Here is a 45,147-nt window from a genome sequence, read left to right on the forward strand (position 1 = left end):
GCCGCGGTCGGTGCGCCAGTCGTCGGCGTTCTTCTCGAAGGTGGCGCGAACGCCGGCTTCGAAGCTCGTTACCTTGAAGGGACCGGTGCCGATCATCGCGTCCGGCTTGTCGATGCCGCCGCCCGGCTGGATGATCAGGTGATAGTCGGTCAGAAGCAGCGGCAGGTCGGCATTACCTTCCGTCAGCACGAGCACCAGCTTGTCGCCATCGGCCTTGATTTCCTTGATCGACTTCATCACACCGAGCGCGCCGGACTCCGACTTTTCGTCGGTGTGGCGCTGCAGCGTCTTGATGACGTCGTCGAGCGTCAGCTCCTTGCCGTCATGGAATTTCACGCCCTTGCGGATGGTGAAAGTCCAGGTCGAGGCGTCGGCTGACGGCTCCCAGGATTCGGCAAGGGCCGGCACCGGCGCGCCCGTCGTCGGATGGCTTTCGACGAGCATGTCGCCCCAGTTGCGGCCGACGACGAACATGAATTGCGAAAGCGCCTTGGCCGGGTCCTTCGAGTCGGTTGCAGCCGCGCCTTCGAGGCCGAGCTTCAGATGGCCGCCGCGCTTGGGCTCCTGCGCCTGAGCACTGGTGGCAAACAGCGTGCCTGCCGTCGAGGCGAGAATGCCGGCAGCGGCCGCGCGGCCTAAGAACTCGCGGCGGTTCATCTTGCCGAGCATGACCTGTCGTGTGAGGTAATCCTTGTAATCGCTCATTCCCCTGTTCCCTTCTGTTGTCGGCATTCGCCGTTCGTTGTGGTTGGTAGAGATTGCTGCGTACAGCCATTGTATCAGATGGCTTCGGATCGGCCTGACGGCCGCTTTTTTCTTCTCTTTCTGTCGTCTTCTCCTTCCCCAGCCGGGGGCGTCCTTTGTTCAGATCGATAAGCGTAATCGCTGGAACTCTTCTTGTAACGCCCTAAATTACAATTTATTTCCATAAACTTGGCTTATGGATACGTGTTTGATGGCGCGCGGTTTTTCCCGCGCGTCTCGTCACGTCTCAATGCCGGTCGCCCGGCTCGGTTGCTTGCGCCGCCAAGGCTTGGCGGGGATGCGCTTTCGGTGATTTCACGCGAAAGCGGGATGCTCTAGCGACCCTTCCAGACGGGGTCGCGCTTCTCGGCGAAGGCGCGCACGCCTTCCAGCTGGTCTTCGCTCGAATAGAGAATATCGACGGTCTTGAACTGCCGTTTGGTGATCTTGTTCATGGTGCCCTGGAAGGTGTCACCCTCGGCGGCGCGCACCACTTCCTTGATCGCGGCATAGACGAGCGGCGGACCACTTTCGAGCAGGCGGGCGAGCTCCCAGGCGCGATCCATCAGCTTACCCGCCGGCAGGATCTCGTTGACGAAACCCCAGCGGTTGGCCTCGGCGGCATCGAGCCAGCGGCCGGTCAGGAGCATATCCATGGCGATGTGATAGGGGATGCGCTTAGGCAGCTTGATCGAGGCCGCGTCGGCAACGGTGCCGGAGCGGATCTCGGGCAGCGCAAAGGTCGCGTGTTCGGCGGCAAGGATCAGGTCGGTCGAAAGGGCGATTTCCAGACCGCCGCCGCAGCAGATGCCGTTGATCGCCGCGATGATCGGCTTGTTGAGATCGCGCAGCTCCTGCATGCCGCCGAAACCGCCGACGCCATAGTCGCCGTCGACCGCGTCACCGCCGGCGGCGGCCTTCAGGTCCCACCCCGGACAGAAGAATTTTTCGCCGGCGCCCGTGATGATGGCGACGCGTAAGGTGTCGTCGTCGCGGAAATCGCGGAAGATTTCGCCCATCACCCGGCTGGTTGCCAGGTCGATGGCATTGGCCTTCGGCCGGTCAATGGTGACTTCGAGGATGCCGCCCTCGCGGCGCGTGCGGATCGGTCCGGTCATCTCTGTCATTTCCTCCGGCGGATCAGGGCGTCGGCGGCTACGGCACCCTGGCCGTTCGGCAACACCATCAAAGGATTGATATCCAGTTCTTCGAGTTTCGAAGCGTTTGCAACGACATAGGATGCCGCTGCGGCGACAGCCTCGGTCAAAGCAGCAAAATCAGCGGCAGGCGCGCCGCGATAGCCGTCGAGCAGCTTGCGGATCTTCAGCCCGCCGATCGCCTCGCGGATCGCTTCGGGTGTCGTCGGCAGCGTCAGGATGGCGGAATCATCGAGCAGTTCCACAAGGACACCGCCGGCACCGATGGTCAGGACAGGACCAGCGACGGGGTCACGCATGGCGCCGATGATCAGCTCGGCGACGGGCTTGCCCACCATCTTTTCGACGAGGTAGCCGGAGGCGACCCCGGCCATGGCCTTTGCCGCGATAAAGACCTCATCGCGGCTCGCGAGATTGAGCTCCACAGCACCCGCCTCGGTCTTGTGGGCGACGCCGAGGCCCTTGAGCACGACGGGGAAACCGAGTGCCTCGGCGGCGTTGGCCGCCTCTTCAGCGCTTTCCGCGGTCTTGCCCTTCGGCACGGTGAGGCCGGCGGCAGCAAGCTCCACCTTCGCCTCATGTTCGCTGAGGGTGACGGCTTCACCATCATCGGCCCCAATGCCGTCGAGCAGGCGAGGCGGGGCGGGCTTTGCCCAGGCAGCGCCGATGTCAGCAGCGGTCTCGATCGCCGCCAGCGCCTCCTCGATGCCGAAGAAGGGCACGATGCCGGCCTTCATCAGAAAGAGGGCGGTCGCTTCCGGCATGTTCTCGCCGAGGCTGGCGACGATGCCGGCGCGGGCGCCGGCCGCTCTCGCCGCGTCGATCACCGCGTGGCAGGTCGTTTCCCAGTCGGCCGGGTCGCAGCGGTCGAGACGGGGGAAGTCGAGCACGAGCAGATTGATGGCATAGCCGCCTTTCATCATGGCGGTGAAAGCGGTCGTCTGCTTCTCGCGGTTGCCCCAGACGAAGGTGTGGTAGTCGAGTGGGTTGGCGATCGTCACCATCTCGCCGAGTGCGTCCTTAAGCGGCTTCTTCTGCTCGTCGCGCAAGGGGCGGTAGTTTACTCGGTAGCGTTCGCCGGCATCCGCCATCAGCGAGGCCTCGCCGCCGGAGCAGCTCATCGAGGATATGTCGCGGCTCGCGAGGGGGCCTGAGACATGCAGGAGCTTCAGGGTTTCGAGCAGCGCCGGCAGTGTATCAACGCGGCCGATGCCGAGGCGAGCCAGAAGAGCAGAGGAGACGCGGTCGTTGCCGGCAAGCGAGGCGGTGTGCGACACCGTCGCCAGCTGCGCGGCCTCCGACTTGCCGACCTTCAGCGTCACGACCGGTTTGCCGAGTTCGCGGGCACGGGTCGCCAGCCGCTCCAGCGCTGCCATACTGTCGAAGCCTTCGATATGCAGGCCCACGGCGGTGACGCGCGGATCTTCGAGCACGGCGCAGGCGATGTCGGACAAGCCCGTCTGCGCCTGATTGCCGGCGGTCATGACATAGGCGAGCGGCAGGCCGCGCGTCTGCATCGAGATGTTGCAGGCAATGTTGGAGGACTGCGTCAGGATCGCGACGCCCTTTTCGACGCGTTGCATGCCGTGCTGGTCTGGCCAGAGCAGCGCGCCATCGAGCATGTTGATGAAGCCATAGCAGTTGGGCCCGACGATCGGCATGTCGCCGGCAGCAGCGACCAGCGCCTCCTGCATGTCGTTGCCGTCGTCAAGCTCGCTTGCCGCCTCGCGGAAGCCCGAGGCGTAGCAGACGGCGCCGCCGGCGCCGCGGGCGGCGAGATCGCGGATGATGTCTATGGTCAGCTGCCGGTTGACGCCGACGAAGGAAGCATCCGGTGCACCCGGAAGCTCGGCCACCGAGCGATAGCACTTGCGTCCGAGGATCTGTTCCTCGCGCGGGTGCGCCGGCCAGATCTCGCCGGTAAAACCCATCTTGTCGCATTGTTCGATGACGCGCCGGGCCTCCTTGCCGCCGAAGACGGCGATGGTGCGCGGGCGGATGAGGCGGTCGAGGGAGCGGGGAGTGGCCATCCCGTCACGCCCCCAGCGGCCGCAAGAGATCGCGGCTGATGATGTGGCGCTGGATTTCGGACGTGCCGTCCCAGATGCGCTCGACGCGGGCGTCGCGCCAGAAGCGGGCGAGCGGCAGGTCGTCCATCAGGCCCATGCCGCCGAAGATCTGGATCGCCTCGTCGGTGACACGGGCAAGCATTTCTGTGGCGTAGACCTTGGCCGAGGCAATCTCGCGGTTCGACGGCAGGCCGTTGTCGAGCCGCCAGGCGGCCGCCAGCGTCAGGAGGTCGGCGGCGTCGATCTCGGTGATCATGTCGGCGAGCTTGAAGGAGACGCCCTGGTTGGCGCCGATCGGCTTGCCGAACTGCTTGCGCTCGGCAGCATAATTCAGCGCGTAGTCGAAGGCGCGGCGGGCGCGACCGACCGAGGTTGCTGCCACCGTCAGGCGGGTGGCAAACAGCCAGTCATTGGCGACGTCAAAACCCTTGTGCACTTCGCCGAGGATCTGGGCAGAGGGCAGGCGGCAATCGTCGAACGTCAGGATGCAGTTGTTGTAGCCGCGGTGCGAGACGGAGCTATAGCCCTTGCGGATCTCGAAGCCGGGCGTGCCGCGGTCGACGAGGAAACAGGTGATTTTTTTCTTCGGGCCGCGCGGCGTATCCTCTTCGCCGGTCGCGATGAAGACGATGACGAAATCGGCAATGTCGGCATGGCTGATGAAATGCTTGGTGCCATTGACGATCCAGTCGTCGCCATCCTTGCGGGCAAAACACTTCATGCCGCGCACGTCGGAGCCGGCATCCGGCTCGGTCATCGCCAGCGCATCGAACTTGTCACCCTTGACGGCCGGCAGCAGGTATTTCTCGCGCTGCTCGGCGTTGCAGGCCATCAGGATGCCCGAGGGGCGGCCGAAGAATACCGTCAGGCCCATGGAGCCACGGCCGAGCTCGCGCTCGACCAGCGTGAATGAAGTGTGGTCGAGGCCGGCGCCGCCGACTTCCTCCGGGAAGTTGCAGCCGAAGAAGCCGATTTCCTTGCATTTGCGGGCGATTTCCTGGCCGAGTTCGCGCGGCACCACGCCGGTGCGCTCGACCTCGTCCTCGTGCGGATAGATTTCCGTTTCGACGAAGCTCCTGACCGTATCGACGATCATCTGCTGTTCTTCGGTCAGTGCGAAATTCATTGTGTTGTTCCCCTCGTTTTCGCGCCGCTGACGGCGGTGCCGCAAACGATGGCCGCCTCCTCAAGCGTCCTTCAGCTGCGGTTTGCGGCTCCGCCGAAGGGCGAAGCTGCCTGTTGTCGCTGGCCTGCTATTGTTGCGGTCAGGCGCGCTTCTGGCCGACGAAGCGGCCAGCGCCTTCTGGCGTCGGCAGCTTTGCATGGGCTTCGGTGATCGCGCGGAGCTTGCTCAGCACCGCCTCGGGTGCCGTGACCGCCTTGCCGGCCTTGCTGTCGACATGCAGCATCATCTGCTCGGCAGTGGCCACGGCCTCGTTGGTCGCGGCGTTGTAGATCGTCGAGAAGATGTGCAGGCGCTTTTCGTCCGATGACAGGATCTGGCAGGTCGAATAGAGCGCCTCGCCGAGCTTGGCTTCGCCAAGGTTCCGGATGTGGGTCTCGACCGTGTAGTAGCTGTGACCGTCGCGGACATATTCGAGGTCGACGCCGATCAGGCGCAGCACGCCGTCGGAGGTGTCGCCGAAGACCTGCAGATAGCGGTGCTCGGTCATGTGGCCGTTGTAATCGACCCAGGCAGCACTGACCTTGGTGTCGAGGATGTGCAGCGGCTTGACGTCGCCGAGATCGGCTTCCGGCTTCTTGGCATTTGCCCAGAGCTTGGCCTCGAAGTCGGCGAGCAGCTTGCCGGCCCCCCAGCCTTCGCCGCCGTTGCCGGATTTCAGCGCATGCATGATGCCGACGAGGTTTTCGTCGCGGATGCGTTCGAGCTCGCGGATCGAGCGGCCGGCGGCCTGCGCGTCCGACTGGGCGCCGATCTTTTCGACCAGCGCATCGTCGAGGTCGACGACATCGGTGAACTTGGTCCACGGCCATTTCAGGCAGGGGCCGAACTGGGCGAGGAAGTGGCGCATGCCGGCCTCGCCGCCGGCGATGCGATAGGTCTCGAACAGGCCCATCTGCGCCCAGCGCATGCCGAAGGAGTAACGCATGACGTTGTCGAGCGTCTCGGTATCGCAGATGTCGTCCTGGATCAGCCACAGAGCCTCGCGCCAGAGCGCTTCAAGCAGACGGTCGCCGACGAAGGCCTCGATCTCCTTGGCGATGACAACGCCCTTCATGCCGATCTGCTCGACGCCCTGCATGGCGCGCTCGATCGTCGCCTTGGTCGTCTTCTTGCCGCCGACGAGCTCGACGAGCGGCAGCAGGTAGACCGGGTTATAGGGATGCGCCACGAACATGCGTTCCGGGTGGTGCATCTCGGCCTGGAGATCGGAGGGCAGCAGGCCCGAGGTGGAGGAGCCGATCAGCGCATCGGGGCGCGCCGCCGCATCGATCTTGGTGATGACGCCGCGCTTCAGCTCCAGCCGTTCCGGCACGCTTTCCTGAATCCAATCAGCGTCCTGTACGGCTTCCTCAATGCTCTTGCAGAAGGTCAGTTTGCCCTTCGGCGGCAGCGGCGCCATCGTCAGCATCGCATAGGCGCGCTCGGCATTGGCCATGACTTCGCCGATGATGCGCTCGGCTTCCGGATGCGGATCGAAGATCTTCACGTCGATGCCGGCAAGCGCGAAACGCGCCACCCAGGCGCCACCGATGACGCCGCCGCCGACACAAGCTGCTTTGGTGATAAAGCTCATGATTGTTCTGTCCCTGCTCAGCGCTTCGTCAGCTTCAGTTTCTCGCGGACCTCCTTCGGCCCGATGATCTTGGCGCCCATGCCCTCGATGACGCCGACGGCCTTTTCGACGAGCTGGCCGTTGGTGGCGAGCTGGCCCTTGCCGATATAGAGGTTGTCTTCGAGGCCGACGCGCACGTTGCCGCCGGCAAGGATGGCTGCTGCCGGATAGGCGAGCGCATTGCGGCCGATGGAGAAGGCCGAGAAGGTCCAGTTGGCAGGCACGTTGTTGACCATCGCCATGAAGGTGTTGAGGTCATCAGGCGCACCCCACGGAATGCCCATGCAGAGCTGGATCAGGACCGGATCCTCGATCAGGCCTTCCTCGACGAGCTGCTTGGCAAACCAGAGATGGCCGGTATCGAAAGCCTCGATCTCCGGGCGCACGCCAAGGGCCGTCATCTGGCGGGCCATTTCGCGCAGCATCGAGGGCGTGTTGGTCATGACATAGTCGCCGAGCGAGAAGTTCATGGTGCCGCAGTCGAGCGTGCAGATCTCCGGCAGACATTCGGCCACATGAGCGACGCGCTCGGTGGCGCCGGCCATGTCGGTGCCCTTCTCGTTGACGGGCAGGGGCTTTTCGACATTGCCGAACACCAGGTCGCCGCCCATGCCGGCGGTCAGGTTCAGGACGATGTCGATATCGGCGGAACGAATGCGGTCGGTCACTTCCCGGTAGAGATCAAGCCTGCGGGAGGGCGCGCCGGTCTCCGGATCGCGGACGTGGCAGTGGATCACGGCAGCGCCGGCCTTGGCCGCCTCGACCGCCGCTTCGGCGATCTGTTTCGGCGTGATCGGAACGTGGCTGGACTTTGAAACGGTGTCGCCTGAGCCGGTAACGGCACAGGTGATGAATACCTCGCGGTTCATGCTGAGCGGCATTGCTGTCTCCCTTTTATTGACCCCATTACGAGCCAAGAGAGACCGTTCTGCTTTTCATTATCGGCTTCATCCTATACATTATCGGCGATATGGCGGAGAAGTTTGGGCATGGATCAGAACGTTTCGCAGGTGCAGCATGTCGATATCCTGGTGCTGCCGGAGACCAATCTGATCCTCGTTGCCTCGGTCATCGAGCCGATGCGTGCGGCCAACCGTATCGCCGGGCGGCCGCTTTACGACTGGACGATCTACAGCCCCGACGGCGCGCCGATCGAGACGAAGAGCGGCATTCCGATCCCGGTTTCCGGCATCTTCCGGCCACAGCGCGAGACATCGCCGCTCTTCATCCTCTCAAGCTACAACTGGCAGCGCAGCGCCACCTCGCAGTTGAAGATGCTGCTGTCGCAGACCGCCCGGCACCGCGACCTGATGGCCGGCATCGAATCCGGTTCCTGGCTGCTTGCCGAGACCAGCCTGCTCGACAATTTCAAGGCGACCACGCACTGGGAGGACTTCGAGGATTTCACCACCAGCTATCCGCAGGTGACGATGGTGCGCGAGCGCTTCGTCATCGACGGCAAGCGCATCACGACTGGCGGCTCGCTGCCGACGCTCGACCTGATGCTGGAGCTGATCCGTCGGGCACACGGCTATTCGCTGGCGCTCGAAGTCTCCCGCCTCTTCATCTACGAGCAGGAGCGCACCCGCGGCGATCTCCTGCAGATGCCGGCGATCGGCAACATGCGCATCCTCGATCCGCGCGTGGGTGCTGCGGTCAAGCTGATGGAGGAGACGGTGGAGGCGCCGCTGACGCTCGCCAGGCTCGCCCGCCGCATCGGCGTCAGCACCCGGCATCTGCAGGATCTCTTTCGCGACACGATGGGCGTGGCCCCGCACGAGCATTACCTTGCGCTTCGTCTCAATGCGGCGCGGCGCAAGGTGATCGAGACGCGCATGGAATTCGCCGACATCGCCGCGATCTCGGGCTTCAACTCGTCGTCGTCCTTCTCGCGCAGCTATCGCGCGCATTACCGCGAAAGCCCGAGCGAGACCCGGCGGCGGCTGAAGCTGAAGAGCTGAGCGGCACTTCAAGTGCTGATTCAAGCGGGAAAGTCAGAGTCGTTTCAGGCACTTGTCGGCAGATGGTCTGGAACTGATTCCGAAGCCGGCCTGGTCTCGGCGCTCATCTTCATCATCGAAACCATCAGTTCACCGATCTCGCCGGCCTGCGTTCCGCGTGGCCAGACGAGCGTCAGCGACTGCCGATAGGCCGGGCCGAGACGGATCATCGCCGGCGGGAGGTGCACGCGGGCGAGCGAGGATTGGGGCAACACCGAGAGATAGCCGTGCTGGCGAACGAGGTTGATGATCACGGGGATGGAATCGACCTCGACGAGGGTGATGCGCCGCCGTTCGGCTTCACTGAGCGTATCATCGAGGAAACGGGCGGCTTCGCGGCGCAGGCCGCTCCTGACGCTCGGCACGGCGATCGGGCAGGTGGCGAGCAGCCGCGGCAGGTCGGCGCCGAGTTCCGAAAGGGCTGCGGCCGGGCCGGCCAGCACCAGCGGCGTTTGCGAGACCAGCCGGCCATCGCAATCCGAGGGGATCTCGGCGACGTCGAGCAAGGCGGCATCGAAGCGACGGCTGCGGAGCCCGGCCAGCAGGTCGTCGGCGGTGGTGCTGGAGATGAACAGCGGTTGGCGCGGGCGCGTGCGGTGCCAGTTGGCCGTCAGGCTCGCGAGCATGCGGGCGATCTCGCTTTCCGGACCCAGCGGCATGACGGCGCCGAGCCGCCAGGTGGCGACGTCGCGGCGAAAGCGGTCGGCAGAGGCGTGGGTCAGCCGTGCCCAGATGTCGAGCAGCGTTTCGGCAAGCGGGATAATCCGCTCCGCGGTTGCCGTGCAGAGGATGCCGCCATGCGAGCGCTCGAACAGTCTGATGCTCAAATGGCGCTCGAGATCCGCGATCTGCCGCGTCAGCTGCGGTTGGCCCAATGCGAGCGCCTTTGCGGTGGCGCGGATGCTGCCGGAGCGGGCGGTCCGAACGAAACGGTCGAGCGCGACGAGGCCGATCGGCGGAACAGGGGCGGCGGGCTCCTTTCCTGCCGCCTCCAGGATCGCGGCGATCGTCGCAGTTGCCTCGTGGATATCGGATGTGCGGGCACGGGCTTCCAATGTCAGCACGACAACGGTTTCCTCCCGCCGGAAGAGCGGCATTGAGACGGCCTGCTCGAAGCGCTTGACCGCGGCGCTGACGCTTGACGGTGCCCGCCCGCAAACGGCGGCAGCGGCGCGGATGCCGCCCTCGCGGAGCACCGCATCGACAATCACGATCGTTGCCAAATCCATTCAACGGTCCTTTCGGAGCGGGGTGGGAACAGTGTGCGTGGTTTTCACCCGCATTCCGCATTAATTTTAGAATCGATCACGACAATTTTAGAATCGATCACGACAGGCCGCGTGCGCCCAAGGTATGTTCGATATTCGGCATCGCCCGTTCCAGATTTGGGATATAGCACGTGCGGGCGATAAGCGCATAGCATGCAGCAGGCATCCGGGCGTTTACGAGCGGCGGTTGCGTGAAAATCCAGGCATCCGCTGCAGTCTCGATGACGAGGCGCGCCACGCGGAAAGGTTCGTATCGGCATGCTGCAACAGGTCAAAACCATCGTTCTCTGCGGGAAACCGCTCGATTTCGCGACGCTCCAGGAGATCGGCGCGGGAAGGGGCCGACCGGTGGCGGATGATAGCGGCATGGAGCGCGTAGCGGCCGCCCACAAGGTGATCGCCGACCGCATCGCGATGGGGCTGCCGGTCTACGGCTCCAACACCGGCGTTGGCTCGATGAAGGACCGGCTCTGGACCGCCGGTGATCTGGCGGAATTCAACAATTCGCTGGTGAGGGCCCACCACTTCGGTACCGGCGAGTTCTTCGCGCCGGCGATCGTGCGCATGGCGATCGCCATCCGCGTCAACACGGCCATGCGCGGCCACACGGGCTGCAGCCCGGAGCTGATCCGGGCGTTTCTGGCGTTGACGGAACACGACATCATTCCGGCGGTGCGCCGCCACGGCTCCATGGGCTGTGCCGATATCGGCCTGATGGGCCAGATCGCCTCGGTGCTGACGGGCGTCGGCGAGGCCTACTACCAGGGACGGCTCGTCTCGGCCGAGACGGCCCTGGCCGAAGCCGGGCTGGAGCCCTTCGTGATGCAGCCGCGCGACGCGCTGGCAGCTCTCAGCGTCAACGCCATCGCTTTTGCCGCTGCTGCCAATGTGCTGCGCGAAGCGGCGTCTGCAATCCGCGTGCTGCTCGTCACCGGGGTCATGTCGTCGCAAGCGCTCGGGGCGTCTGCCGATCCCTGGCGGGTGGCCGCGACGCTCTCGACCCGCGGCGAGGCGGTGGTCGGTTCCTGGCTCTATGGCCAGTCCGGCATCTCCGACTGGCCGGTGCCGACGGCGATCCACGATCCCTTGAGCCTGCGCATGACCGCCCAGGTCTTCGGCGCGGTGGTCGATACGCTGCTGGTTGCGGCCGGCCGGCTGGTGGAGCAGACCTATCTCTCCGACGACAACCCGGTCGTCATCGGCGGGCAGGTGCATTCCTCCGGCGCTTCGTTGCCGCTGACCACGACGCTCTACATCGAGGCGGCGCAGATCGCCTTTTCGCATGCGGCGCGCAACGTGCTGAACCGCTGCATCCTTCTCGCGAATGGCGGCCGCCGCAATCTCTCGGTCAATCTGGTGGCGCCAGGGGAGGTCGCAACCGGGCTCGGGCCGCTGATGAAGCTTGCGGTCGAACTCTATATGCGCGTGCAGTCGCTCGCCGTGCCGCTTTCGGCGCAGTCGATCGTGGTGGCCGGCGGTCTCGAAGAGGAGGCGACCTTCCTGCCGCTGATCGTCGAGCGCATGGAAACGCAGGTGCGCGATCTGCGCCAGCTGGCAGCGATCGAGGCGATGCTGTCGGCGCAGGCGATCGACCTCGTCGGCGACCAACCGCAAGGGATCGTCAAGCGGGCCTATGACCAGACCCGCTCCGTCAGCGCGATCTATCTGAAGGATCGGCCGCTTTCGAAGGAGATCGAGGCGCTGCAGGATGCCTTCACCTGCCACGATCTCCTGCGCTCCTTCGTCGCTTCCGCGCCCATGCCGGAGTTCGACGACTTCTTCGCGCTCGACAAATAATCCGATTGGGAGAGCAGCATGTCCGACTTCGATCTCGTTCTGAAAGGCACGGTTGTTCTCCCCGAGAGGATCGTCGAGGGCGGTCATGTGGCGGTGCGCGACGGCAAGGTGGTGCATGTCGGGCAGGGTGCTGCACCCGCCGCGAGCGAGCGGCATGATCTCGGCAACGCGCTGATCCTGCCAGGCGCCGTCGATGCGCAGGTGCATTCGCTGTCGCAGAGGAACCAGGAAGATTTCATCTGGTCGACCCGCTCGGCAGCGGCCGGCGGCGTCACCACCATCGTCGATATGCCCTATGACGAGGGCAATCTCGTTTGTTCGGCCGAGGCATTGCGCCGCAAGATCGACCATGCGGGACCGCAGGCGCGCGTCGATTTCGCGCTCTATGGCACTATCGATCCGGAGGAGGGACCGGCGCGTATTCTCGAAATGGTGGAGGGCGGTGTTGCTGCCTTCAAGTTTTCGACCTTTGGCACTGATCCGAAACGTTTTCCCCGCATTCCGGCAGCATTGCTCGAAGACTGTTTCCGCGCGATCGCGCCAACCGGGCTGTCGGCCGGCGTACACAACGAGGATGACGAGGCGGTGCGTGCGGCGATCGAGAAGGTCAAGGCCGCAGGCATTACCGACTACCGGGCCCATGGGCTGTCGCGCCCGCCGCTGACGGAACTGCTTGCCACCAACCAGATCTATGAAACGGGCGCTGCCACCGGCTGCCCGGCGCATGTGGTGCATTGCTCGCTCGGCCGCGGCTACGAGATCGCCGCTGCCTATCGCGCCCAGGGCTACAAAGCGACGATCGAGTGCTGCATTCACTACCTGACGCTCGACGAGGAAAACGACGTCCGCCGTCTCGGCGGCAAGGCTAAGATCAACCCGCCGATCCGGCCGCGCGCCGAGGTAGAAAAGCTCTGGCGGCACGTCGCCGACGGTACGGTGACGATGGTTTCGACCGATCACGTCAGCTGGTCGGAAGACCGCAAGACCAATCCGGACATGCTCGCCAATGCGTCGGGCGTGCCAGGGCTCGAAGTCATGGTGCCGCTCTTCGTCAAGGGCGCGCTGGAACGCGGCATCCCGCTGACGCGGGCAGCGGAGCTGATGACGTTGAACCCGGCACGGCATTTCCGCCTCGACCATAAAAAGGGCGCGCTGGAGGCCGGCAAGGATGCCGACATCATCGTCATGACGCCGGAGCCCTATGTCTATGATGCGGCCGAGAGCGGTCACAACGTCGTCGGCTGGTCGCCCTATAATGGCATCAAGCTGCCCTGGCGGGTCGCTGCGACCTATCTGCGTGGCAAGCTCGCCTTCGATGGCCGACAGGTTCTCTCCGAGCCCGGCGTCGGGCAGTTCGTCCGGCCGCTGCTGACCTTGACCCTGCAGGAGGCGAGATGAGCAAGACCGCCCACAAGGTTCCGGCCAATCTGCCCGTCAATGCAAGCCGCATTGCCGGCATCGTCAACGGCCTGGCTGGTATCACCGAGCCGGACCGGCCGTATACGCGCCGCGCCTTCACGCCGCTTTTCCTCGAAGGTCGGGCCTTTCTCGAGCGGCGTTTTCGCGCCGCGGGGCTTGAAACCCGGATCGACGCCGCAGGCAACCTGATTGGCCGGCGCAAGGGGCGGAAGTCGGCGCTCGGCACCATCCTGCTTGGCTCTCATTCCGACACGGTGCCGGACGGCGGTCGCTTCGACGGCATCGCCGGGGTGGCGGCGGCGCTCGAAGTGGCGCGCGCGCTTGCCGAAAAGGGCATCGAGCTCGACCACGATCTGGAGATCGTCGATTTCCTGGCCGAGGAAGTGTCGATCTTCGGCGTCTCCTGCGTCGGCAGCCGCGGCATGGCGGGTGTGCTGCCGGACGGCTGGCTCAGCCGCACGCAAGGGGATCTGAGCCTCAGGCAAGGCCTCGTCGAGGTCGGCGGTGATCCCTCCAGGCTCTCGGGCTCGAAGCGCTCGGATATCAAGGCGTTCCTGGAGCTGCACATCGAGCAGGGACCGGTGCTCGAAACCGGGCGGCTGGATGTCGGGGTCGTGACCGCCATTTCCGGTATCACCCGCATCGAGATCGTCGTCGAGGGACAGGCGGATCACGCCGGCACGACGCCGATGGGGCATCGGCGCGATGCGCTGGTCGCTGCCTCGCATCTGGTGTTGGAGATCGAACGGCTGGCGACGGAGTTTTCTCACGGCGACGGGCATTTCACGGCCACGGTCGGCGAGTTCTCGATCGAGCCGAACGCGGCCAATGTGGTGCCGTCTCGCGTCCGGCTGCTGATCGATGCGCGTGCCGAGCTGCGCCCGCAGATGGAGCGGTTCCTCGCGACGCTCGGCTCCCTTTGCCAGGGTGTCGCCGAGGCATCGGGCGTGACCATCCCGCCCGCCAATGTGATTTCCGACAATCACCCGACGCCGGGTGATGCGCTGCTGCTTTCGACGCTCGAAGAGAGCTGCGACGCGATCGGCGCCAAGCATCGGCGCATGGCCTCTGGCGCCGGCCACGACACCGCCTGGATGGGGCGCATCACCCGTTCGGCGATGATCTTCATTCCCTGCCTCGGCGGACGCTCGCATGCGCCGGAGGAGTGGGCCGAAAACGACGATATCGCGCTCGGCGCCGCCGTTCTCTTCGATGCGGTGAAGAGGCTCGACAAAAAATTGCAGGAGAAGGTGTGAGATGGGCCGGATACTGAAGGAAAAGGACGTCGAGGCGGCGGTCAAGGGCGGTTCCGTCTATGCGGCCGGCGGCGGTGGCTGGGCCGACCATGGGCGCATGCTCGGATATGCTGCGGTCTCGATCGGCAAGCCCGAGCTCGTCTCGATCGACGAACTCGACGCACAGGACTGGGTGGCGACGGCAGCCGCGATCGGCGCGCCGGCCTCAACAACGCCCTGGGAGATGCGCGGCGTCGACTACGTCAAAGCCGTGCAACTCCTGCAGGAGGCGCTCGGAGAAAAGCTCTCGGGCCTGATCATCGGCCAGAACGGCAAGTCCTCGACGCTGAATGGCTGGCTGCCCTCGGCGATCCTCGGCACCAAGGTGGTGGACGCCGTCGGTGATATCCGCGCCCATCCGACCGGCGACATGGGCTCGATCGGCCTTGCCGGTTCGCCCGAGCCGATGATCCAGACGGCAGTCGGCGGCAACCGCGACGAGAACCGCTATATCGAGCTGGTGGTCCGCGGCGCTACCGCCAAGGTCTCGCCGATCCTGCGTACGGCCTCCGACATGTCCGGCGGCTTCATCGCCTCGTGCCGCAATCCGGTCAGGGCATCCTATGTGAAAGCCAATGCGGCGCTCGGCGGCATCTCGCTGGCGCTGGCGCTCGGCGACGCGATCATCGCGGCGGAAGCGAAGGGCGGCAGCGCGGTGATCGATGCGATCGTCAAGACGACCAACGGCGCGATCCTCGCCGAGGGCACAATCACCGACAAATCCGTCGTCTATACCAAGGAAGCCTTCGACATCGGCACCGTGACACTGGAAAAGGGGACGCTGGGGAGGGGCGCTGACTCCACGGTATTGCACGTGATGAACGAGTACATGGCGGTTGACTCTGCGGAAGGCACGCGGCTTGCGACCTTCCCCGACGTCATCACCACGCTGTCGCTTGGGGGCGAACCTTTGAGCGTCGGCCAGCTTCAGGTGGGCATGAAGATTTTCGTGCTGCATGTGCCGAAGACGGTGATCCCGCTGTCCTCCAGCGTGCTCGACCCGACGGTCTATCCATCGGTCGAAAAGGCGATGGGCATAGAGCTTGCCCGCTACGCCCTTTCCGGAGGGTAACGGGAGCAGGATCATGGCGCGCGATGCGGGACTGGAAGAGCTGATCCGGGAAGCGCTCGGCGACCGATCCGGGCTTTCCGAGAAGGCCATGTTTGGCGGCTGGGCCTATCTGCTGCACGGCAACCTGCTGCTCGGCGCGCGCGAGGGCTCGCTGCTCGTCCGACTCGGCAAGGGCAATGACGGCTGGGCGTTGGCGTTGCCGGATATCGAACTGATGGTGATGAACGGACGGGCGATGCATGGCTGGGTGCGCGCAGGACCTGATGCTTATGGCGATGATGCACTGCGCCGGCGGTTGCTGGATGGCGCGATCGCGTTTGTCGAGACGTTGCCGCCGAAGTGAAGGTTGGGGACTGTCCCGCCGAGACAACAACAAGGAACGAGACGATGCCCAAGGCCAATCCCCGTCATCCCGGTTTCCCAATCCCCGGCGGACCGGAGCTGCGCGCCAAGGGCTGGCGGCAGGAAGCGCTGCTGCGGCTGCTCGAAAACGTGCTCTCGGTCGGCGAGGATCCGGACAACCTCGTCGTCTATGCCGCGCTCGGCAAGGCGGCGCGCAACTGGCCGGCGCACCGCGCCGTCGTCAGGGCGCTCACCGAGATGGACGAGGACCAGACGCTCATCATCCAGTCGGGCAAGCCTGTGGGCCTGCTCAAGACTCACGCCAAGGCGCCGCTGGTCATCATGGCTAATTGCAACATCGTCGGCCAATGGGCGAAGGCCGAGGTATTCTACGAATTGCAGCGCAAGGGGCTGATCTGCTGGGGCGGGCTGACGGCCGGTGCCTGGCAATATATCGGCAGCCAGGGCGTGATCCAGGGCACCTACGAAATCTTCATGCGCATTGCCGAGCGACGCTTCGGCGGCGATCTCTCCGGCCGTTTCGTGCTGACCGCCGGCCTCGGGGGCATGGGCGGCGCGCAGCCGCTTGCCGGCCGTATGGCGGGGGCGGCGATCCTCTGTGTCGATATCGACGCGGAGCGGGCGAAGAAGCGCCGCGAGATCGGCTATCTCCAAGAGATCGCGCCCGATCTCGATGCGGCGCTGGCGATGATCGATGCGGCGGTAAAGGACAAGCGGTCGCTCTCCGTCGGCCTCGTCGGCAATGCGGCGGAGATCTATCCGGAGATCGCCCGGCGCGGCATCGTGCCTGACGTCGTCACCGACCAGACCTCGGCGCATGATCTCGTCTATGGCTACGTGCCGAAGGGCATGAGCCTCGACCAGGTGAAATCGCTGCGCGACGACGGCCAGGGGCAGTTGATGGCGGCAAGCCGCGCCTCGATCGTCGAGCACGTCAAGGCGATGCTGGATTTCCAGAAAAAGGGCGCGGAAGTCTTCGACAACGGCAACCTCATCCGCACCCAGGCGCGCGAGGGCGGCGTTGCCAATGCCTTTGATATTCCGATCTTCACTGAAGCCTATCTGCGCCCGCTCTTTGCCCGCGCCATCGGCCCGTTCCGCTGGATCGCGCTTTCGGGCGAGGAGAGCGATATTGCCCGGATCGACGATCTGCTGCTCGACATGTTCCCCGACAACAAGATCATCACCAACTGGATCAGGCTCGCGCGTGATCATATCCCGTTCGAAGGCCTGCCCGCCCGCATCGCCTGGCTCGGCCACGGTGAGCGCACGGCGCTGGCGCGGCGCGTCAACGAGCTGGTGGCGTCCGGCGAACTCAAAGGCCCGATCGCCTTCTCTCGCGACCATCTCGATGCCGGCGCGATGGCGCATCCCAACATCATGACCGAGCGGATGAAGGACGGCTCGGACGCGATCGCCGACTGGCCCTTGCTCGACGCCATGCTGCTCTGCTCGTCGATGGCCGATCTCGTGGTCGTGCATTCGGGCGGCGGCGGCTATGCCGGCTACATGACGAGCTGCGGCGTGACGGTTGTTGCCGACGGCACTGTTGAGGCCGACGAGCGGCTCGACCATGCGCTTACCAACGACACTTCCCTCGGCGTCATCCGCTATGCCGATGCCGGCTATGACGAGAGCTTCGAGGAGATCGCCGCCAAGGGCATCGGTCATGTGAAGGTGTGAGGCTTGGCGTGAGGGTGGGAGGCCTCCGCATAGGCCACCCTCATCTCCGGGCTTGTCACAAAGATCCAGCCACGGTGCGTCACGTGCCGTGAATAGCGGTGAAAAGTAGAGCCTCTGGCGCTGCCGACGCGGCGCCGCTGGATTTCTGTGAGCACCGAAATGAGGGAGAAGAGGCGCGCTCCGGGCCTACTATCGACGCGAATGCCTTGGTGCACGGCGGGCCAAGCGCTAGAATGCCGCCTTTGCTGCCCGGAGGCGATCATGACATCGAGCTTCAATGTGCAGAGTGCTGATGGTTACGAGCAACTGATGGGCCGGTGGAGCCGCCAGCTGGCGCCGCCTTTCATCGACTTTGCGGGGCTTGCCGACGGCGAACGGGTGCTGGAGGTCGGCTGCGGTACCGGAAGCCTGACCTTTGCGTTGCCGCACGCGGCCAATGTCAGTGAGATCACCGCGATCGACTTTTCGCCTGTGTTTGTCGAGGCGACGATGCGGGGCAATACCGACCCGAGGATCAAGGTCCAGCAGGCCGATGCCTGCGCGCTTCCATTTGCTGATGGTTCCTTCGATCGGGCGCTGGCGCTGCTGGTGCTGCATTTCGTGCCGGAGGCCGGCAAGGCCGTTGCCGAAATGCGCCGTGTCGTGCGGCCGGGCGGAGTCGTCGCCGCGGCAGTCTGGGATCATCTCGGCGGCATGCCGGGGATGAGAATGGTGCTCGATACGGCGGCGATGCTCGATGGAAATGCCGATCAGGTGCGCAGCCGCTATTGTTTCCAGCCGATGATGCGGCCGGGGGAGATGATGCAGAGCTTCGTCGCGAATGGCCTCACGGACGTCCAGCAGATTTCGCTCCTGATCCGGATGGACTATCTGTCGTTCGCCGATTTCTGGGAGCCGATCGCCGCGGGCGAGGGGCCGCTCGGCAAATACATTGCCGGGCTCGACGCGGACCAGCGGGCGAAGGTCGACGCGGCCATTCGCGCCGCCTACGAAGCCGGCCAGCCGGACGGTCCCCGGTCCTTCGCGGCGGTCGCCTGGGCCTGCCGGGGTATTGTTCCCGGGTAGTGGCGGCTCACCATTTGCCGCCCTCATCTCTGTGATCTCTAGGCGCGGGCCATCACACCACCGTCTCGCCGCCATCCACCACGAGGATCTGGCCGGTCATGTAGGAGGAGCGGTCGGAGACGAGGAAGAGGATCGATTCGGCGATCTCATCGACGCTGGCCCAGCGCCCGAGTGGCACCTTTTCACGGATATAGGATTCGATTGCGCCGCGGCCGCCCATCTGGGCGATGAAGGGCTCGTTGAAGGGCGTGTCGACCCAGCCGGGGCAGAGCGCGTTGACGCGGATGCCGTGACGGGCGTAGTCGCCGGCCATCTGCCTGGTCATGGCGATAACGGCATGTTTGGTCGTCGTATAGGCGATCATCTCGCGATCGTAGAGCACACCTGAGGAAGAGGAGGTGTTGAGGATGACGCCGCGGCCGGCGGCGCGCATCGACGGCATGACCAGGCGGGCGGCCATGAAATGGGCGCGCACGTTGAGGTTCCAGGAGCGGTCGAAGCCGGCGACCTCGACCTCTTCCAGATCGCCCGCAACCTGGGCGCCCGCATGGTTGTGCAGGATGTCGATGCGGCCGTGGCGATAGACGATATCGGCGATACCGTCGGATAGGGCCGCGTCGTCGGTGACGTCGATCGCGAGCGCTTCGGCGCTGCCGCCCTTGGCGGCGATGTCTTCCACGGCTGTTGCCGCTGCTGCAAGGCTGCGGTCGACGACCACGACATGGGCGCCTTCGCGCGCCATGATGGCTGCACCCGCCTGACCGATCCCGGAGCCCGCTCCGGTCACGATCGCGACCCGGTTTTTCAGGATCATGGTTTCACTCCCCGGATTTCGTTTTCTTTTCCCGCATCAGGACGCGGGCGGTCAGGATCAGAAGCAGCGAGGCGACGAGCACCAGCGTCGCGATCGCGTTGATCTCCGGCGTCACGCCGCGGCGGATCGAGGCGAAGACGTAGATCGGCAGCGTGGTCTTCGAGCCGGCGACGAAGAAGGCGATGATGAAATCGTCGAAGGAGAAGGTGAAGGCGAGCAGGAAGCCGGCAAGAATCGAGGGCAGTATCTGCGGCAGCACGATCAGCCGGAAGGTGGTGAGCGGCGTCGCGTAGAGATCACCAGATGCCTCGACGATATCGCGGCCAAGGCTGGCGATGCGGGCCTTCACGATCATCGTCACCAGCGCCATGGAAAACAGGCCGTGGGCGGCGATGATCGAGCCGTAGCCAAGGCCGAGCTGCGGCGGCTGGTCGCCGGGCCAGATCGTTGCCAGCGCCGGATTGACGAAGGAGAAGACGGCGACGAGGGCAACCAGCGTCGCGATGCCGATGACGACGCCGGGAACGACGATGGCCGCGGCAAAGAGCGCATCGAAGATCGCCCGGTTGCGCGGCGCCAGCCGCTCCATGCCAAGGGCTGCCATGGTGCCGAAGATCGCGGCAAGCGTGGCGCTGGTAAAGGCGATCATCAGGCTGTTCTGGAGGGCCGAGACCAGGAAGGTGTTGCCTAGCGCCTTGCCGTACCAGGCGGTCGAAAACCCGGTGAACTCGCTGGCATTGCGCCCCGCATTGAAGGAGAACAGCACGACGAGCGCGATCGGCGCATAGAGGAAGAGATAGACGGAGGAGATGAAGGCGCGCATCAGACGAGATCCACCTGTCTTGTGCCGGCAACGCGGAAGGCGATGCGCATCGCCACCATCAGGATCACCACGACGACGGCAACCAGCGTGACGGCGATCGCCGAGCCGAAGGGCCAGTTTCGCGATTGCAGAAAGAGATCGACCAGCGCATTGCCGATGAAGAAGACCTTGCCGCCGCCCAAGAGCTGCGGGATCAGGTATTCGCCGAGCAGCAGGATCGTCACCAGCGCCACACCGGTCATCACGCCCGGCAGCGAGAGCGGCAGGGTGACGCCGAAGAAGGTCGAGACCGGCCTCCCGCCGAGGTCGGCGGAGGCCTCGAGCAGGCGGCGGTCGAGTTTTTCAAGGCTCACATAGATCGGCATGATCATCAACGGCAGATAGCCGTAGACGATGCCGAGCAGGACTGCGCCCGGCGTGTTCAGCATCCTGACATCCTCGATGCCGATCATCGACAAGAGGTTCGGAATGCCGCGCGAGCCGAGGATGTACATCCAGGCATAGGTGCGCACGAGCAGGCTTGTCCAGAAGGGCACGACGACGAGCGACACGAGGATCAGCCGGTAGCGCGGGTTCGCCTTGACCGCGAGGTAATAGGCGACCGGATAGGCGATCAGCAGGCAGGCGAGCGCGCCGATCGGCGCGAGGATCAGAGTATTCCAGAAGGCCGCTGCCCGCGTCGGCAGATTGGCGAATTGCGCAAAGGTGAAGGCTGCCTGGTAGCCGCCTTCCGGTGCGCGCTCGCCGAAGGCGAAGACCAGCATGGCGATAAAGGGCAGCACGAGGAAGATCATCAGCCAGGCGGCGGCCGGCGCCACCAGCGCCGCCGTCACCAGGTTTCTCTTCGTGTTCGTTGCCGCGGTCATTTGGGTTTGGTCCGTTAAGTTCCAGAAGTGTTTCGGCCGAGCTGCACGGCGAGGGACTGCCCCTCATCCGGCCTGCCGGCCACCTTCTCCCTGCTTGCGGGGCGAAGGGGACCTGTGGCGCCCGCTCGCTCCCTCTCTTCCGACATAAGCGAGGGCAGGGAGCTCTCGGCTTGTCCCTTCTCCCCGTCAGAACGGGGAGAAGACGCCGGCAGGCGGACGAGGGGACTAATAGTGTTCGAACCGGTCCGATCAGGCCGACTTGAAACGTGCCATCAGTTCGGCGCGGCCGGGGTCGGTGAGAGTTACGGCAGCGCCGAATTCGAGCGGGGTCAGCGATGCCTCGTCCGGATAGACGATCTTGTTGCCGGTCACGTCGGCCGGCAGCAGCTTCAGGACGCGGCTGTCGGTAGTCGGTGCACCGTTTGCGATGTGCTCCTTCATGGCGTTTTCCGGTGCCATCAGGTAATTGAGCAGCGCATAGCCGGCCGCCTTGTTGGCCGCACTCTTCGGGATCGCGTAGAAATCCGACCAGATCTCGCCGCCATCCTTGCCGAGCGTGAACAGGATTTCCGGCATGTCGCGGTTGAGTTGGGCGCCGTCATTGGTCCAGCACATGGTCATCCAGGCATCGGTCGCGCGCATCGACGGCTGGTAGTCGCTGTTGATGGCGTAGAGATGCGGCTTCACCTTGATCAAGAGTTCCTCGGCCTTGGCGAGTTCATCCGGCTTGATCGAGTTGAAGGAGTAGCCGAGAGACACCAGCGCGTTGCCGATGGTGGTGAGCTGGTAGTCGTGCACCATGGCGCGGCCGTCGCCGTCGGTCATGGCGATCTCGAAGAATTCCTTCCAGCTGGTCACCGGCTTCTTGATCTTGCTCGAATTGACCGCAATGCCGGTCGTGCCCCAGTTCTTCGGCACGGCATAGGTCTTGCCGTCGACGGTCCCTTCCTTGGTGAAGCGAGCCGTCTCGGTGGAGGCGTCGTAGTTCGGAACCTTCGAGAGATCGAGTTCGTCGATGAGGCCAAGCTTCACATAGGTCGAGATCGTGTAATTGGTGGGAACGAAGAGGTCCCAGCCGGTGCCGCCGGCCTGGAGCTTGGCCAGCATCTCCTCGTTGGAGCCGAAGACGTTGACCTCGACGGCAACGCCGGTCGCCGCCTGGAAGGCTTCGAAGGTCGCCGGGTCGTGGTAGTTCGGCCAGGTGGCGATCGACATCTGCGTGCCGAGATCGCCGGCAAAGGCGGTGGAATTGAAGAGGCCCGGCTGGCGCGCGAGCACGGCGGTCGCAAGGCCGAGGCCGGTGACGCCGAGGAAATGACGGCGCGTGACCGAACCGCGCTTCAGGCGCATCAGTTCGTCGGCGAGCTGATCGACGGTGATAGGGGCATTTTCTCTGTACCATTTGGTCATGACGCTGTTCCCTTTATTGTTTGACGTTCATGCGTAGGCGGCAGAACCGGCTTTCAGGGGCCGGGCGATGTCAGGCTGGAAAGACGTGAAGCGCGTTCGGATCGAAGGCGAGGCCGACCTATTCGCCGGGTTCGACGAGCTCGCTGTCGCCGAGCGTGCGACGGTCGGCCGTCACCAGGAAATCGCCGAGACCATCGACCGCGACCGAGTATTCGACCGCCGACCCCAAGAAGATCCGGTGCGTGACCGTGCCCGCCAACGCCGACGTGCTGACGGCACCGTTGCGCGTCAGGCGGATCGCCTCGGGCCGGAGCGCCACCATGGCAGCACCCCTTGTGCCGTTGATTGCGGGGGCGGCAAAGCGGGTGCCGTTGGCAAGCTCGATCGAGGCGTTGCCGTCGACGGTCGCCGAAATGCGGTTGGTCTTGCCGACGAAATCGGCGACGAAGAGGCTTGCGGGCCGGTCGTAGATTTCCTGCGGCGGGCCGACCTGGACGATGCGGCCGGCATTCATGACGCAGACGAAATCGCTCATCGACAACGCTTCCTCCTGGTCGTGGGTGACGAGCACGAAGGTAATGCCGAGTTCGCGCTGCAGCGTCTGCAGTTCGATCTGCATGGCGGTGCGCAGCTTCTTGTCGAGGGCGGCGAGGGGCTCGTCGAGCAGCAGCACCTTCGGCTTGTTGACGATGGCGCGGGCGAGCGCCACGCGCTGCTGCTGGCCGCCGGACATTTCGTGGATACGGCGTTTGCCGAAGCCGCCGAGCCGCACCATCTCCAGCGCCTCCTGGGCGCGGCGCGAAATCTCCGCGGCTGCGATGCGCGGCCGCATCTGCTTCAGCCCGTAGGAGACGTTCTGCTCGACGTCGAGATGGGGGAACAGCGCATAGTGCTGGAACACCATGTTGACCGGGCGGCGATAGGCGGCAACTCCGTTCATCGGCTCGCCGCTGATGAAGACCGTACCTTCGCTCGGCTGCTCGAAGCCGCCGATCATGCGCAGGCAGGTGGTCTTGCCGCAGCCGGAGGGCCCAAGCAGCGCCATGAAGGCGCCGCGCGGCACCTCGAGATTGATGTCGGAAACGGCCGTCACGGCGCCATAACGTTTGGCGACCGAACGGAACTCGATGTCGTTCGTCGAAGCGGATGTCACGTCTGTTCCCTGCGGTTGTTATCGGATGTCGCCAGGAATCTCCCGCCCTGGCGCTCCACCGTCATTGACACGCAGCCTAGTCACCACGTGCCCTGCCGGTATATACCCCGAGAGAGGTATTTCAACGCGGATTGCTCTGTGTGAGGAGTATACCCCGGAGCAGGAAACACCGGCCGGGAGGGCGGTTTGAGCGTCGATCTCGAAGGACTTTTTCAGGTCATGGCGCCGCTGGTGGCGGGCGCGGCGATGGAGGACGAGACCGTCGGCTCCACCTATCGGCGGTTGATGTCAAAGCTGATGACCTTCGATTACGTGGTCGTCTTTGCCTATCGCGGCAAGGAACGGCCGATCGATCTCTACAGCACCTTCAATGCCAAGGATCACGTGCTCTTCGTCAGCCTCTATCAGGCGGGGCCCTATCTGCTCGATCCGTTCTATCACGCGGCGTCACAGGGCAAGCCGGGCGTCTGGCGGATGCGCGAACTCGCGCCGGACCGGTTCTTCTCCTCGGAATACTATCGCACCTATTACGTGCAGACGGGACTGGCCGAGGAGGTCGGCTTCTTCGTACCGCTCGACGAGCAGATCACCGTTGTTCTCTCCCTGATGCGGCGCGAGGCGACGGGGACTTTCAGTGCTCCGGAGTTCGCGCTTCTGAAAAAGGTGGAGCCGCTGGTCGCCGGGCTGGTGCGCCATCATTGGGCCGATCTCGGTCGCCGGTTCGATGCAGCGCTGGCGAAAACCGGCCGCAGCCGTCGCAAGGCGACGCATCCGCCGGCCGATGGCGTCTGGCAGCATCTCAATCTGACGGAGCGGGAATCCTCGATCATCGAACTGGTGCTGCAGGGCCATTCGTCGGAATCGATCGGCCTCCGGCTCGGCATCTCCACCGGCACGGTGAAGGTTCACCGCCGCAACGTCTACCGCAAGCTCGGGATCTCCTCGCAGACGCAATTGCTGTCGCTGTATCTGAGAAACCTCGGTCAATAATCCGGTCCCCCGTGTGCCGCCGGTGGTCGGTTGATTACCTGCCGAGCGTCGCCTTCCCCGCTTCCCAAAAAACTCAGGGTATTCGTTGCGTCCCGCGACCGCCGCCTTCGCGTGCAGCCGTCGCGACCGCTCAACCACCTCTTCACAAACATGACCGCTCATTTGTCAGGTGCTATTGACATTTTTTTCACGTCATGAAATTTCTTTCATAAGCGGATAAAAATATCACGCGGTGCAAAAAATATCATGCAGCGCAACAAAACGCGGGTGGAGACAATGACGGTCATCGGTGGGGCAGGTATTCGGGACGACGAGACCAGCATGGCGACGCGGGCCGCCTGGCTGCACTATGCCGGCGGCCTGACCCAGGCGGAGGTCGCCAAGCGTCTGGGTCTCACCTCGCTGAAGGCCCACCGGCTGATCATGAAGGCCAACCAGGAAGGCCTGGTGAAGGTCTATATCGACGGCGAAGTCTCCGAATGCGTCGAACTGGAGCAGGCGCTTTCGGCGCGTTACGGCCTCGACTATTGCGAGGTGGTGCCGGACTTCGATTCCGACGATCTGCCGCTGAAGGCGCTCGGCATTTCCGGGGCACAGTTCCTGAAGCGCGAGATCGAGCGCGGCGAGACCGCGCTGGTCGGCGTCGGCCATGGCCGCACGCTTGCAGCCTGCGTCGAGTATCTGCCGCGGATCGCAAACGGCAACACCCGTTTCGTCTCGCTGCTTGGCGGGCTCACCCGCAAGTTTTCGGCCAACCCGCATGACGTGATCCACCGGCTGGCCGAGCGGACCGGCGCCGAGGCATATGTCATGCCGGTGCCGTTCTTCGCCAACACGGTCGAGGATCGCGACGTGCTCTTCAGCCAGCGCGGCGTGCGCGAGGTCTTCGATCTCGCCAAGACCGCCGATCTCCTGATGGTCGGCATCGGTACGGTCGAGCGCGAGGCGTCGCTGGTTTCGACCGGCATGATCGAGATGAGCGAGATCGAGGAGATCCAGAAGGGCGGGGCGATGGGGGAATTGCTCGGCCACTTCTTCGACGCCGACGGCAAGCCGGTCGAGACCGCGCTTTCGGACCGTACGTTCACGCTCGGCCGCGAGGACCTGAAGAACCGCCGCACGGTCGCTGTGGCCGGCGGCAAGATCAAGGTGCCCGCCATTCGCGCGGTTCTCGCAAGCGGTCACTTGAGCGGCCTTATCACCGACGAGCGGACCGCACGGGCGCTGGCCGCCCACGGCGCATGAGGCGCTAAGACATTCGAGGCCATGAGGGCAGGGAGGATCTGCCCAGGGTCTTAAAGGGAGGAATACCGGTGGGGTAGCCGGCAGTCGCAATCATACCCGCAACGGAGGAGAAGACGAATGTACGAGAAGGAGAAGGACCTCATCAGCGCATTCCTGCGTGGGGAGGTGGACCGCCGCGGCATGCTCAAGGGATTGGGTGCCGCAGGCCTGGCAGCCGGCACGGCCGGCACGTTGTTCAACATGATGTCGACGCAGGCGCTCGCCGCCGATTTCGACTGGAAGGCGCATTCCGGCAAGAAGTTGAAACTGCTTTTGAACAAGCACCCTTACGCCGATGCTATGATCGCCAACCTTCAGGCCTTCAAGGACCTGACCGGCATCGAAGTCACCTATGACGTGTTCCCGGAAGACGTCTATTTCGACAAGGTGACGGCGGCGCTGTCTTCGGGCTCGGCCGAATACGATGCCTTCATGACCGGCGCCTACATGACCTGGACCTATGGTCCGGCCGGCTGGATCGCCGATCTCAACGAGTGGATCAAGGATCCGACCAAGACCAACCCGAACTACAACTGGGACGATTTCCTCGCAGGCGTGAAGAACTCCTGCGCCTGGAACGGCCAGCCGGGTGGGGCGCTCGGTTCGGAAGACGCCAAGCAGTGGTGCATTCCGTGGGCGTTCGAGCAGAACAACATCACCTATAACCGCGAGATGTTTGACAAGGCCGGCGTCGAGCTGCCGAAGAACCTCGACGACATGATTGCGGTTGCGGCCAAGCTGCAGAAGGACATCGGCGGCATCTACGGCATCGGCGTTCGCGGTTCGCGCTCCTGGGCGACGATCCATCCGGGCTTCCTGTCGGGTTATGCCAACTTCAACCAGAAGGACCTGAACGTCTCGGCCGACGGCAAGCTGTCGGCAGCGATGGGCACGGCGGAATCCAAGGCCTACCACGCCAAGTTCGTGCAGATGATCCAGGAAAGCGGCCCGAAGGACTGGTCGACCTACACCTGGTATCAGGTCGGCACCGACCTTGGCGCCGGCGCCTCGGCGATGATCTTCGACGCCGATTGCCTGGGTTACTTCATGAACGGCGGCGACAACAAGATGGCCGGCAAGCTCGGCTATGCCGCCTTTGCCGCCAACCCGGAAGCGACCGCCTCGACGCCAAACATCTGGATCTGGTCGCTCGCCATGTCCAACTTCTCCAAGGACAAGGACGCCACCTGGTACTTCCTGCAGTGGGCTTCCGGTCCGGAGCACGCGCTGTTCGGCGCCACCAAGATGGACTTCGTCGATCCGGTTCGCCAGTCGATCTGGAAGGACGAGATCTTCCGCGAGAAGCTGAACGGCAAGTATCCGGGCTATGTCGAAATGTTCGACGCCTCGGCCGCCGGCGCCTCCATCAAGTTCACGCCGCAGCCGCTGTTCTTCGACGTCACCACCGAATGGGCATCGACGCTGCAGAAGATGGTCGCCAAGCAAGTGCCGGTCGATGAGGGTCTCGACCAGCTCGTCGAAAGCATCAACCGCCAGCTGCAAGAGGCGGGTCTCGGCTGATAGGCCTCCCAAGCGATGCCCGGCGCTTGCGAGTGCCGGGCATCCCGAGATGCCGGCAAAGGCCGGTCTGTGGCGATCCGTTTGAGGTCGTACCGAAAACAACCTGAGATGCCGAGGACTGGCGCGGGCTCGAGCTTCCGCGCGCCGCGTGCTCTTTCAAGACTTCAGGAACGGAGCTCGACATGGCTTCAACAGAAACCCTCCGCAGACCGACCTCCGGTTTCAGGATCAGCAGGAAGATGCTTCCCTATGTGCTGAGCCTGCCGGCGCTGCTCGTCTGCATCGGCATCCTCATCCCGTTCTTCACGGCGGTCATCTATTCCTTCCAGCGCTACCGGCTGAGCCAGCCTTGGGCGCGCCAGTTCAACTGGGGCGAAAACTACCTCAACTTCTTCACCGATCCGGCCTTCTGGAACACGCTCAAGGTATCGCTGCTCTATGCCGGCCTCACCGTGACGCTGGAACTGCTGCTCGGTCTCGGTATCGCGCTGCTTCTGCAGCGGCGCTCTGCGGTCAACAACTTCATCTCGATCATGCTGCTCCTGCCGCTGATGATCGCGCCGGCGCTCGCCGCGCTGATGTGGAAGCTGATGACCAATCCGAGCTTCGGTATCCTCAGCTACCTCGCGAGCCTGATCGGCCTGCATGATTTCCGCTGGGCATCCTCGCCGGATACCGCGCTGCTGACCGTCGTGCTCGTCGATATCTGGGTCTATACGCCCTTCATCATGATCCTGCTTCTGGCGGGTCTGCGCTCGCTGCCGACGCAGCCCTTCGAGGCGGCAGCTCTCGACGGCGTGCCGCGCAGCTTCGTCTTCTTCCGCATCACGCTTCCGATGCTGACGCCCTACATCCTGACGGCGACGCTCTTCCGGTTGCTGGACAGTATCCAGCAGTTCGACATCATCTACGCGATGACCCAAGGCGGACCCGGCAACACGCTCACCGTCTTCCAGGTCGAGGCCTATCTCAACTTCTTCCAGTCGACCAATGTCGGTCGTTCGGCGGCATTGCTGATCATCCTGTGGGCGATCACCTACACGCTGTCCAACGTCTTCATCAAGAACTGGCTGCGGCTGCGCGAACGCGCTCGCGGCGAAGCTTAAAGGAGGGATCAATGGAAACCATGTCTCCGCTCGAGCGGACCTTACGCGGTCTCGCCCTCACGCTCGTCGTCGTCTTCTTCATGTTCCCGATCTTCTGGATCTTCCTGATGTCGTTCCAGACGAACGAGACGATCCTGGCGATCCCGCCGTCGATCGTGTTCTCGCCGACGCTTTCCAACTATGCGGCGCTGATCACCGGCAAGCTGCAGACGGCGGCCGGCTCGCTCGACATCGCCTTCATGAGCAATCTTGGCAACTCGATCTTCCTCTCGGTCGCATCCGTTGCCGTGTCGCTGGTGCTCGGCGTGCCCGCGGCCTATGCCTTTGCCCGCCACAAGTTCAAGGGCTCGGAGGACATCGCGTTCACGCTGCTCTCCTTCCGCTTTGCGCCGCCGCTGCTGGTGCTGCTGCCGCTGACCCAGTACTTCCAGTGGCTCGGCCTCTCCAACACCTACTTTGGCCTGATCTGGGTCTACCAGCTGATCTGCCTGCCGCTCATCCTCTGGATCGTTCGCGGTTACTTCGAGGATATCTCGGCCGACGTCGAATATGCCTATCGCATCGCGGGCCATTCCTGGTTCGCAACCTTCCGCAAGATCGCCCTGCCGCTTGCAGGACCGGGCATTGCTGCGGCCGGCCTGCTTGCCTTCATCTTCGCCTGGAACAACTTCGTCTTCGCGCTGGTGCTGGCCTCTGCCGACAAGCAGCCGGTGACGGTGGGTGCGCTTGCCTTCGTCACATCCTCGGGCATCCAATACGGACAGATCGCGGCGGCCATCGTGCTCTCGGTCACGCCGACGCTCGCACTTGCACTCTACGCCCAGCGCTACCTTGTGGAAGGCCTGTCGCTCGGCGCGGTGAAAGGGTAACTCATGACCACGCTGCAACTGAAGAATATCGTCAAGCGCTACAAGAGCCAGACGGTTCTCGACGACCTCACGCTTGATGTTGCCGATGGCGAGCGGCTGGTGCTCTTCGGCCCCTCCGGCGCCGGCAAGACCGTGCTGCTCCGGCTGGTTGCCGGCGTCATCGAGCCGGACGAGGGCAGGGTGCTGATCGGCGGCGAGGACATGACCGATGTCGATGCCGAACATCGCGGTGTCGGCATGGCCTTCCAGAACTTCGCGCTCTTCCCGCACATGAGCGCCTTCGACAATATCGCAAGCCCGCTGACGGCGGCGAAATCGTCGAAGGAGAGAATAGCGGCGGGCGTGCAGAAGGTCGCCAAGCTGCTGAAGATCGACCACGTGCTGACGCATCACCCGAAGGCGCTTTCGAACGGCCAGAAGCAGCGCACCGCACTTGCCCGTGCGCTCGTCGGCTCGCCGCCGCTGCTGCTGCTTGACGATCCCCTGCGCAACGTCGATGCGAAGCTCCGCTTCGAGATGCGTTTGGAACTGCCGCGGCTCCTGGCTGCGGAAGGTGCGACCGTCGTCTACGTCACCCAGGACTACAAGGAGGCGATGGCGCTCGGCGACCGGATCGCAGTCATGGCAGCGGGCCGTATCCGTCAGGTCGGCACGCCGCAGGAGATCTACAATGCGCCCGCCGATATCGAGATCGCGCGGCTCTTCGGCGATCCCACTATCAACCTGCTCGATGTCACGCCGCAGCTCGGCGGCGAAGGGGTGTTCGTCGAGCTCTCGAACGTCAGGGTGCGGCTTGTCGATTACGGCGCTGATGTCGTCGGCCGGCCGTGCGTGCTCGGCCTGCGTCCGGAGGCGATCAGCTTCGTCGATGCGGCAGCGTCAGGCGCTATTCCCGTGACGGTGGAGGCGGAAACGCCGCTCAACGAAAAGACCGTGACGCTGGCGCTGACGGCCCGTGGCCGCGAAATCCTGGTGTCACGCCCTGCCGGCACGCCTGGTCCGACCGCTGGTCCTGCCCATATTGCCGTCAATGGCATGCAGGCCTTTCTCTTCGACAAGACGAGCGGCGCTCTTTTGCCGCGCGCCGACCTTGCAGCCAAGCGTAATGGAGAAGCGGCATGACCGACACCGCTCTTTTGATCAAGGACGTCGACAAGTTCTACGGTCCAGTCGACTACGGCGTGCATGCCGTGAAGAAGCTGAACATGGATGTGAGGAAGGGCGAGATTATTGCTCTGCTCGGCTCGTCCGGCTGCGGCAAGACCTCGACGCTGCGCATGATCGCCGGCTTCGAGGCGGTATCGCGCGGCACGATCTCGCTTGCCGGGCGCGAGGTCCAGACCCTGCCGCCGGTGCGCCGCAACGTCGCCATGGCGTTCGAGGGCTATTCGCTCTATCCGCCACTGACGGTGCGCGAGAATATTGCCTTCGCGCTGAAGGCCTCCAAGCTGTCGCAGAGCGTCGTCGACGAGAAGGTGGCCGGTATCGCCAAACTGCTCGAAATCGAGGACATTCTCGGACGCTATCCGAGCTCGATCTCCGGCGGCCAGCAGCAGCGCGCCTCGCTTGGCCGAGCCCTCATCCGCGACGCCAATCTGCACCTGCTCGACGAGCCGATGGGGCAACTCGAGCCGCAGCTTCGGGCGCTGCTTCGCGGCCGCATCAAGCATTTCATCAAGGAGCGCGGGCTGACGGCAATCCTCGTCACCCACGACCAGACCGAGGCGAACGCGCTCGCCGACCGCATTGCCGTCATGGAAGGCGGCGTGCTGCAGCAGTTCGACACGCCGCAGAAGATCAAGGAGCGGCCAGCCAATCTCTTCACCGGCACGTTCGTCGGCGAGCCGCCGATGAACGTGTTTGAGGCCAGTGTCACAGGCTCCGAAAGCAAGATGGCCTTTGGCCTCAAGGACGGCGTGCGGCTCGAATATCCGGCATCCGACTTCTCGCATGCGGTGCGCGATGCACTCATCAAGCGGCAGAAGGTGGTGCTCGGCATTAGGCCCTATTCGGTGCGCCGCAGCGCTGACGGCGTGACCGGCCGCGTCGCCGTCAACCAGTGGCTCGGCGACCAGACTCATATCGCCGCGGACTTTGCCGGCGGCACTATGGTGCTGGTCGAGCATGATCGCACGGAGCTCAATGTCGGCCAGCCGATCGGCATTCATCTCGATCCGTCGAGCCTGCACGTCTTTGATGGCGAGAGTGGGCGTGCGATCAGCCATGGACAGGAGCTCGCCTGATGCGGGACATCCTCATCGGCATCGATGCGGGCACGTCGGTCATCAAGTCGGTGGCCTTCGATCTCCGCGGCCGGCAGATCGCCACGGCGGCGCTGCCGAACGCCTATGAGGCCGTGGGCCGCGCCGGCAGCGTGCAGGATCTGAACCGCACCTGGACCGACGCGGCAACGACGCTGAAGCAACTCTCCGAGAAGATCGAAAACCTCCCTGGCCGTGTTGCCGCGATCGCTGTGACCGGTCAGGGCGATGGCACCTGGATGATCGACAGAACGGGTGCGCCGGTCGGCAAGGGGTGGCTTTGGCTCGACGCGCGCGCCGGCGAAACGGTGGAGCGGCTGCGTGGCGACAGCGGCGACGTCGCCCGGTTCGAAAGCACCGGCGCGGGTCTTGCCGCCTGCCAGCAGGGGCCACAGCTTCGCTGGATGAGCGACCATGCGCCCGAGATGCTTTCGGGCGTCGCCACCACCTTCCACTGCAAGGACTGGCTCTATTTCAAGCTGACGGGCAAACGGGCGACCGATCCCTCCGAGGCGAATTTCAGCTTCGGCAACTTCCGCACCCGCACCTACAACGACGACGTGATCCGCTTTCTCGGCCTCGAAAAGCTCAAGCATGTCTTGCCGGAGATCGTCGACGGTGCTGCGACCCATCACCCGCTTTCGGCGGAAGCGGCCGGTATCACAGGTCTCACCGAGGGCACGCCCATCGTGCTTGGCTATGTCGATGTCGTCTGCACAGCCCTTGGCGCCGGGCTCTACGATCCGGGCACCGATACCGGCTGCTCGATCATCGGCTCGACCGGCATGCACATGCGGCTTGCCAATGGCGCCGACGATGTGCGGCTGAACCGGGACTTGACCGGCTACACCATGTGCATGCCGATCCCCGGCGCCTACGCGCAGATGCAGTCGAACATGGCGGCGACGCTCAATATCGACTGGATCCTCTCCGTGGCTTCCGGCCTCTTGAAGGGCATGGGGGTCGAGAAATCGAAGAGCGATCTACTCGCCCATGTCGATGGCTGGCTCGCCGACGCCAAGGACACGCCGCTTATCTTCCAGCCCTATATCTCGGATGCCGGCGAGCGTGGACCTTTCGTCGACGCGACGGCGCGGGCGTCTTTCGTCGGGCTGTCGATCACCCATGGCTTTCCCGACATGGTGAAGGCGGTCTTCGATGGGCTCGCCATGGCGGCGCGCGATTGTTACGCCGAGATGGGGTCACTGCCCGGCCGTATTCGCCTGACGGGTGGCGCTGCCCGTAGCGCATCGCTCCGCCGTATCCTCGGTGCGGCCCTCGGCGCCAGCGTCCAGACGAGCGAGCGGGAGGAGGCGGGTGCCGCCGGTGCGGCAATGATCGCCGCCGTCTCGCTTGGCATCTACCCCTCGATGGCGGATTGCCTTGGCGATTGGGTCACGCCCTATCAACGGCCGGCTGAAGCCGCCGATCCGGCACTTGCCCGCCGCTTTGACGAACTTTTCCCCGCCTACCAGCAGTCGCGAACAGCGCTCAGACCCGTCTGGCACGCACTCTCCCAAAGTGCTGACGCCGGAAACCAACAGGAAAGACCGAAATGAAGAAGATAGCCATTATCGGCGACCGGTTCATGCTGCCGGACGTGTTCCGCGACAAGATCGTCGAGGCGACCGGCAACGGCCATGACATCCGCACCCTCGAACTGCCCTGGCCGGATGTGCCGATGGAGCACGGCTATGCCGTCGAAGGCATGGATGGCCTCAAGGAATATCTCGGCAAGCCCGAGGACATCATCGCATTTATCGGTGACGCGGAAATCCTGGTGACGCAGTTGGCGCCGCTGTCTCGCGGAATGCTCGAAGCATTGCCGGGCCTGAAGCTCGTCGCCGTCTCGCGTGGCGGTCCGGTCAACATCGACATGGGTGCCGCACGCGATGTCGGGGTGCGCGTCGTCAACACGCCAGGCCGCAATGCGAGCGCCGTTGCCGAATTCACGCTTGGCGCCATCCTCGCCGAGACGCGGCTGATCCGCACCGGTCACGAGGCGCTGCGCAGGGGTGAATGGCGCGGCGATCTCTACCGCGCCGACCGCACCGGTCGCGAACTCTGCGAAATGACCGTCGGAGTCATCGGCTACGGCAATATAGGCACCAAGGTCGTGCGCCTGCTGCGCGCCTTTGGCACCAGGGTTCTGGTGCACGACCCCTATGTGCAGCTTTCCGCCGACGATCTGAATGCCGGCGTCGAGCAGGTCTCGCTCGACACGCTTCTGTCCCGTTCCGACCTCGTGACGCTGCATCCGCGCGTCACCGACGAGACGCGGAACATGATGAATGCCGAGACCTTTGCGAAGATGAAGCCGGGCGCGATCTTCGTGAACACGGCGCGCGGGCCGCTCTGTGACTACGACGCGCTCTACGAGAACCTGGTCAGTGGTCATCTCTCGGCGGCGATGCTGGAGACCTTTGCGGTGGAGCCGGTGCCGGAGGAATGGCCGTTGTTGCAGCTTCCCAACGTGACGCTGACGCCGCATATCGCGGGCGCTTCCGTGCGCACCGTGACCTTTGCCGCCGAAATGGCCGCCGAGGAGGTCCGCCGTTACATCGCCGGCCTGCCGCCGGTTCACCCTTGCTAGAGCGGGCCGAGGAAAGGCGTGGGCGGGTTTCCGCCCACATCCCGCTCTAACCGATCAGAATTGAGGAACGCGCCATGAGCGAACGCGAGCTGCGCCAGTCGATCGTCGATCACTGCCGCCACATGAACGCCATCGGGCTCAACCAGGGCACTTCGGGTAACATCAGCACGCGCCACGGCGACACGATGCTGGTGACGCCCTCGGGCATTCCCTATGAGGCAATGACGGCCGAGATGATCGTCGCCATGCCGATCGAGGGCGAATACGGAAGCTGGTCGGGGCCGAAGAAGCCCTCGGTCGAATGGCCGTTCCACCTGGATATCCTGCGTGCGCGGCCGGAGATCGGCGCCGTCGTCCATACCCATGCGATGTATTCGACCATTCTGGCGATCGCCCGCAAACCGATTCCGGCCTGCCACTACATGATCGCGGCCTTCGGCGGCAGCGACGTGCGCGTCGCCGAATATGAACGCTACGGCACCAAGGCACTCTCCGACAGTGTGCTGCGGGCACTCGAAGGACGCAGCGCCTGTCTGATGGCGAACCACGGCATGATCGCAACGGGCGCGAGCCTGGAGAAGGCGATGTGGGCGGCGGTCGAACTGGAGACGATCGCCAAGCAATACTACCACACGCTGCTGATCGGTGGTCCGGTGGTCCTGTCGGAAACCGAGATATCCGGCGTGGTCGAAGGCTTCTCCACCTATGGCCTGCAAGACAAGACGAAGGTGGCCTGAGGCATGGCGAGGACTGCAGCAATGCCCGCAAAATGCGATGCGGTTTTCTGTCCGGAATGCGCGAATTCAAAGGAGTGCCGACGGTGAGTTCCGAGACCGGAGTATACGATCTGTTTGTCGTCGGCGGCGGCGTCAATGGCGCGGGCATTGCGCGCGACGCGGCCGGGCGAGGGCTCTCGGTGCTGTTGTGCGAGAAGGACGATCTGGCGCAGGGCACCAGTTCGCGCTCGGGCAAGCTGGTGCATGGCGGCCTGCGCTACCTCGAATATTACGAGTTCCGCCTGGTGCGCGAGGCGCTGATCGAGCGCGAAGTACTGCTGGAATCCGCGCCGCATATCATCTGGCCGATGCGTTTCGTGCTGCCGCACAACCCTCAGGACCGGCCGGCCTGGCTGGTAAGGCTCGGGCTCTTCCTTTACGACCATCTCGGCGGGCGCAAGCGCCTGCCGGGAACGCGCAGCCTCAATCTTGCGACCGCGCCCGAGGGCGCGCCGATCAAGCGCGAATACCGCAGGGCGTTCGAATATTCCGACTGTTGGGTGGATGACGCCCGGCTCGTCGTTCTGAACGCGCTCGATGCCCAGGCCCGCGGCGCGCGGGTGCTGACGCGCACCGCCTGCAGTTCGATCCGAAGGCGCGACGGGCTCTGGCATATCGAGATGACCGATACGCGCACCGGTGCCAGGACCGAGGCTAAGGCGCGCTGTGTCGTCAATACTGCCGGCCCCTGGGTCAACGACGTCATCGGCCGGATCGGGGGCTTGAACTCCAGCCGCAGCGTGCGCCTCGTCAAAGGCAGCCACATCGTCGTGCCGAAGTTCTGGGAGGGGCGGCAGGCCTATCTGGTGCAGAACCCGGACAAACGGGTGATCTTCATCAATCCCTACCAGAACGACCTTGCGCTGATCGGCACGACGGACATCCCCTATGAAGGCCGGCCGGAGGATGTGGCCGCCGACGACAACGAGATCGCCTATCTGCTGAAGTCGGTGAACCGCTATTTCAAGCAACAACTGACATCAGATGACATCGTCTACAGCTTCTCCGGCGTGCGCCCGCTCTATGACGACAATGCCGAAAACCCCTCGGCCGTCACCCGCGACTATATCTTCGAGGTCGATGCGGCCGATCAACGGGCGCCGCTGCTTTCGGTCTTCGGCGGCAAGATCACCACCTTCCGCAAGCTTTCCGAACATGCGCTGGAGCGGCTGAAACCCTTCTTTCCGAAGATGGGATCGGCCTGGACGGCCAAGAGCCATCTGCCCGGCGGCGACATGGCCGATGCCGACTTCGATCTGTTCCTGGGTGAACTCAGATCTCGCTATCGCTGGCTGCCCGCCGATCTCGCCAAGCATTATGCGCGGCTCTATGGCACCCGGACGCATGCGCTGCTTGCCGGCGCCCAATCGCTCGACGACCTTGGGCCGGCCTTCGGTCCGCATTTGCGTGAGCGCGAGGCGCGCTTCCTGATCGAAAACGAGTGGGCGCTGACGACGGACGACATTCTGGACCGCCGAACCAAGCATGGCCTGCACATGACGCCGGCCGAGCGGCAGGCCTTTAGCCATTGGCTCGAACGCCAGCAGGCGGCGGCGTGAAGGAGGCCGGGATGCAAAGTCTGGAATTCGAAGCGCTTCTCGATCTTTCGGCCCGCGCCGGGTCCGATCCGCTGCTGGTGCAGGGGGCGGGCGGCAACACCTCTATCAAGGAGGGCGGCACGCTCTGGATCAAGGCCTCGGGCCTCTGGCTGGCGCATGCGCGCCAACGCGACGTCATGGTGCCGGTGGCGCTCGAGCCCTTGCTCGATGCGCTGGAGGCGAACGATCCGGCGACCGAGAAGGCGCAGGATTTCGTGATAGCCGAGCGCAACCCCTCCGGCCTGCGCCCGTCGATCGAAACCACCGTGCACGCGCTGATGCCGCAGAAGGTGGTGGTGCATGTGCACTGCGTCGAGACGATCGCGACGGCGGTGCAGACCAATGGCGCTGCGATCGCCGCCGAGCGGCTTGCCGGTGTCCCGCACGTGTTCGTGCCCTATGCCCGGCCGGGCCTGCCGCTGGCCAGGGCGATCGCCGAGCGCCTGCAGGACGACACCACGGTCCTGGTGCTTGGCAATCACGGCCTCGTCGTCGCTGCCGAAACCGTGGCGGATGCGGCGATGCTGCTGACGGACATCACGCGTCGACTGACCGGGCAGGAGCGCCACGCGCCGGCGGCCGACCTTGCGGCCCTTTCGCGGCTGGCTGTCGACAGCGACTATCGCTTGCCGGAGGATGCCGGCCTGCATGCGGTCGCGGCTGATCTCGACAGTTGCCGGCTCGCCGCCGGCGGCAGCCTTTACCCGGATCATGTGATCTTCCTCGGCAAGGGCGTCGTGGTGGCCGCACCCGGCGAAACCGCGCTTTCGATCGAGGCGAAGCGGCGTGCGGGTGGCGAGAGCCTGCCGCCACTGCTGCTTTTCCCCGGCAAGGGCGTGCTGGTGCAGAAGGAGATTTCTGCCGGCGCCTTCGCCATGGCGCGCTGCCTTGCCGACGTAACGGCACGCATCCCGGCGGACGCGCGGTTGCGCTACCTGACGGAGGCAGAGAATGCCGAACTTCTCGGCTGGGATGCCGAGAAATACCGCCAACAACTCAATCGCGCCGGGCAGGTGCTGCAATGAGCGGCCAACCGGACAGGCTCGTCGTCGGCATCGACCTCGGCACATCAGGCGCCCGGGCGGTGGTCATGGCGCAAGATGGTGCTATCCTCGCATCCGGTGCGGCGAAGCTCTCGTCTTTCTCCGGGGATCACCGCGATCCCATCGGCTGGAGGAAGGCTGTGCAGGCGGCGCTCGAGGAAGCGCTTGGGGGTGTCGACAGGCGGAAGGTTGCAGCGCTCGCGGTCGACGGCACCTCGGGCACGATGCTGCCGGTGGATCAGGCCGGCGCGCCGCTGGCGACGCCGATGATGTACAACGATCCGGTTGCCGACCGCGCACTTCTCGACGCGGTCTCTGCCCATGCGCCGCGTGAAAGCGCTGCCCATGGCGCTACATCCGGCCTTGCCAAGCTTCTCGCTTTCCAGACTGTGCCGGGCGTGTTTCGGGTGATCCATCAGGCCGATTGGCTGGCCGGGTATTTCTCCGGGCTCTACGATGTTTCCGACGAGAACAATGCACTGAAGACCGGCTATGATCCGGTGTCGCGCTGCTGGCCAGACTGGATGGAAAAGACCGGCGCCCGCGTCGAGTTGTTGCCCGACGTGCTGCCGGCCGGCGCGCCGATCGCGACGATCGCACCGGTGGCAGCTGATGCCTTCGGGCTTTCAAGCGATGTGGTGATCGTTGCCGGCACGACGGACGGGTGCGCCTCGTTTCTCGCAACCGGCGCAGATCAACCGGGCGACGGCGTCAGTGCGCTCGGCACGACGCTGACGGTGAAGATGCTTTCCGACCGTCCGTTGTTTGCGCCGGAATACGGGCTCTACAGCCACCGCATCGGCGAGATGTGGCTGGCTGGCGGGGCGTCGAACACCGGAGGCGTGGTGCTGGCCGAGCATTTTTCGCCGGAACGGATTGCGGCCCTTTCGGCCGGGATCGATCCGGCGATCGAAACTGGGCTCGATTATTATCCGCTGGTGAAGCCCGGCGAGCGTTTCCCAATCGCCGATCCGGATTTCACTCCGCGCATGAGCCCGCGGCCAGCCGATGATGCGACCTTCCTCAAGGCAATCTTCGAGGGCATCGCCGGCGTCGAGAGCCTTGCCTATTCGCGGCTGACATCGCTTGGCGGGCCAGGGCTCCGATCGCTCCGCAGCGTCGGCGGCGGCGCGAAGAACGCGGCCTGGACCGCGATCCGGGCGCGCAAGCTCGGCGTGCCGTTCCTGCCGGTTCTTTCCGAAGAGGCAGCCGCCGGTACGGCGCGACTGGCGCTGGCCGGCGCGAGAATAGCAGGTGTGTTGTGATGGTTGCCCAAGCTATCGAAAGACTGAGCGCGATCGCCGATCGCTATGATGCCTTCCTGATCGATCAGTTTGGTGTGCTGCGGGATGGTCGCGGGCCCTATCCTGGCGCGGCCGAAACGCTGGCTCGGCTGAAGGATGCGGGCAAACGCATCATCATTCTCTCCAATTCGGGCAAGCGCTCGGCGGAGAACGACCGCCGCCTCGTCGATCTCGGCTTCGTCTCGGGAAGCTGGGACTGGTTCCTGACCTCGGGCGAGGTCGCCTGGCAGATCCTCAGGCGGGAAGGCGAGAGCACTGTCGGTGCGCGGCGCAAGTGCCTGCTGATCAGCCGCGACGGCGACGTCTCGCCGCTGACCGGACTAGACCTCGAACGCACGACTGGCGGTGCTGATGCCGACTTCGTGCTTCTCGCCGCGAGCGAGGGCGACGTCTACCCACTTTCGCACTACGAGACGCTGCTTGCGCCTGCGGCCGCGCGCGGCGTTCCCTGTCTCTGTACCAATCCCGACAAGGTGATGCTGACGAAGGAAGGGACCGCCTTCGGCGCCGGCCGCATCGCCGAGCTTTACGAGGAGCTCGGGGGCACCGTTCGCTGGATCGGCAAGCCCTTTGCCGACATCTATGTGTCAGCGCTCGAATTTCTCGGGCAGCCCGATCCGACGCGGGTCTGTGCGATCGGCGACAGCATCGAGCACGACATTGCCGGTGCTGTAAATGCAGGGCTTCACTCGGTGCTGGTGACGACGGGGATCCTGGAGCGCGCCTCGGACGAGGAGCGTCGCCAGCTCTTTGCCGAGCACGGTGCCAGTCCAGATTTTATCCTTCCGAAATTCATCTGGTAGCCGGGAGTAAAGCCGTGGCCTTCACGCTGTCGCTCAACACCAACCCGCTGGTCAACCGCTTCGCCGAACCCGATGACCTGATCGACACGATCGCCGAGAAGATCCGCATCGGCTACGTGCAGCTCACCCACGAGTTCGTCAATCCGGGCTGGCCGGCGGCAACGATCGCCAAGACCCTCCGGCAGTTTCGTCGGGCAATCGACCGTACCGGCGTGAAGATCACCTCGGGCATGACCGGTCCCTACGGCAGGCTCAACCATTTCGGCCATCCGGACGCGGATGTGCGCCGCTACTATGTCGACTGGTTCAAGACCTTTGCCGATATCTCCGCCGAACTCGGCGCCTCCGGCATGGGCACGCAATTCGCGATCTTCACGCTTCGCGACTACGACGACCCGGTGCGGCGCGAGGAGATGATGCGGATCGCCATCGACTGCTGGCGCGAGGTTGCCGAGCACGGCAAAGCGGCGGGGCTTTCCTATGTCTTCTGGGAGCCGATGTCGGTCGGCCGTGAGTTCGGCCACACGATCGAGGAATGCCGGGCGCTCGACCGGCGGCTCGCCGAAGCCCATTTGCCGATCCCGATGAAGATGATGGTCGATATCGACCACGGCGACGTCACCTCCGAAAACCCCGACGACATCGATCCCTATGCCTGGGCAGGCGCCTTCCCGGAGCGTTCGCCGATCATCCACATCAAGCAGTCGTCGATGAACAAGGGCGGGCACTGGCCGTTTACCGCAGCCTATAACCGCGACGGCCGCATCACGCCGGAGAAGCTGATCGGCGCGGTCAAGGCCGGTGGCGGTACCGACAACGAAATCTGCCTGGAGCTTTCCTTCCGCGAGCGCGAGCCGACCGACCACAACGTCGTCGAGATGATCCGGGAGTCGGTCGAATTCTGGGAGCCCCACATCGACACGGGCTTCAATCGCACAGAAAAATCACACTAAAAGATCACAAAATAACGTTACTCAAATTGAAATATCACAAATAGGTGTTATCTTCTCACTGTGAGCGTGGCTGAGGTCGCGTGAAATCGGGGCCCAGACGATGAAGCCGGAAGACAGGCGACAGGCGATCATGGATGTGCTGATGGAGGCCGGAACGGCGTCCGTCGAAGATCTGTCGCTGCGCTTCGGCGTCAGCAAAATGACGGTGCATCGCGATCTCGACGACCTCGAGCAGGCAGGCCTCCTGCGCAAGGTGCACGGCGGCGCCTCGATCCAGTCGAGCCCGCAATTCGAAAGCGACTTCCGCTACCGCGAGAAGATTGCGATCTCCGAAAAGCGGCGGATCGCCGAACATGCGGCAAGCCTGATCGAGCCGGGACAGAGTATCCTGATCGACGACAGCTCGACGACGGGCGCGATCGCCGACTGCATCCGCGACATTCGACCGCTGACGGTCATCACCAACAATCTCGGCGTGATCACCAGCCTTTCGGGCGCGCCCGGCATCAACGTCATCGCGCTCGGCGGACAGTACAGCAAGAAGTTCAATGGCTTCTTCGGCATTGTTACCGACGAGGCGCTCAGGTCGCTGCGCGTCGATATCGCCTTTCTCTCCAGTTCGGCGATCGAGGGCACCACGGCCTTTCACCAGGACCAGGAGGTCGTTCAGGCCAAGCGCCTGATGGTGAAGGCGGCCAAGCGCAAATACCTGCTGGTGGATCACGACAAATTCGGGCGCTCGGCGCTCCATTTCCTGACCGGGCTCGATGCCTTCGACGCGGTGCTGACCGGCGCCGAAGTTGCGGCCGAGCATGCCGCACCGCTCGAAGAGGCAGGCATCCGGCTGGTCAGGGTCGACAATCGCAAGGAGAAAGCATGAGCAAGTCAGGCCTCTGGGTCGGCACCAGCTGGAAGATGAACAAGACGCTCGCCGAGGCGATGGCCTTCGCCGAAGGTTTGGCGGCTGCCGACGCGACGCGTGACGCGCGCATCCAGCGCTTCGTCATCCCGCCGTTCACGGCTGTGCGCGAGGTCAAGGCGCGACTTTCCGGCACCAGCGTCAAGGTCGGCGCGCAGAACATGCATTGGGACGATGCCGGCGCCTGGACCGGGGAGGTGTCGCCGCTGATGCTTGCGGATTGCAACCTCGACGTGGTCGAGCTCGGCCACAGCGAGCGGCGCGAACATTTCGGTGAGACCGATCGCACCGTCGGCCTGAAGACGGCAGCCGCCGCGCGCCATGGCCTGGTGCCGCTGATCTGCATCGGCGAGACGCTTTCCGAGCGCGAAGCGGGCGAGGCAGATGCTGTGTTGAAGCGCCAGGTCGAGGGCGCGCTGGCACTTCTCGAGGGCGAGGCGAAGAAGGCGACGATCCTGCTTGCCTACGAGCCGGTCTGGGCGATCGGCGTCAACGGTATCCCGGCGACGGCTGACTATGCCGACGAGCGCCACAAGCGCATCGCCGACGTGGCGGAAGCGACACTCGGCCGGCGCGTGCCGGTGCTCTACGGCGGTAGCGTCAATCCCGGCAATTGCGAAGAACTGATCACCCAGGCGCATATCGACGGCCTCTTCATCGGCCGCTCCGCCTGGGACGTCACTGGCTATCTCGACATTCTGCAGCGCGTCGCCAAAGCGATCTGAGCCTCCGGCCGTTGCAGCTCAAGAAGAACGAAAGGAACAATCATGAAGATTGCAATTGGAGCCGACAGCGCCGGCAAGCCCCTGCTGGATGTCATCGCCGCCCATCTGAGCGGCCGCAGCGACGTGGAAGTCGTGGACCTCAGCCAGTCCGGTTTCTATGCGGACCTCTCGCAGAACCTGGCGCAGCAGGTTATCGAGGGCAAGCATGACCGCGGCATCCTGTTCTGCGGCACCGGCATCGGCGTCTGCATCTCCGCCAACAAGGTGCCGGGCATCCGCGCAGCGCTGACGCACGACACCTATTCGGCCGAGCGTGCGGCGAAGTCGAACAATGCCCAGATCATCACCATGGGCGCGCGCGTCATCGGGCCGGAGCTGGCAAAGTCGATCGTCGATACCTGGCTCGCATCCGAGTTCGACCCCAACGGCTCGTCGGCCGGCAATGTCGAGGCGATCAATCGCCTGGATGCTGCCAGAGCCGGATGAGGAAAGGTGCGGGCGTTTTTCCGTCCGGGTCCCACTTCCGATATCAAGGCCTAAACCGATCTCTCGATGCCCGTTGATCCTCCCTCAGGCATCGTGACGACACGCCCGGCAGAGATGCCGGGCGTTTTCGTGTCCGGTCTATCGCTTCGCCTTGACGAGGCTTCTGCAAATATTTGAATATCCTTGCGGATCGTCAATTGAAGGACGTTGCCGCATGAATGAAGCAACCTCGACCGAGCCGCATCAAAGTGCACACCATCATGTGGCGCGCATGAGCGGCCGCGACACGCATGAACATCACCGGACGGCGACGACGCTCGAACTCTTGTTCGACCTGACCTTCGTCATCGCCTTCAGCCTGGCCGCTTCGCAGCTTGCCCATTTTCTCGCCGAGGGGCACACCTTTGCCGGTCTCTTCGGCTTTGCGCTCGCGACCTTTTCCATCTGCTGGGCCTGGATCAATTTCAGCTGGTTTGCCTCCGCCTATGACACGGACGACTGGATTTTCCGCAGCGTCACTATGGTGCAGATGGTCGGCGTGCTGATCCTGGCGATCGGCCTGCCGCCGATGTTCGAGTCGATCGACAAGGGCGAGCACCTCGACAACGGCATCATGGTGCTCGGCTACGTCGTCATGCGCGTCGCGATGCTCTTCCAGTGGCTGCGCGCGAGCCGCCAGGACCCGGCGCGGCGGAATGCCTGCCTCACCTATGTGAAGGCGATCAGCGTCGCCCAGATCGGCTGGATCGTGCTGATCTTCGTCGACTTCTCACTGCTGGTGACCTTCGCCATGGTCGTCGGGCTCACGGCGATCGAGATGCTTGGCCCCTATTTCGCCGAGACGCGGGACGGTGGCACGCCCTGGCATGCGCATCACATCGCCGAGCGCTACGGGCTTCTTGCCATCATCGCGCTCGGGGAAGGGGTTGTCGGCACGGTCGCCTCGATCTCGGCCGTGGTCGAGGGGCAGGGCTGGGATCTCAATGTCGCGCTCGTCTGCCTGGCGGGTACGGGGCTTACCTTCGGCATGTGGTGGATCTATTTCCTGCTGCCGAGTGCCGAAATCCTGCACCACTACCGCCTCAAGCGGGCCTTTGTCTGGGGCTACGGCCACATGCCGATCTTCGCCTCGATCGTCGCGACAGGCGCCGGCCTGCATGTGGCGGCCTACTACATCGAGCACAAGGCGCATATCGGTTCGGTCGCAACGGTGCTGACGGTTGCGGTGCCCGTCGCCTGCTATATCGGGCTGCTCTACGCGATGTACGCCTATCTCATGCAGCAGGCGGACCGCCTGCATCTCTGGCTGCTCGCCGGTACCGCGCTGGTGCTGGCCGCGTCCGTGGTCGCCGCGATCGCCGGGCTCGACATGGCCAAGTGCCTGGTCATCCTGACGCTGGCACCGGTCGTCACCATCGTCGGCTACGAAGTGGCGGGGCACCGGCACCGCGTGGCGGCATTGGAGCGCAGCTTGCAGAAGGGCGAGGCGGCGCTTTGATTTGACGAGTCGAAACAGCGGCTTGTCCGTTAACGCTGACGAACCGATTCAGGCGCTTCACGAGTTGATTCAGGAGAGGTTAGTAGGGCGTGGCTGCCCCTCACCCTAGCCCTCTCCCCGCGTGCGGGGAGAAGGTGGCGGCAGCCGGATGAGGGGCGAGCCCTCACCGTGCGGATGAGGGGCAACCGCCATTGCGGCGCCGTCAGGCCGGCTGATGTCGGAGCCCGCAGCCGATCAGGCGTTGACCAGCGCCAGCTTGGCGCGGGCGTCGAGGATCTGGGCGCAGGCGTTGGCGGCTTCCGTGCCCTTGGTAACGAAGTGCTCGCGGAAGAAGGCGATCAGCGGCTCGCTTTCCTGGAAATTGTGCGGCGTCAGCACGGCGGAAAGCACCGGCACATTGGTGTCGAGCTGCACGCGCATCATGCCGTCGAGCACGGTGCCGGCGACGAAATCGTGGCGATAGATGCCGCCGTCGACGACGAAGGCGGTGCCGAGGATTGCGGCATAGCGGCCGGTCTTTGCCAGCGTCTGCGCATGTAGCGGGATTTCGAGTGCGCCGGGAACGTCGAAGATCTCGACATCCGCCGCCGAGCCGCCGAGCTTCGTCCATTGCGCGACGAAG

Annotated in this window: 40 protein-coding genes; 27 read left to right on the forward strand and 13 right to left on the reverse strand. The window is 64.3% G+C overall.

Annotated features, from left to right (window positions below):
* The 6 genes from I8N66_RS11745 to I8N66_RS11770 all read right to left on the reverse strand — a co-directional run.
* A partial coding sequence (locus tag I8N66_RS11745) for an ABC transporter substrate-binding protein (RefSeq protein ID WP_291153857.1) occupies positions 1 to 705 on the reverse strand: 705 nt, incomplete at its 3' end.
* Between the two features lie 374 nt (positions 706 to 1,079).
* A complete protein-coding gene (locus tag I8N66_RS11750; protein ID WP_113540391.1) occupies positions 1,080 to 1,862 on the reverse strand; it encodes a carnitinyl-CoA dehydratase in 783 nt (260 codons plus the stop codon).
* Between the two features lie 5 nt (positions 1,863 to 1,867).
* On the reverse strand, positions 1,868 to 3,931 hold the full coding sequence (locus I8N66_RS11755) for an acetate--CoA ligase family protein (protein ID WP_291153861.1): 2,064 nt from the start codon (positions 3,929 to 3,931) through the stop codon (positions 1,868 to 1,870).
* A gap of 4 nt (positions 3,932 to 3,935) precedes the next feature.
* The gene (locus I8N66_RS11760) at positions 3,936 to 5,096 is read right to left on the reverse strand and encodes an acyl-CoA dehydrogenase family protein (protein WP_291153864.1); all 1,161 of its coding nucleotides are present in this window, start codon (positions 5,094 to 5,096) and stop codon (positions 3,936 to 3,938) included.
* A gap of 139 nt (positions 5,097 to 5,235) precedes the next feature.
* Complete coding sequence (locus I8N66_RS11765; protein WP_291153867.1) at positions 5,236 to 6,729, reverse strand: carnitine 3-dehydrogenase; 1,494 nt, start codon at positions 6,727 to 6,729, stop codon at positions 5,236 to 5,238.
* Positions 6,730 to 6,746: 17 nt separating this feature from the next.
* Positions 6,747 to 7,649 (reverse strand): 3-keto-5-aminohexanoate cleavage protein, encoded by a 903-nt coding sequence (locus I8N66_RS11770; RefSeq protein WP_291153869.1) that lies wholly within the window; start codon positions 7,647 to 7,649, stop codon positions 6,747 to 6,749.
* A gap of 108 nt (positions 7,650 to 7,757) precedes the next feature.
* On the opposite strand from I8N66_RS11770, the gene I8N66_RS11775 reads away from it, so the two are divergent.
* Complete coding sequence (locus I8N66_RS11775) at positions 7,758 to 8,729, forward strand: GlxA family transcriptional regulator (protein WP_291153871.1); 972 nt, start codon at positions 7,758 to 7,760, stop codon at positions 8,727 to 8,729.
* Between the two features lie 44 nt (positions 8,730 to 8,773).
* Here I8N66_RS11775 and I8N66_RS11780 read toward each other — a convergent pair whose 3' ends face one another.
* The gene (locus I8N66_RS11780) at positions 8,774 to 9,997 is read right to left on the reverse strand and encodes a LysR family transcriptional regulator (protein ID WP_291153873.1); all 1,224 of its coding nucleotides are present in this window, start codon (positions 9,995 to 9,997) and stop codon (positions 8,774 to 8,776) included.
* Between the two features lie 297 nt (positions 9,998 to 10,294).
* On the opposite strand from I8N66_RS11780, the gene I8N66_RS11785 reads away from it, so the two are divergent.
* The 7 genes from I8N66_RS11785 to I8N66_RS11815 all read left to right on the forward strand — a co-directional run bounded on the left by I8N66_RS11785 (position 10,295) and on the right by I8N66_RS11815 (position 18,730).
* A complete protein-coding gene (locus I8N66_RS11785; RefSeq protein WP_291153875.1) occupies positions 10,295 to 11,833 on the forward strand; it encodes an aromatic amino acid lyase in 1,539 nt (512 codons plus the stop codon).
* A gap of 18 nt (positions 11,834 to 11,851) precedes the next feature.
* On the forward strand, positions 11,852 to 13,231 hold the full coding sequence (locus I8N66_RS11790; RefSeq protein WP_291153877.1) for an amidohydrolase family protein: 1,380 nt from the start codon (positions 11,852 to 11,854) through the stop codon (positions 13,229 to 13,231).
* A complete protein-coding gene (locus I8N66_RS11795; RefSeq protein ID WP_291153879.1) occupies positions 13,228 to 14,508 on the forward strand; it encodes a Zn-dependent hydrolase in 1,281 nt (426 codons plus the stop codon). Before I8N66_RS11790 ends, I8N66_RS11795 begins: the two co-directional genes overlap by 4 nt.
* A 1-nt stretch (position 14,509) precedes the next feature.
* On the forward strand, positions 14,510 to 15,619 hold the full coding sequence (locus tag I8N66_RS11800) for a DUF917 domain-containing protein (RefSeq protein ID WP_291153881.1): 1,110 nt from the start codon (positions 14,510 to 14,512) through the stop codon (positions 15,617 to 15,619).
* Between the two features lie 13 nt (positions 15,620 to 15,632).
* On the forward strand, positions 15,633 to 15,962 hold the full coding sequence (locus tag I8N66_RS11805; protein ID WP_113540379.1) for a TfoX/Sxy family protein: 330 nt from the start codon (positions 15,633 to 15,635) through the stop codon (positions 15,960 to 15,962).
* Between the two features lie 44 nt (positions 15,963 to 16,006).
* Positions 16,007 to 17,665, forward strand: a complete 1,659-nt coding sequence (locus I8N66_RS11810) for a urocanate hydratase (RefSeq protein WP_291153883.1) — start codon at positions 16,007 to 16,009, stop codon at positions 17,663 to 17,665.
* A 261-nt stretch (positions 17,666 to 17,926) separates the two neighbouring features.
* The gene (locus I8N66_RS11815) at positions 17,927 to 18,730 is read left to right on the forward strand and encodes a methyltransferase domain-containing protein (RefSeq protein WP_291153885.1); all 804 of its coding nucleotides are present in this window, start codon (positions 17,927 to 17,929) and stop codon (positions 18,728 to 18,730) included.
* Positions 18,731 to 18,782: 52 nt separating this feature from the next.
* Here the strand turns inward: I8N66_RS11815 and I8N66_RS11820 are convergent, their stop codons facing one another.
* The 5 genes from I8N66_RS11820 to I8N66_RS11840 form a co-directional block, all read right to left on the reverse strand.
* Positions 18,783 to 19,544, reverse strand: a complete 762-nt coding sequence (locus I8N66_RS11820; RefSeq protein WP_291153887.1) for an SDR family oxidoreductase — start codon at positions 19,542 to 19,544, stop codon at positions 18,783 to 18,785.
* Positions 19,545 to 19,548: 4 nt separating this feature from the next.
* Complete coding sequence (locus I8N66_RS11825) at positions 19,549 to 20,367, reverse strand: ABC transporter permease (RefSeq protein ID WP_113540375.1); 819 nt, start codon at positions 20,365 to 20,367, stop codon at positions 19,549 to 19,551.
* The gene (locus tag I8N66_RS11830; RefSeq protein WP_113540374.1) at positions 20,367 to 21,233 is read right to left on the reverse strand and encodes an ABC transporter permease; all 867 of its coding nucleotides are present in this window, start codon (positions 21,231 to 21,233) and stop codon (positions 20,367 to 20,369) included. Before I8N66_RS11830 ends, I8N66_RS11825 begins: the two co-directional genes overlap by 1 nt.
* A 249-nt stretch (positions 21,234 to 21,482) precedes the next feature.
* Positions 21,483 to 22,643 carry a spermidine/putrescine ABC transporter substrate-binding protein gene (locus I8N66_RS11835; RefSeq protein WP_291153891.1) on the reverse strand — a complete coding sequence of 387 codons (1,161 nt, stop codon included), beginning with the start codon at positions 22,641 to 22,643 and terminating at the stop codon, positions 21,483 to 21,485.
* Positions 22,644 to 22,761: 118 nt separating this feature from the next.
* Complete coding sequence (locus tag I8N66_RS11840; RefSeq protein ID WP_291153893.1) at positions 22,762 to 23,796, reverse strand: ABC transporter ATP-binding protein; 1,035 nt, start codon at positions 23,794 to 23,796, stop codon at positions 22,762 to 22,764.
* Between the two features lie 186 nt (positions 23,797 to 23,982).
* Here I8N66_RS11840 and I8N66_RS11845 point away from each other — a divergent pair, with 186 nt between their 5' ends.
* The 19 genes from I8N66_RS11845 (at position 23,983) to I8N66_RS11935 (ending at position 44,525) form a co-directional block, all read left to right on the forward strand.
* Positions 23,983 to 24,786 (forward strand): LuxR C-terminal-related transcriptional regulator, encoded by an 804-nt coding sequence (locus tag I8N66_RS11845; RefSeq protein WP_113540371.1) that lies wholly within the window; start codon positions 23,983 to 23,985, stop codon positions 24,784 to 24,786.
* A gap of 276 nt (positions 24,787 to 25,062) precedes the next feature.
* Positions 25,063 to 26,031, forward strand: a complete 969-nt coding sequence (locus I8N66_RS11850) for a sugar-binding transcriptional regulator (protein ID WP_223727813.1) — start codon at positions 25,063 to 25,065, stop codon at positions 26,029 to 26,031.
* Positions 26,032 to 26,148: 117 nt separating this feature from the next.
* On the forward strand, positions 26,149 to 27,591 hold the full coding sequence (locus I8N66_RS11855) for an extracellular solute-binding protein (RefSeq protein WP_291153895.1): 1,443 nt from the start codon (positions 26,149 to 26,151) through the stop codon (positions 27,589 to 27,591).
* Positions 27,592 to 27,773: 182 nt separating this feature from the next.
* Positions 27,774 to 28,697, forward strand: coding sequence for a sugar ABC transporter permease (locus tag I8N66_RS11860; protein WP_113540369.1), 924 nt, complete (start codon positions 27,774 to 27,776; stop codon positions 28,695 to 28,697).
* 11 nt (positions 28,698 to 28,708) lie between these two features.
* Positions 28,709 to 29,566: a carbohydrate ABC transporter permease gene (locus tag I8N66_RS11865; RefSeq protein WP_291153898.1), complete on the forward strand. Its 858-nt coding sequence runs from the start codon at positions 28,709 to 28,711 to the stop codon at positions 29,564 to 29,566.
* Between the two features lie 3 nt (positions 29,567 to 29,569).
* Positions 29,570 to 30,688: an ABC transporter ATP-binding protein gene (locus tag I8N66_RS11870; protein ID WP_291153900.1), complete on the forward strand. Its 1,119-nt coding sequence runs from the start codon at positions 29,570 to 29,572 to the stop codon at positions 30,686 to 30,688.
* Positions 30,685 to 31,809, forward strand: coding sequence for an ABC transporter ATP-binding protein (locus I8N66_RS11875; protein ID WP_113540366.1), 1,125 nt, complete (start codon positions 30,685 to 30,687; stop codon positions 31,807 to 31,809). Before I8N66_RS11870 ends, I8N66_RS11875 begins: the two co-directional genes overlap by 4 nt.
* Complete coding sequence (locus tag I8N66_RS11880; protein WP_291153903.1) at positions 31,809 to 33,386, forward strand: FGGY-family carbohydrate kinase; 1,578 nt, start codon at positions 31,809 to 31,811, stop codon at positions 33,384 to 33,386. Before I8N66_RS11875 ends, I8N66_RS11880 begins: the two co-directional genes overlap by 1 nt.
* Positions 33,383 to 34,420 carry a 2-hydroxyacid dehydrogenase gene (locus tag I8N66_RS11885; protein ID WP_223724999.1) on the forward strand — a complete coding sequence of 346 codons (1,038 nt, stop codon included), beginning with the start codon at positions 33,383 to 33,385 and terminating at the stop codon, positions 34,418 to 34,420. The genes I8N66_RS11880 and I8N66_RS11885 overlap by 4 nt, the downstream gene beginning before the upstream one ends.
* 74 nt (positions 34,421 to 34,494) lie before the next feature.
* A complete protein-coding gene (locus I8N66_RS11890; protein ID WP_291153907.1) occupies positions 34,495 to 35,157 on the forward strand; it encodes a class II aldolase/adducin family protein in 663 nt (220 codons plus the stop codon).
* Positions 35,158 to 35,213: 56 nt separating this feature from the next.
* Entirely contained in the window at positions 35,214 to 36,755 is a 1,542-nt protein-coding gene (locus I8N66_RS11895; protein WP_291153909.1) for a glycerol-3-phosphate dehydrogenase, read from the forward strand.
* A gap of 11 nt (positions 36,756 to 36,766) precedes the next feature.
* Positions 36,767 to 37,819, forward strand: a complete 1,053-nt coding sequence (locus I8N66_RS11900; RefSeq protein ID WP_291153911.1) for a class II aldolase/adducin family protein — start codon at positions 36,767 to 36,769, stop codon at positions 37,817 to 37,819.
* Positions 37,816 to 39,102, forward strand: a complete 1,287-nt coding sequence (locus tag I8N66_RS11905) for an FGGY-family carbohydrate kinase (protein WP_291153913.1) — start codon at positions 37,816 to 37,818, stop codon at positions 39,100 to 39,102. The genes I8N66_RS11900 and I8N66_RS11905 overlap by 4 nt, the downstream gene beginning before the upstream one ends.
* Positions 39,102 to 39,944, forward strand: coding sequence for a TIGR01459 family HAD-type hydrolase (locus I8N66_RS11910; RefSeq protein WP_291153915.1), 843 nt, complete (start codon positions 39,102 to 39,104; stop codon positions 39,942 to 39,944). Before I8N66_RS11905 ends, I8N66_RS11910 begins: the two co-directional genes overlap by 1 nt.
* A gap of 14 nt (positions 39,945 to 39,958) precedes the next feature.
* Positions 39,959 to 40,897, forward strand: coding sequence for a TIM barrel protein (locus I8N66_RS11915; RefSeq protein WP_291153917.1), 939 nt, complete (start codon positions 39,959 to 39,961; stop codon positions 40,895 to 40,897).
* 100 nt (positions 40,898 to 40,997) lie between these two features.
* The gene (locus I8N66_RS11920) at positions 40,998 to 41,777 is read left to right on the forward strand and encodes a DeoR/GlpR family DNA-binding transcription regulator (protein ID WP_113540357.1); all 780 of its coding nucleotides are present in this window, start codon (positions 40,998 to 41,000) and stop codon (positions 41,775 to 41,777) included.
* Positions 41,774 to 42,541, forward strand: coding sequence for a triose-phosphate isomerase (locus tag I8N66_RS11925; RefSeq protein ID WP_291153920.1), 768 nt, complete (start codon positions 41,774 to 41,776; stop codon positions 42,539 to 42,541). The genes I8N66_RS11920 and I8N66_RS11925 overlap by 4 nt, the downstream gene beginning before the upstream one ends.
* A 42-nt stretch (positions 42,542 to 42,583) precedes the next feature.
* Entirely contained in the window at positions 42,584 to 43,027 is a 444-nt protein-coding gene (locus I8N66_RS11930) for an RpiB/LacA/LacB family sugar-phosphate isomerase (protein ID WP_291153922.1), read from the forward strand.
* 214 nt (positions 43,028 to 43,241) lie between these two features.
* Positions 43,242 to 44,525 (forward strand): low temperature requirement protein A, encoded by a 1,284-nt coding sequence (locus I8N66_RS11935; protein ID WP_291153924.1) that lies wholly within the window; start codon positions 43,242 to 43,244, stop codon positions 44,523 to 44,525.
* Positions 44,526 to 44,759: 234 nt separating this feature from the next.
* Here I8N66_RS11935 and I8N66_RS11940 read toward each other — a convergent pair.
* Positions 44,760 to 45,147 (reverse strand): 6,7-dimethyl-8-ribityllumazine synthase (locus tag I8N66_RS11940; protein ID WP_291153926.1); only part of this gene is annotated, 388 nt, incomplete at its 5' end.

The sequence above is a fragment of the Ensifer sp. SSB1 genome, assembly GCF_016652895.1.
Lineage (GTDB): Bacteria > Pseudomonadota > Alphaproteobacteria > Rhizobiales > Rhizobiaceae > Ensifer.

Bases quoted from the DNA above. Each gene is read 5' to 3' on its own strand.
- I8N66_RS11790 (WP_291153877.1), top strand. From the start codon at position 11,852: ATGTCCGACTTCGATCTCGTTCTGAAAGGCACGGTTGTTCTCCCCGAG.
- I8N66_RS11895 (WP_291153909.1), top strand. From the start codon at position 35,214: ATGCGCGAATTCAAAGGAGTGCCGACGGTGAGTTCCGAGACCGGAGTA.
- I8N66_RS11765 (WP_291153867.1), bottom strand. From the start codon at position 6,729: ATGAGCTTTATCACCAAAGCAGCTTGTGTCGGCGGCGGCGTCATCGGT.
- I8N66_RS11910 (WP_291153915.1), top strand. From the start codon at position 39,102: ATGGTTGCCCAAGCTATCGAAAGACTGAGCGCGATCGCCGATCGCTAT.
- I8N66_RS11750 (WP_113540391.1), bottom strand. From the start codon at position 1,862: ATGACCGGACCGATCCGCACGCGCCGCGAGGGCGGCATCCTCGAAGTC.
- I8N66_RS11815 (WP_291153885.1), top strand. From the start codon at position 17,927: ATGACATCGAGCTTCAATGTGCAGAGTGCTGATGGTTACGAGCAACTG.
- I8N66_RS11930 (WP_291153922.1), top strand. From the start codon at position 42,584: ATGAAGATTGCAATTGGAGCCGACAGCGCCGGCAAGCCCCTGCTGGAT.
- I8N66_RS11860 (WP_113540369.1), top strand. From the start codon at position 27,774: ATGGCTTCAACAGAAACCCTCCGCAGACCGACCTCCGGTTTCAGGATC.
- I8N66_RS11835 (WP_291153891.1), bottom strand. From the start codon at position 22,643: ATGACCAAATGGTACAGAGAAAATGCCCCTATCACCGTCGATCAGCTC.
- I8N66_RS11785 (WP_291153875.1), top strand. From the start codon at position 10,295: ATGCTGCAACAGGTCAAAACCATCGTTCTCTGCGGGAAACCGCTCGAT.
- I8N66_RS11825 (WP_113540375.1), bottom strand. From the start codon at position 20,367: ATGCGCGCCTTCATCTCCTCCGTCTATCTCTTCCTCTATGCGCCGATC.
- I8N66_RS11875 (WP_113540366.1), top strand. From the start codon at position 30,685: ATGACCGACACCGCTCTTTTGATCAAGGACGTCGACAAGTTCTACGGT.
- I8N66_RS11805 (WP_113540379.1), top strand. From the start codon at position 15,633: ATGGCGCGCGATGCGGGACTGGAAGAGCTGATCCGGGAAGCGCTCGGC.
- I8N66_RS11865 (WP_291153898.1), top strand. From the start codon at position 28,709: ATGGAAACCATGTCTCCGCTCGAGCGGACCTTACGCGGTCTCGCCCTC.
- I8N66_RS11770 (WP_291153869.1), bottom strand. From the start codon at position 7,649: ATGCCGCTCAGCATGAACCGCGAGGTATTCATCACCTGTGCCGTTACC.
- I8N66_RS11830 (WP_113540374.1), bottom strand. From the start codon at position 21,233: ATGACCGCGGCAACGAACACGAAGAGAAACCTGGTGACGGCGGCGCTG.
- I8N66_RS11920 (WP_113540357.1), top strand. From the start codon at position 40,998: ATGAAGCCGGAAGACAGGCGACAGGCGATCATGGATGTGCTGATGGAG.
- I8N66_RS11760 (WP_291153864.1), bottom strand. From the start codon at position 5,096: ATGAATTTCGCACTGACCGAAGAACAGCAGATGATCGTCGATACGGTC.
- I8N66_RS11755 (WP_291153861.1), bottom strand. From the start codon at position 3,931: ATGGCCACTCCCCGCTCCCTCGACCGCCTCATCCGCCCGCGCACCATC.
- I8N66_RS11870 (WP_291153900.1), top strand. From the start codon at position 29,570: ATGACCACGCTGCAACTGAAGAATATCGTCAAGCGCTACAAGAGCCAG.
- I8N66_RS11795 (WP_291153879.1), top strand. From the start codon at position 13,228: ATGAGCAAGACCGCCCACAAGGTTCCGGCCAATCTGCCCGTCAATGCA.
- I8N66_RS11885 (WP_223724999.1), top strand. From the start codon at position 33,383: ATGAAGAAGATAGCCATTATCGGCGACCGGTTCATGCTGCCGGACGTG.
- I8N66_RS11925 (WP_291153920.1), top strand. From the start codon at position 41,774: ATGAGCAAGTCAGGCCTCTGGGTCGGCACCAGCTGGAAGATGAACAAG.
- I8N66_RS11900 (WP_291153911.1), top strand. From the start codon at position 36,767: ATGCAAAGTCTGGAATTCGAAGCGCTTCTCGATCTTTCGGCCCGCGCC.
- I8N66_RS11780 (WP_291153873.1), bottom strand. From the start codon at position 9,997: ATGGATTTGGCAACGATCGTGATTGTCGATGCGGTGCTCCGCGAGGGC.
- I8N66_RS11820 (WP_291153887.1), bottom strand. From the start codon at position 19,544: ATGATCCTGAAAAACCGGGTCGCGATCGTGACCGGAGCGGGCTCCGGG.
- I8N66_RS11810 (WP_291153883.1), top strand. From the start codon at position 16,007: ATGCCCAAGGCCAATCCCCGTCATCCCGGTTTCCCAATCCCCGGCGGA.
- I8N66_RS11800 (WP_291153881.1), top strand. From the start codon at position 14,510: ATGGGCCGGATACTGAAGGAAAAGGACGTCGAGGCGGCGGTCAAGGGC.
- I8N66_RS11905 (WP_291153913.1), top strand. From the start codon at position 37,816: ATGAGCGGCCAACCGGACAGGCTCGTCGTCGGCATCGACCTCGGCACA.
- I8N66_RS11855 (WP_291153895.1), top strand. From the start codon at position 26,149: ATGTACGAGAAGGAGAAGGACCTCATCAGCGCATTCCTGCGTGGGGAG.
- I8N66_RS11775 (WP_291153871.1), top strand. From the start codon at position 7,758: ATGGATCAGAACGTTTCGCAGGTGCAGCATGTCGATATCCTGGTGCTG.
- I8N66_RS11935 (WP_291153924.1), top strand. From the start codon at position 43,242: ATGAATGAAGCAACCTCGACCGAGCCGCATCAAAGTGCACACCATCAT.
- I8N66_RS11850 (WP_223727813.1), top strand. From the start codon at position 25,063: ATGACGGTCATCGGTGGGGCAGGTATTCGGGACGACGAGACCAGCATG.
- I8N66_RS11880 (WP_291153903.1), top strand. From the start codon at position 31,809: ATGCGGGACATCCTCATCGGCATCGATGCGGGCACGTCGGTCATCAAG.
- I8N66_RS11890 (WP_291153907.1), top strand. From the start codon at position 34,495: ATGAGCGAACGCGAGCTGCGCCAGTCGATCGTCGATCACTGCCGCCAC.